Source organism: Bacillus sp. es.036, assembly GCF_002563635.1.
GTDB lineage: Bacteria > Bacillota > Bacilli > Bacillales > Guptibacillaceae > Guptibacillus.
In genome coordinates this window covers 570805-628475 of record NZ_PDIZ01000003.1, presented here as the reverse complement: position 1 = coordinate 628475, position 57671 = coordinate 570805, and the positions used below count along the sequence as shown (strand labels likewise).

The following is a 57671-nucleotide window of genomic DNA, read 5'->3' as shown; positions in this document are numbered from 1 at the left end:
CTGTCCCCCGAAGGGGAACGTCCTGTCTCCAGGATTTTCAGAGGATGTCAAGACCTGGTAAGGTTCTTCGCGTTGCTTCGAATTAAACCACATGCTCCACTGCTTGTGCGGGCCCCCGTCAATTCCTTTGAGTTTCAACCTTGCGGTCGTACTCCCCAGGCGGAGTGCTTAATGTGTTAACTTCAGCACTGAGGGTGGAACCCCCCAACACCTAGCACTCATCGTTTACGGCGTGGACTACCAGGGTATCTAATCCTGTTTGCTCCCCACGCTTTCGCGCCTCAGCGTCAGTTACAGACCAGAGAGCCGCCTTCGCCACTGGTGTTCCTCCACATATCTACGCATTTCACCGCTACACGTGGAATTCCACTCTCCTCTTCTGCACTCAAGTCCTCCAGTTTCCAATGACCCTCCACGGTTGAGCCGTGGGCTTTCACATCAGACTTAAAAGACCGCCTGCGCGCGCTTTACGCCCAATAATTCCGGACAACGCTTGCCACCTACGTATTACCGCGGCTGCTGGCACGTAGTTAGCCGTGGCTTTCTGGTTAGGTACCGTCAAGGTACCGCCCTATTCGAACGGTACTTGTTCTTCCCTAACAACAGAGCTTTACGACCCGAAGGCCTTCGTCACTCACGCGGCGTTGCTCCGTCAGACTTTCGTCCATTGCGGAAGATTCCCTACTGCTGCCTCCCGTAGGAGTCTGGGCCGTGTCTCAGTCCCAGTGTGGCCGATCACCCTCTCAGGTCGGCTACGCATCGTCGCCTTGGTAAGCCATTACCTTACCAACTAGCTAATGCGCCGCGGGCCCATCCTGCAGTGTTAGCTCAGAAAGCCAACTTTCAACATTGCACCATGCGGTGCGATGTATTACCCGGTATTAGCTCCGGTTTCCCGGAGTTATCCCAGTCTGCAGGGCAGGTTGCCCACGTGTTACTCACCCGTCCGCCGCTAAGATCAGGGAGCAAGCTCCCATCTCTTCGCTCGACTTGCATGTATTAGGCACGCCGCCAGCGTTCGTCCTGAGCCAGGATCAAACTCTCCGATAGAAAGCTTAATCTAGCTTTTAAAACAATTTTTGTTTCCGTAGAAACAACTACTTACATGGCGTTTCGTTCAGTTTTCAAAGATCGATTTAATTCTATTAATCTCGGTTCGTTTCTCCCGAGTGACAACTTCTATCTTACCAGCAATCTCTCATTTAGTCAATGTCTTTTTTAAAAACATTTTCGTATGTAAGTTGTTGCTAATGTTTCGAAGTGACAAGAACCATCTTACCATGGTGATATAATGTCGTCAATAGTTTTCGAGAATTATTTTCCTATCTTTTTAAAAGACCGGTTTACCTATTTACGTAACCGGTCTTTTTGCTATCTCTATTATCTTTACCATCTGATGCCCATTCATAAAAAAGTTAATCAGAAACCATTTTAACCTGTCAGTACTTCTTCTTCAGGATATCTGATTTTTGGTGTTTTCTTAGAAGCAAAGATAAAGGCTAGTGTGAGGGGTCCTAGTTTCCCTACCATCATGATCACAATAATCGTGAGCTTCCCAATGCCATCTAGATTACCCGTTATCCCCATTGATAGTCCTACGGTACCAAACGCCGATACAACTTCAAACAAATTCGCTAGAAAAGGGGAGTCTTGCGTAAGTTCAAGAATGAAAACCCCTACTAGAACAACCCCTGTCGAGATAACCGTAATAGCAAGTGCTTTGATAATGACCGAAAAGGCTAGCGTCTTATGAAAGATCGTTACTTCATTCTTTCCTTTTAAGAAAGTGTTAACAGAAAGAAGCATAGCGATAAACGTCGTCAGCTTAATGCCTCCACCCGTAGAAGCACTTCCTGCACCAATAAACATGAGACATATTGTAAAGAAGAGGGAAGCTTCTTCCATACTACCGATATCAATCGTATTAAAGCCTGCTGTTCGTGGAGTTAACGCTTGAAAAAAGCCCGCCCATCCCTTCCCAGCTCCATTTAACTGACCTAGAGTAGAAGCGTTATTCCACTCAAGAGTAATAATGACGAGAAAAGCAAGTGCATTAATAAAGAGACTTCCTATCACCATTAACTTCGTGTGAAGCGTCCACTCTCTAAAATGCTTCTTATCCTTTAGATCAATCAAAACTGTGAAGCCGATTCCTCCTAAAATAAAAAGCATTACGATCACAAGGTTAATGATCGGATCTCCTACATAGGAAGAAAGACTATCAGACCAAATGGAAAATCCAGCGTTATTGTAAGCTGAAATGGCGTGAAAGATGGCTACATAAATGCCGGTCCCTATTCCATATTCCGGTATCCATCTTGCAGATAGAAGAGTGGCTCCAATGATTTCAATTACTATTGAAAAAATAAAGAGACTTCTTACAAGCTTAATAATGCCGCCCATTCCTTTTTGATTTAATGCTTGTGTGATTAGAAGACGTTGTGAAATCCCGATTTTCTTTCCAATTAGAAGAAAGATAACAACAGCAAATGACATAATACCAAGTCCACCAACTTGAATTAATAGCATAATAACAACCTGACCAAAAACTGTATAAACAGAACCCGTGTCTACCACGACGAGCCCTGTAACTGTGATAGCTGATATAGCTGTAAACCAGGCATCTAACCAGCTGACAGGCGTAGTTGTTGCTTGGGGTAATTTCAGTAAAACAGTTCCAATCGTACTTACAATGAGAAATAGAAGCAGTAAAGCTCTTGGCGGATGAAGAAATAGTTCTTTCAGCTTCATGATTATTTTCCTTCTTTCTTAATGGTGCCATTAAACTAAACGAATCAACCGAAGACTTCTGCCAAAATACACAAAAACAATACGTGAAGGGGAGACGACAAAAGAAAAAACACAGAACTTCTGTGTCTCAAGCAGTCTATTATCGTTAGAGTTAGTTTAATGCATCGTAATAGAATTTCAATTAAAGATTGAAATAATAATACCTGCACCTTCATCTGAAGTAAAGCGATTATTTCACGGTTTTATTTTCGTCAAAATAAAGATGGTAATGAAGTTTGCAACCTTCATTATAGGAAGCGTGGCAGTAAGGACACATAGAATGTGCTGTTAAGTACTCCTGAATTGTTAATTCAGAACGACAGTTTCCACATAAAATAGCTTTTTTATCATATTTTTCCTTTGGCCATACTGTGACGTGATGATCAGCTGTTTCTTGATGACACAAAAAACACGGATAGTAAGTATCACAACAATAGAATTTAATCGCAACAATATCTCGTTCACTGTGATAATGTTCGCATCGTGTTTTGTTATCTACGGTTTTTCCTTTTACTATAATTTGATCTTGAAGCATTTGTATCCTCTCCTAATACTATAAGTAACGTTATCATACCAATTTCCTTATAACTTAACGCCAAGAATATTTGGCTAACTTTTCACCTTTCAATATGTATTCGGGCATACAGATTTTGCAATAGGAATAACCTTTTGTCTGCCTCATCTCTTCTGTTATCTTAAGAAGCTCATCAAGGTTATCACAACAAATCTTTTCCACTTTCGTTCTTGCTCCCTCATCTTTTTCTCGCCAAAGTGTCCTACAAGTAGCTAAATGAATTTTATTATAAGCCGCATCTTTTCCTTTAAAATGATTAAAAACATACCCATTTTGATTAGCGCTGTGCCAACTCAAATAGCGTTCTTCATTTTCTTTAAATATACCAAACATGGTCTAGCCTCCCAAATTAATAATCACTAAACCAAATTCGCTGTTCCTTCCCATCTGCCTCTTTACTTTTTATTACAGTTCCTCCTCTTTTTTTATTTAACTGTAATGTTACGCTTGCACCAACCTTTCTAATTATCAAAACAAAAAAGGCCCCGTTTTCACGGAACCTCTTTCTTAGTGATGAAGTGCTGGCTTCATCTGTCGCATATGAATGCTTTTCTTAACAATTGGGATAAGCCATCGATCAATCCCAATTTTAGCTGCATTATAACCGGCAATTAATAAGAGCATTCCGAGAATAACCATCATTGGATTCGTGCTAGTTGTACCACTAAAGAGGAAAGCAAAGTTCATCACTACTCCCATGAATGCCGCAAGAGTTGTGAAAGTACCAAGTATTAAACCAAGTCCAACTAGAAACTCTCCCCATGGTATTAAGACATTAAAGAAATCGACATTGGGAATGGCTACGCCTTCTAAAAAAGTAGCCCACCAACCTTGAACAGCCGGATGTTCTCCACTCGCACTCGCAACCGCTCCCTGCAAAAAACCACTCGCGTCAAAACCACTCGTTATTTTTGTCCATCCAGCCGTGATCCATTGATAGCCTAGAAACAATCGAATAAGAAAAAGAATGCCAGAAGCTCCCTTGTTCTCTCTCAAAAAATGAACAAACATACTCCTCACGCTCCACAACTTTATTTTTATCACACCTTCATTGTAGTCAGGTTTCTTTCACCGGTCTGTGACAACCATCACCAATATCCTATCTGGTTTATTTCAGCATAATTCGGGTATGAAATAATTGGATAATAAAAAAAGGACAGAATTTCATCTGTCCTAAGCGTAACTTTCATCTGTTTTCGTTTTTCTTTTTTCAACGATGCGATAGAAAAGTAACACAAAACACCCAACTAGGGTTAAACATCCCATCACAGCATACAAAGTTGCTCCAGAAGATCTTTCAAAGATCAGCCCTCCGAACAATGAACCTAGAATCCCTGATAGTCCAAAGAAAACAGAGATAAATAGAAGATGTCCCGTGGCTTGCAAGTGCTCGGGTACTAACTTTGTCACATATTGAAACGCAGCAACGTAAAAAACACCAAACGTTACACCGTGAAAAACTTGAAGGAGGATAACGGCAACCGGCCCCCCTATGTACGCTAACCCAAACCACCTAACTGCATAGATGACACCTGCAATCATGATAAAGACAATTTCATTAAATCTTTTGAACCAATAGTGACTGGTAGCGAATATAACAGCTTCACTAGATACAGCAACAAACCAAGCAAGCCCAATTTGAGACTCATTCCCACCAAGTTCCGTGAGATAAAGTCCTATGAAACTATCATTGGCCCGATGTGGAATCGTTAAAAACAGGATTGTTCCTAAAAATAATAGAAACTTACTATTCTTCCCAATCCTCATCGCATCAAACACTGTTACTGGTTTGTTACGCGTTTTTACATCCGATACTCTCATCGCTGTAAGAAAGGCGATCACAATCATAAACATGAATGGAATTAGAATCGTACTTATACCAAAGAAAGAGAAAAACTGACCAACGATTAGCGTTGATACAGCAAAACCAATCGATCCCCATGTTCGAATACTTCCAAAGTTTTTATTCACGCTAGCAGCGGTTTTAACAGCAAGACTATCGCCAAGTGCTCCCGTAGGAGACATAAACACATAAAAAATCGCTGCTGAAATTAAAATAAACACGTAATGACTGTTCGTTAAAAGAAAAACACTAACAACAGCTACTCCAACCAGCGTCACAAGCAAAACTTTTTTTATCGTACCAAATTTATCACTTAGGTATCCCCAAAAGGGTTGAGCTAGAATTGCCGCTAATGGTCCAATCGCAAGAATAGATCCTATTTTACTTTCCGACATACCGCTATGTTGGAAATAAACTGGCATATAGCTAATAATGATTGTATTTGCACCATGAAAAAAGAATAAAAACAAACTTAGAAAAAAGACGCTATCCCTTTTAGTCATGCTCTTTAGAAACCCTTCCTTTCACAAAATCAGATGAATGATTGCATCAAAATACTTCTTCTTACTCTATAGCATGACCATTTGAATTGCAATCTTCTTCCAATGGATAGGAGCCTTTCCAACAGGGATACAGAATTTAACCTCTCTGTTCAATCGCTACAAAACGTCAATCATTTACGCATATCGATCATAATTAGAAGGGAATTCGCATATCTTGTAGAAATATCCAATTAATGCGATGTCAAAAAGCTGATTATGGGGGATTTCTATGGAAAAAGGAAGCGAGCTAAAAGATGTAAATTTAGATATCATCTTTCATCATATTTCAGATCTGATCTTCCAAATTCGGGTCATTGATGTGCATCACTATGAAATTGAAGCTGTAAATGAAGCTTATCTATCCAATTATGAAACTTCCAAAGAAGCCATATCCGGCCGAAGAATAGAAGATTTTCTCGGTGTTGATCAGGGAATTCAAGCCATTAAAAGATTTCAAGAAGCGATTATTCGAAAGAAAACGATTCAATTTGAGGAAGGGTACTCTTTTCCCAAGCAGGGTTACAAATTATTCGATATTACACTTGTTCCTCTTGTAGAAGGAGGTTCAGTTGAGAGATTGATTGGGATAGCAAAAGATATTACAGAAAAACGAATGAATGAAGAACACCTTGTTCAATCAGAAAAGCTATCTATTGTTGGTCAACTTGCGGCAGGAATTGCACATGAGTTACGAAATCCACTCACTTCATTGAAAGGTTTTTTGAAATTAATTCAATTCAGAAATACGGATAAAGACATTGATCGCTATGTACAAGTGATGGATTCAGAATTTCATCGGATTGAGCAAATCATTGATGAATTTCTTATTCTAGCAAAACCAACAAAAACCAATTTTCAAAACAACCGTATTGATCTTATATTAGATGAAGTTATTGAATTACTAAGCGGTCAAGCTAACATGAAAAGCATTATTTTACAAAAGGAATATGCTTCTTCTCTCTCTCCTATTTATAGTGAAAGTAACCAACTAAAACAGGTTTTTATTAACCTGCTTAAAAATGCGATGGACGCAATTGGTGAAGAAGGAGAAATTACTATCAAAGCTATGGAACGAAAGGAACACATACAGATTCAAGTAATTGATAATGGTAGTGGCATCGCTGATGAAGAACTTGAAAAACTTGGCTCACCTTTTTTCACTACGAAAAAGAACGGAACAGGACTTGGACTGACAATTTGCAAGAGAATTGTCAAAAAACATAAAGGCACTTTTACTATTGAAAGTAACGAAGGCAAAGGAACAATCGTTACATTAAACTTCCCAAAGATCTATCGCACCTAACCCCTTTTATTCAGGGGCTTGTGTATAGATCTTTTCGTTAACCTTTTCTTCTAACCACTGTTTAATCTTTTTTATCGTTTCTTCAGGTCTTTGCCAGTGTAGGACATGTCCCGTTTCAGGAATAGCACTTACCTTACAATGAGTTCCCAGCTCCTCCTGCATTCTAGCTGCTGCCTGACGTCTTATCGTTTCTCCATCCTCAGGAAGGGTTGCTCTTATAAGAAAGATTGGCGCCTGCACCTGATGGAAAACGTCGCGGCACGACTCAAGATAGAGTGACTTTCCAATCGCTCTTACCGTATTTCCGCTTACCTTCATTGCTACGCCGCCCACCACTTCCTTCATATCCCTGTGAACCATTTGCTCCAATTCATGGCTCCATCTACCAATTTCCTCTTTCTTCTTTTTCTCATACTCTTCTATAGTTGAATAATAACTTTCTGTGATCCACTGTGACATTTGCTTCAGGAATTCCTCTAACGTTATAGAAGGATCTTCTTCAAAAAGGAGATAACCTCCATCAATCATCACAACGCCATTCACCATTTCAGAAAACCGACTACTAAAGTGGAGAGCTAGAGCCGCTCCCCAAGAATGGCCAATCAAATAAACTGGCTGATTGCTTAGTTCAAAACGTACCTTTTCGAGCCATTCGGTTAGAAATTGAAAGGAATAATTTTTTTCTTCATTAAAAGGCTGAGTCTCACCGTGGCCAGGTAAATCAATCGCAAACAAATGAAAATGATCCTGCAAACGATCAGCGATCTCGTTAAACCCAAGCGCATTGTTCGTCAAACCATGAAGTAGGAGAACGGTGGGGTTACGCTGACTTCCCCATTCATAAATGCAGACGTCGAGACCTTCTATGTTCACCTTCATTTTTTTCATAGAACTCAGTCCTTCCATTATGTATGGCTACTTCATTTATTCGACTAGCAGGATTCATTCCCTTTTTCTAGAAGTGAGTGGAGTAAGAAATCATAGGTAATGAGGAGAGCTCCCATGAAAATTAGAAATGCGACAGTAGATGATGCTCTAGCGATAGCAACTGTTCATGTGAATAGCTGGAAATCGACCTATCAGCAGCTCATTCCAGAAGATTATCTTAATGCACTTGATATTCAAATACGGGAAGCCCGTTGGAAAAAGTTTATTCAAGCTGGCAGCACTATTTTTGTAGCCGTCGATCAAGGAGAAATTATCGGGTTTGCAAACGGTGGGAAAAATAGATCAACACCTTATCACTATGATGGAGAGCTGTATGCGATTTATCTTCTTGAAGAAGCACAGCGAAAAGGGGCAGGAAAAAAGCTATTATGTTCTGTTGCGAAAGAGCTCAAAAACGAATCATACCAATCGATGCTTGTGTGGGTTCTGAACGGAAATCCAGCCGCTCACTTTTATCAAAGCTTTCATCCACTTAAAGTTGCTGAGAAAGAGACCGAAATTGCAGAAAAAAAACTTCTAGAAACGGCTTTTGGTTGGCCAGATCTAGAAGATTTGATTACGATTTGCACCTAAATATCGATATAGAAAAGCGCCCGACGAACACTCACGGTCGCTTTCTTTTAGTTTACACTTTCTTTCTCTTCATAAGGGTGGGCAACCCAGCCTGATGGGTCAATAAATAGACGAACAGCTACAACCTGACGATCATCCATTAATGTAAAGAAATGCGGTGTATCCACTGGAACAGAAATCACATCGCCTGGATCTAATTCAACATCAAAATATCCGACGCTTCCTTTGATCACAAAAATCCCATGGCCAGCGGTAATTGCTCTTACTTCATCCTCCGTATGGACGTGCACTTGTTCGAATTTCTTCAGAATGACATCTAGGTCTGGCGTTTCTTCAGAAAGAGCCACCACATCCCAGTTTCCGTATCCATTGCGTTCAGCTAGCGAACGAATTTCTTCATTAAATACAGTTAAAATTTCATTTTTTTGTTCTTCTGTTACAGTGCAATTACCTCTTAATTGTTCAGGGAGCTTTTCTACCTGCCACTGTTCATAAAGAACACCTTCTTGTTGTAGAAATGCACTTACAGCATCCCTTCCTTCAATTACTTCACCTGTATTTCTCACTTTAATAACCGCCATTTTTTCTTCCTCCCTCGCTTAGCTTACTACAGATTGAAAGTTTCTTAATTTAAGATGATAACTAAATAAAAACTCAAATGCTTCGAGATACTTTTTGGCTTCAAAACCATCGCGTCCCCATACCGTAATACCATGATTTTTCATTAATACAGCTTTCGTTTCTTTAGTGATAACATGAACAACATCCTGAGCAAGTAAAGAAAGGTCACTGGAGTTATCAATGATTGGAACGGATATTCGATCATTTTGTCCCCAGAGCCCAAATGCTTTTATTAATTCAACACCCTGAAAAGTAACCTCACCCTCTGTACGAAAAAGTTCAGAAATCACATTGTTATCTACTGTGTGGACGTGCAAACAACATCCTGCATTTGTTTTTTGATAGATGGCCTGATGAACAATTGTTTCAGCAGATGGTTTTAAAGAAGTTTTTTCGATTGCCTGTCCATCACGGTCGACCAATATGAAATCTTCTTCCGTTCGTTTTCTTTTATCTTTACCACTTGTGGTAACAAGAAACTGTAGCGGCTCCTCACTTACTTTGATTGAGAGATTGCCGCTTGTTCCTGGAAACCAATCACGAGCTGCTAACTCATCTTTGATATCAGCGAGTTCGTTCCAACGTTTCTGTACGAGACTCATCATACCCCTCCTTTTCTTCCCTCAATTTTCGAACGATATCATGGAACGACTCAAACGGAACTGCAGGAATGGATAGTTCTTTACACTTCTTTGCTAAGTAATCTCTTGCAAAGACTTGATCTGCCCGTTTAGCTGCCTCTAGATCCGTTATAGAGTCACCGATCACAATTTTTCGGTATGTATCTCCATCAAACTTTTTTAAGATGCCTGGCTTGCAGCATCCGCAATCGTTTGTACAATCATCATCACAAGAGTATGGCCAAGTAATCGTGATCGTTTCGTTCGTAAAATCGCTCCCATTGCAGAAAATGTTCTCTTCTGGTATTTCAAATGGGTTTAGAAGCGGATAGACAAAAAAATCAATTCCTCCGCTTACAACGTAAAGCTGGATTCCTTCTCGTTTTGTATAATGAACAAACTCGGCAAATCCCTGTCTAATCTCGGTTGTAGCTAATAAATAATCAAGCAAATCCTTCTTTCGACTGGAAGGAATCAAATGAAACATCTGCCCCACTCCTTCCCGAATGGATAGGTTCTGCGCTAAAATATTGTCTTTTATTTGCTCCCATTCTTTCGGAGCAAAACGTTTCATTAAGGAAACGATATTATCACTATTTGTAATCGTGCCATCAAAATCACAAAATATAATCGGCTTTTTCATCGAACCACCTCTGTGCTCCCCCACTTTGTAAGTGCCTGGTGAAGTGCCTCACTATTAAGCGATGCCTCTTCGAGAGTTTGATTTGTTAGAACAGCTTCAATCGCAGCTCGGAATGCTTTTCCTCCAGAAGCGGCTCCTCCTGGATGACCGTGCACGCCTCCTCCTGCATTAATAACGCTATCCTTTCCAAAGTCCTGAAGTAAAAGTGGGACCAATCCTGGATGGATGCCTGCTGAAGGAACCGGAAATGTCTTATTCAGTTGATTCTCTTCCGTCAGAGCTAAGGCTGTTGCGAGCGCTTCGTTTCGATCTAACGCCACGCTTCCGTAAGGGGAAGGAAAAAGAGAGAAATCAGCACCAGCGGTTCGAAGTAATTTTCCAAGTAACAGGGAATAACTTATGCCATAAGTGCTCGATGCAGCCATAGCCCCTGAAAAAGAAGGATGAGCCATGATCGGAACCGAGATATCCTTATCCTCAGCAAGAGACTGAAGGACATCTAAACCATATGTAAAAACGTTAAACAACAGGGCATCAGCCCCTAATTCAATCGCGCGTTTTGCTCGATCTTTCAGAATGTCCGTTCTTCCGGTTAAGTTAACCGCATATCGTGTGCGTTTCCCTGTCACTTCTGACGTCTGATCCAGCACTTTTTTTAAAACAGGGACGCGCTTTTCAAGAGGAGATAACTCATTTTCAAAAAGAATTTCATCATCTTTTACGAAATCAACTTTACCAAGGGCTTGTGCCTGCATTTGTTGTTCTAACTCATGCAATGGCTTTCCAATCACCCCTTTAAAAATACTCATGACAAGTGGTCGATCATGCACATCTGCAAGTTTGCGGATGCCTTCTATCCCATGCCCCGGCCCCGGAAAGGCTTGAAGCAACTCATCCGAAAACTCTAAATCAATGAGTTTTATTTCTCCATCAAGAGAAAGTTTGCCGAAAACGGTTGTTAAAATCGCCGGTATATCAGCACTGAAATTAATCGCTGGATAGGAGATAACAATGATCCCTTTACCTTCTCTCTCCTCCACCCTAACGACTTCTCCTTTATGTTTTTGTAACTGTTCTTTTTCTAATAACGGTAGATTCGTCCATGTGCCAACGGTTAATCCGAGAGCGATCGATTCGGCACGCTGGGCTAATTGATGATCATTATTTACAAGATAGGTAGCTATAAGACGGCTCATCACGTTCATTCCTTTCAGTCTTTACCTTTCAATTTTCGCTCATCACACAAAAAAGACCCCTTCACGAGGAAGAGGTCTTTATCACCATGCTCTTCCTCTTATCTTCCAGCTTTTGCTGCGAGAATTAGCACCGTGTCTTTAAGAAAACTTAAAAATCGGTTGCCGGGCTTCAAAGGGCTCGTCCCTCCACCTCTCTGGATAAGAGTTTGCAATTATTCGTTTTTAGTAATTGATTTGAATTATGCCAGACGCAAGAAATTCTGTCAAACTGTTTTTTAATTTTTCTGAATCAAAAGAGATTAAGAGACTTAATTCGTTCCACCGCTTCTCTTAGCTTATCTTCAGACGTTAATAGCCCCACTCGTACATAGCCCTCACCATATTCACCAAACCCGTTGCCAGGTGCGACAACAATTTGGACGCTTTCAAGTAAGTAATCTGCAAAGCTTTCTGAAGTAAAGGATTCAGGTACTTTTAACCAGGCGAAAAACGATCCCGCAGGAGAAGTGACATTCCAGCCAATGTCATGGAGTCCTTGAATGAGAACATTTCGTCTCGACTCATACGTATCGCGAAGGTCTTCTACACACTGCTGCGATCCAAGCAAAGCTTCAGCTGCGGCTTCTTGCACCGCACTAAATAGACTAACGTAAAAATGATCCTGAAGGAGATTGATGCTCTCAACAACAGATTGATTTCCGACTGCAAATCCTACACGCCATCCCGCCATATTATATGTTTTTGAAAGGGTATAGATTTCAATTCCATTGTCTTTTGCACCCCCTGTTTCCAAAAAGCTAATCGGTCGCTCGCCATCAAACCCGATCGCACCGTAAGCGAAATCATGCACAACACAAATATCATTCGTCTCTGCAAAACTGACTGTTTCCTCAAAAAAGCGCTTCGTTGCAACAGCTGCAGTTGGGTTGTTTGGATAATTTAAAAACATCATTTTCGCTTTTTTTAATGAATCCTCTGGAATCGCATCATAGTCTGGTAAGAAATGATTCTCCTCAAGCAACGGCATCATTTGCATATCCGCTTCAGCCATCGCGACACCTGACCAATAATCGGGATATCCAGGGTCTGGAACGAGTGCCACATCACCTTTATTTAGTAAACATTGACTGACCTCGACAAGGCCTGCTTTTCCACCGAAAAGAACGGCAACTTCCTTCTCTGGATCAAGCTTCACTCCAAATTCTCGCTCATAGAAATCAGCAGCCGCCTGCTTCAAAAAAGGCTGTCCTCGAAATGGCGGATATTTGTGATAGGTGGGATTTTCAGCTGCCTTCTGCAAGGACTTGATAATATGATCAGGTGTTGGCTGATCAGGATTTCCCTGTCCAAGATTAATCATGTCATAACCCGCTTCTACATAGCGGTTCACTTTTCCAGCAAGCTTCGCAAAAAATTGTTCCGGTAATCGTTTAAGCGCATCCGAAGTTTGAAATTGTTTCAAAGAATCACATCCTGTTAAAATTTTCGTGAAATTCTAGTAAATTATGTTATCTTGGATACACAATCATGTAAAGCTTATTTTGTAAGCGAGGAGGAGAAAACAATGAAAAAAATCGCTCTGTTGCAATTTGATATTGCGTTTGGAAACCCGGAAGAAAATTTCTCGAAAGTGAAAGAGCTTGTTGCTAAGGCTGTTCATGACAAACCAGATATTATTGTTTTACCAGAACTGTGGTCGACTGGTTATGACTTATCGAGACTAGACGAAATTGGGGATACAAATGCAGAAAAGTCCATTGCATTTCTTTCAGACCTAGCCAAAAAGAATAAGGTGAGTATAGTAGGTGGCTCAATTGCAAAGCAACACAATGATCATGTAACGAATACGATGCTCGTTTTCAATCGAGATGGGCAGCTTATCCATGAGTATAGCAAAGCTCATCTATTTCGCCTGATGAATGAAGAGAAATACCTTGTTTCAGGAAATGAGAAAAGCCACTTCACACTTGAAGAACTCCCAAGTGCCGGATTCATCTGTTATGATATTCGCTTTCCTGAGTGGCTTCGCCTTCATGCCATTGAAGGTGCACAAGTTTTGTTCGTTCCAGCCGAATGGCCGAAACAGCGTACGGATCATTGGCGAGCATTACTTATTAGCCGCGCTATTGAAAACCAATGTTACGTGATTGCTTGTAATCGTGTAGGAGCAGATCCAGACAATGCGTTTGGCGGACATTCTTTAATCATTGATCCGTGGGGAACGATTATCGCAGAAGCAGGCGAAGAGGAAACGATCTTAACAGGCTTGATTGATGAGGAAGAAATACCATCAATCCGAAGTCGTATCCCCATCTTTGAAGATCGACGTCCAGATATATATAAATAAAATTCAAAATATTATTGACAAATGCATCTGTTTCTCTGTAACATACATTTCAAGCGAAAAAATTGTAAAATAATTTCATAAACTTTCTCTTATCAAGAGCAGGCTGAGGGATTTGGCCCTATGACGCCCAGCAACCGACCTATTCTTAAGTACATCTTTTCAGGATGGCTTAGATGGCACGGTGCTACTTCCAACAGGATGTTATTCATCCTGGAAGATAAGAGGTGTGAAGGATATCTGTCTTCAAGCCTCTTTCTTCGGAAAGAGGCTTTTTTTATGTCTTTTAATCACGAATGCTTCTATACATCATCCATTAGAAAGGGGACTTACACATGTCTTTTCAAGTTAAGTCGGGATATACACCATTTACACAAGAAAGCGTTGTTCACTTTTTAGTGCATCACAATTTTATCGATCCCTCTTCCCCCCTTCTCGTAAAGGAAATCGGGGATGGCAATTTAAACTATGTTTTCCATGTTCAAAACAAAGCAACAGAGGAATCGTGGATCGTCAAACAAGCTTTGCCTTATGCCAAGGTTGTTGGTGAATCCTGGCCACTGACACTTGACCGGTCGAGAATTGAAAGCGAGGCCCTCATACAAGCTCATTCGCTTGTTCCTGAATTTTCCCCAGTTGTTTATTTGCATGACTCAGAAAAAGCAGCAACAGTGATGGAAGATTTATCATCGCATACGATTTTGCGCAAAGGACTTATTGAAGGACGTGTCTACCCTGAGCTCGCAAGAAATGTCGGGACTTACCTCGCTCACACGCTCTTTTTCACCTCTGACTACGGTCTTGGTTCTGCAAAAAAGAAAGAGCTTGCTAAACGGTTTAGTAATCCAGATTTATGCGGGATCACGGAGAGTCTCGTCTTTTCAGACCCCTTTTATAATGCTGAAAGCAACGCATTTTCAGACGAAATTCGACCAGATGTTGAAATTTTGTGGGAAGATCAAGACTTCCTAAATGAAGTTGCTTCGCTTAAACATTCCTTTTTAACAAAAGGAGAAGCGTTAATACACGGGGATTTACATACAGGTAGCCTCTTCGTAACGGAGGGTTCAACAAAAGTAATCGATCCGGAATTTGCTTTCTATGGCCCAGCGGGATTTGATGTTGGGGCTTTTATTGCCAATATTACGCTTAGCATTCTCTCCCAGGAAGCCCATCGAACCGAGGAAGAAAAAGACGGATATCTAGCCTATCTCTTTGGTGTTATCACTGAAGTTTGGACCGTATTTGACTCTACGTTCCGCTCCCTTTGGGACACCCACCTTTCAGAAGATAACCGCTATTCCAGAGGTTATCTCAATACTCATCTTCAGTCTATTTTTGTCGATAGTATTGGTTTTGCTGGTTGTAAAATCATCCGAAGAACGATTGGACTTGCTCATGTAGAAGAAATTGAGACGATTACTGATCCAGAAGTAAAACTAGCAGTGGAAAGAAGAGCTTTAACACTTGGAAAAAAACTCATTTTAAATCGAAAGAACATCGATTCGATTAAATATTACATCGATACGATTAAGGAGGGCGTTTAAATGACTATCCCATCTCTTCAGTGGAAAGGAGATCACCTTTTACTGCTTGATCAGCGTAAATTACCACATCAAGAAAGCTATCTCAAACAGACGGCGATCGAAGATGTTTGGAATAGCATATCTTCCCTCGTCGTGCGCGGTGCACCAGCGATTGGAATTGCGGCTTCGTATGGTCTTGTTCTCTGGAGTCAACACGCAGAAACAACCGAACCATCAACTTTTAAAGCAGAGTTACTTAAGCAAGGAGAATACCTCTCATCTTCTCGCCCAACTGCCGTGAATCTCTCATGGGCGATCGATCGCATTGTTCGTGTGACTCTTCCTTTATCAACTGTCGAAAAAATGAAAGACGCGATTCTTCACGAAGCGTTACTTATCCATAAAGAAGATGAACTTGTCTGTCAACGTATCGGAGAACACGGACTTAAACTATTGAAGGATGGCGATACCATTCTCACCCACTGCAACGCAGGCGGAATTGCAACAGCGAAATATGGAACTGCCCTTGCTCCGCTCCACTTGGCTAAGCAAAACGGCCTCACGATTTCCGCGATTGCAACGGAAACGAGACCCGTTCTCCAGGGTGCTCGACTAACCGCATGGGAACTTGAACGTGCCGGTATCGACGTAACGCTTATTACGGATAGCATGGCGGCGCACGTCTTAAAAACAAAGAAAATCGCAGCGGTAATAGTCGGTGCGGATCGAATTGCAGCCAACGGAGACACAGCTAACAAAATCGGCACGCTCGGCCTTGCTCATATCGCTCAGGCTTACAATGTTCCCTTTTATATTGCAGCACCCATTTCAACGATTGACTATTCGATTCCTAATGGAGATGCCATTCCGATTGAGGAGCGTGATTCAAAAGAAATCACACACTATCAAGGAGAGCGCGTCGCGGCTGAAAATATTGAGATTTTCAATCCTGCATTTGACGTAACGCCACATCGCTTAATCAAAGGAATCATTACAGAACACGGCATCATTCGAACACCATTCGAAGAAAACCTTGCTCATCTTACTTTACCAGATATTGAAAACACGGAGGTACATTCATGAAACGTTTAGGACTTATGTTATCCATTCTTCTTCTCTTCGTTCTTGCCGCATGCACAAGTGAGCAAGATGCTGTAAGTGAACCTGAAGCAAGCAATAATGAAACAAATGAGACTGCCTCAAAAACGCAAGACGAAACATCGCAAACTTCATCTGACATTCCAAAAGAGGTGCAAAAACCGATAAAGATTGCTGCGATTATGCAAGCTTCTCTTGGAACATTCTCTTCCCAATATGTCAAAGGGGTTGAAGATCAGGTTGAAAAGTTTGGAGGAAGTGTCCAGGTTTATAATGCTGATAATGATCTTTCAAAGATGGCGACACATCTTGATACAGCGATCAATCAGAATGTCGATGCCATCTTAATCGATCACGGACGAGCAGACGCACTGGAACCAGGAGTGAAAAAAGCAGTAGAGAAAGGGATTCCTGTTGTCGTTTTTGATAGTGATATTAATGTCCCAGGCGTTACCGTCATCGATCAGGATGATTATAGCCTCGCGTGGGACACGCTGAAAAAACTTGCTCAAGACCTTAACGGCGAAGGCAATATTGTATACGTTTGGGTTGGAGGATTTGCACCGATGGAACGACGAAATGTCATCTACGAGGCATTCCAGGAGCGCTATCCAGGAATTAAGGAAATCGCTAAATTCGGAACGGCAAGCGCTAATACAGCTCTTGATACCCAGACACAAATGGAAACGATTCTAAAGCAATACCCAAACAAAGGAGACATTGACGCTGTATTTGCTCCATGGGATGAATTTGCTAAAGGCGCGACTCGAGCGATCGAGCAAGCAGGCAGAGACGAAATCAAGGTTTATGGCATTGATATGAGTGATGAAGACCTCCAAATGATGCAGAAGGAAAATAGCCCGTGGCTATCATCAGCTGCAACTGATCCAGCTGAAGTTGGACGTGTTCAAGTTCGTTTTGCTTATCAAAAAATCGCTGGAGAAGATGCACCTGACATCTTTTCACTTGATCCTCATCTTGTAAAGCAGTCCGATTTACCTGAAGAAACGATCTCCATGGATAAGCTTGGGGAATACGTTGACGGATGGGGTTCATCTGACGCTGCCACATCACCATGGATGGAAAAACGCGTTGAAGAGGCAGACACTAAATGAACCAATTAACGATTCATAATATATCTAAATCATTTGGCAGTACGACTGTATTAAAAAACGTCTCATTCACGATTCATGCCGGTGAAGTGCACGCCTTATTAGGTACAAACGGAGCAGGAAAAAGCACGCTAATGAAAATTGTCTGTGGGGACTATGAACGGGACAGCGGTTCAATTTCATATAACGGGCAACCCTTATCAATTCGAACTCCTTCTGATGCCAAAAAAGCAGGCATTGGCATTGTTGTACAAGAAGTGGATACGGCTCTCTTTCCTGCCCTTTCGGTAGCAGAAAATATTTGGGCTGATTCCGTTAATCAATCTCCTTTTAAACTTTACTCATCTAAAAAAGAGCGCAAAAAAACAAAGCAATTACTAGCGACACTGGGGATCCCTTTGAATCCAGATAAGCTTGCTTCCGATTGCACACTCTCGGAAAAACAACTGATTCTGATCGCTCGTGCAATGGCTCATGATGTTCAATACTTAATCCTTGATGAACCTACCGCGCCACTTAGCATAGAAGAAACACAACTTTTATTCCACCTGATTAACAGCTTAAAAAAGAAAGGTGTCGGTATTATCTATATTTCTCACCGTATGCCTGAAATCGAAGAAATAAGCGATCGATTTACGATTTTACGTGATGGTAAAGTTCATCTCACAGCTGAAACAAAGGCGGTATCAGCCGATGAGATTATTACCAATATGCTTGGTTCAGCGATTGGAAATAAGAAAGAACGAAAAAGACAAGTATCAAACCACACGTTATTTCGAGCTGAGAATGTTCATGTTCCAGAAACCGAAAAAAATATCAATTTGGAATTAAATCATGGAGAAATCATTGGCGTCGCAGGACTTGTAGGTGCGGGTAAATCCGAAACCGCCTTATCCTTATTTGGCGCCTCAAAGCCTCAAAAAGGGAAGATTCACCTTCATAATCGTACGTATCGTTTTCGCTCTCCTAGTGACGCCATTAATGCGGGTGTTTGCCTTATACCTGAAGAAAGAAGAAAAACAGGGATTTTACTGGATTTTTCGTTATCAGATAATTTGACGCTTCCTTCATTACGCCGTCACTCAAAAAATGGCCTACTCAACCGTAAGAAAGAAGAAAATTATGCGTCCAACCAAATCAATCAGCTTGGTATAAAAGCTTCTTCCACTCGGCAACCGATTCATCACCTGAGTGGAGGAAATCAACAAAAGGCGGCGATCGGAAAGTGGTTAGATGCAAATCGAAACGTATTTCTATTTGATGAACCTACTAAAGGCATCGACGTTAAAGCTAAATCTGAGGTATTGTCTCTCATAAAGCAACTCGCTGATGAAGGAAAAGGGATTCTCTATTTTTCAAGTGAAATCGATGAGCTTTTGGAGATTTCCGATAAAATTCTTGTTATGTACGACGGAGAAATCACAGCGACCTTAACTGGTGATAACATGAATCAATCAGCCATTATGCAAGCAGCAACAGGAGGTACAACAATTGAAATCAGCAGCTGAATTAGCACATACACAGAAACAAAATGCTCTCGTCACACCTTTTAAAAATAAAATAGTTCATTTTTTTGTGAAATACGGCACACTGCTCGTCATATTAGCGCTTATTGTAAGTTTCACCTTGTTGAACGATCGGTTTCTAACCTATAGTAATTTCGCTGATATACTTCGGTCCATCTCGATTGTTACGCTTGTTGCACTCGGGGTAACGTTTACACTTATTGTAGGAGGATTTGACCTTTCAGTTGGATCGACAGTTAGTTTAGCAACCATTGCAAGTGCTGCCTCCCTCGTATGGTATAGACAGGAGCTTCTTATAGCCCTTCTTATCCCGATTCTTTTAGGAATAGTCATTGGTTTGATCAACGCATTCATTACAATCAAAATCAGAATCCCTGATCTTCTTGCAACACTTGCTGTCATGTATATTGTAAATGGTATTCAATTAACTTACACAAAAGGCTTTTCAATCTACAATAATATGCCAATGGATGACGGTACAACGGCACCAGGCAAGTTTATCCCCTCATTTCTCTTTATTGGACAAGGGGAAATAGCAGGCGTCCCGTTCCCCGCTATTTTTATGATTTTTTGTGTCATATTGGTTCACCTTTTCCTTACGTATACGCGTGCTGGTCGATTGCTTTATATGACAGGAAGTAATCGCGAAGCAGCAAGGCTTTCAGGAGTTGCTGTGCAGCGATACCGTACTCTCGCTTATGTGTTAAGCGGACTATTTGCTAGTATTGCTGGCATTGTACTCGCATCTCGTATTGGTACAGGCCAGGTTTCTGCTGGCGCCCCACTTCTAATGGACGGTGTGGCTGCAGCATTAATTGGCTATTCTGTACTCGGTGCTGGTAAACCAAACGCACTCGGTACTTTTGTAGGGGCTGTCTTGATCGGCATTCTTCTCAATGGATTAACGATGTTAAATGTTCCTTACTATGCTCAGGATATTATTAAAGGGACCATTTTAATAGGGGCACTTGCCTTTACGTTCTATCAAAACAAGCGCGAAATTAAAATGTAAAAGAAGCGATGCACTGCATCGCCTTTTACCAATTCAAGGGATAATTCCCTATAGGAAGACTCGTTTCTCCTGAAAAATAATGTTCGTGGTTTTCTTTTGACACCGTTTCCCCGCTAAACTTATGATAATGACCACCCTTTGCTAATAAAATGGGTGGTCCAGATTCTACGCTATAGCGATGTTGATGGCCTTCCTCTTCTATCGTTATCCCTTCAATTCGATGAACATGCTGATCAAAAGAGCTGCCGTTTATAGGAAAACTGAATCCTAAAATCTGAAAATGCTGATGATTAAACCGCTTTTCTAAATTCCCTTTAAAATAATGAGCGTGAGCTTCTGGTAATTCAAATCCCTTAAACAAAATTTCTCCTCCTTTCTTCCCATCTAGCATGTATGCAACTCAAACGCTTAACTCGTTTATTCGAATAGGAGAAAAGCTTAGAAGTAGAAATGACAAGGAGATCCATGTGAAAGCACGAATACCATACATAGATCAATTAACCTTAGCTAAAGAGAGGTGACATATGTCTTCTTTCCATATTTATGGACATAGAGGTTCGTCAGGTACACACCCTGAAAATACACTCATTTCTTTTCAAGCGGCTCATAAAGCTGGTGCTCAAGGAATCGAGCTCGATGTTCAATTAACGAAAGACCTTGTACCTGTTGTAATTCATGATGAACGACTAGAGCGTACGACAAATGGCATTGGTTTTGTAAAAGACTTCCTATACGAAGATTTAGTTCGACTAGACGCCGGTCAAGCTTTCTCAAGTCGCTTCCAGGGAAACTCTATACCTTCTCTAAAAAGCGTTTTAGAATGGATTACTTCCACCTCCCTTATGTTGAATATAGAGCTAAAAAATGGTCAATTTCCTTATGACCACTTAGAAACAAAGGTACTTGAATTGCTGACACATTATCAGCTTTATGATCGAACCATTATCTCTTCCTTTAATCACTATAGTATTCAGCGGCTCACTCAAAAAGGCTGCAAAGTTGAAACCGCTATTCTCCTCATGGAAAAGTTAGTTGAGCCGTGGGATTATCTTCAACGAGTTGGTGCCAATAGTATCCACATTGAGTATGGTGCGATTGATGAGTATTTTATAACTAATACACATAAGCGCGGTATCCCTGTTCGTGCTTTTACTGTCAATGATCCTCATCAAATAGCTGCGCTCAAAAAAACGGGATGTTCCGCAATATTTACTGATTTTCCTGCAGTTGCGATGCGGTCCATATAACTCCCTTCTTTAAAAAGGGCGTTTGCCTATGTCCCCAATCTTACTCTTCCACATAGGTTAGTAAGGAAGCGACACATATTGACGGGAGGAACGAGACGATGAGTGGATATGGATACGGTCAAGGTTTCGCGTTAATCGTAGTTTTGTTTATTCTTTTGATTATCATTGGTGCATCTTACATTTATTAAAAAAAAAAGACTTCCGCAATAATAAGCGGAAGTCTTTTTCATATTTGGGGGAATTAACAATCTCACTAAATTAAAGTGTAGTATTTGGAGATGTCTTCGGGTTCACTGTTGTGCTACCAGGTGTACGCGTTTCACTGCCAGGAATGTTTGTTGGCTCATATTCATTTTCATTCGAATCTGTTACTTCCTGACCAGCATCCTTCACTTTACTTCCAATATCCTTGAGATCTTCACTTGCTTCTCTTGCTGAAGAAAGGACTTCAGTTGAATCTTCTTTCACTTGATTCACCTGGTCTACCACATCATCATTCACCTTTTCATAGAGGGCTTGAGCATCATTCATTGCTTCTTTTAAAACAGAAGAAGCTGATTGAATCCGATCCATCCAGTCGTCTTTCACTTCGCTCGGATTTTCTTTCACACGAGTATAAAATCCTTTTGAAGAGTCCTTGAACGTGCCTGCTGATGATCTCACTTTATTTCTAGTAGTTGAATCAAGCATCGCTACCGCGCCACCTACAATAGCACCTACCAAAATACCTTTTACAAGCTTACCATTCTTTTCATTATTTACAGTCGTAGTCGTTGTTTGCATGATGATTCCTCCTATTATCTTTCTTAGTTTGCTTAGCTATTTTTTTACTTTCCCTTTATGTTAAAAGCTAAACTAATAAATTTGGCCTGAACTTCCAACTTCGCATTGGAAAGTTCCTCTGTTATAATAGACAACGTTGAATGACAGCAGTTCGTAACCTTCCTGCTTCATCAAAACTAAAGGAGGATTATTAATGAATAGTATGGATAAAGCTTGGCTACCCTCTTCTGGTCCGATGCCTCGCCCAGAGAGTGTGGAGCAAGCAAGAGAAGTGATAAAAAACGAATCATTCGATGCACCGAACGTACAAGAAATTACGTTTAATGCACTTGAATTTACAGCGGTTTGCCCTAAAACAGGACAACCTGACTTTGGTCGAGTTGAGATTTCTTACGTACCTGATGAGAAATGCATCGAGTCTAAATCTCTGAAATTTTATCTCTGGTCTTATCGTGACGAAGGAAGCTTCTGCGAGACGCTCGCTGCACGTATTGCAGACGATGTTGTATACGCAATTGACCCTTTAAAAGTAACCATTACGGTTTATCAATCAGCACGTGGCGGTATCGAACTTAAAACGACAGCCATTCGTGAGAAAGCAACGCAATAAAATGAAAAATCAATTCATCGACCGAAATCTTGTCCTGTTTAATGTTCTGTTTGCGACCTCGATAGTGATCGCAAACGTCCTAGCAGGAAAAGTGGTGATGATCGGAAGCTTTGTCATCCCAGCGGCCGTTGTGATGTATGCCTTTTCGTTTCTTTTCACAGATATTATTCACGAAAAATACGGTAAAGAAGAAGCGAAACGAACGGTTCAGTACGGCTTTATCGCTCAGATTTTCGCAAGTATCATGATCTACCTTGGTATGCTTCTTCCAGTAGCACCATTCGCAGCCGATACCCAGGCTGCTTATGAAATATTACTAGGTCAAAACTACCGGTTTGTTCTAGCAAGTCTTGCTGCGTACCTCGTGTCTCAACACGTTGATGTCTACGTCTTTTCTCTGTTAAAGAAGCGAACTTCTGACAGGCATAAATGGCTACGTAATAATGTAAGTACATTTACTTCTCAGCTTTTAGATACAACGATTTTCATTACAATTGCCTTTGCAGGGACTGTTCCTAACCTATGGGTGATGGTTCTCTCTCAATTTGTCATTAAAATGGCTCTGGCTCTTTTAGACACGCCAGTTTTTTATCTTCTTACAAGATTGACTGATACAAAACAGCAAGTTAACAACCAAAACCCCCTGGATGCATAATCCAGAGGGTTTTTCGTTTACAATCCATTTTGATTCGCTAATGTCATTGTTACGGTTTGCTGTTGTCCATCACGATAGAACGTTACTTCCATTTTGTCCCCAACTTCTTTATTCGAGTATAAATACTTCCGTAGAGAAGCTGAATCTTTTACTTCTGTATCATCCAGCTTAATAACTACGTCCCCTTCTTTTAAACCCGCTTCCGAAGCAGGTGAGTTAGGTGCAATTCCCATTAATACGACTCCACTTTCTACATCTTCCGGAAGATTAAGCGTGCCAGTCCAATATTGCGTTGGCACTTCTGCTAATGAAGCAGGCGTTACACCCATTACGGGACGTTTCACTTCCCCAGTCATTTCAAGCTGCTCAATGATTGGCTGTGCATCCTCAATTGGAATCGCAAATCCAATACCTTCTACTGTTTCTTCGGCAATTTTTGAAGAGTTAATCCCGATCAACTGCCCTTTTATATTAATTAATGCACCACCGCTATTGCCGGGATTAATTGAGGCATCCGTTTGAATCACATCTGCTTCGTAATCAGGCTGTCCATTTTGGTCAAGATCCACGGGAATGGTACGACTTGGGTTACTAATAATTCCCTGTGTTACAGACCCTTCGAGGAAACCTAATGGATTACCGACTGCAATGGCTGGTTCTCCAGTTTGAAGATTTGATGAGGAACCAAGTTCTGCGACGGCCTCGACATCTTTTGCATAAATTTCTAAAACAGCTAAATCCATTAATGCATCTGTTCCAAGTACCTTTGCTTCAGCCTTTTTTTCATTACTTAACGTTACTTCTACCGAAGAGGCGCCTTCGACTACGTGATTATTTGTCACAACATAGGCCTTACCACCTTCATTCTTATAAATCACTCCAGACCCAGACGATGCTGCTTGACCTGATTGACCCGAAGGATCTTCTAAAGAAAAACCACCGCTCTGATAGCTTGTTATACTAACTACTGCATCCTGTGCCTTTTGTACAGCTGAAGTAATATCTGAGGACACGTTATATGCCACATTCGAGGTTTCTACATTTCCGCTAGCTGTTACCGCGTCTTGATTCGTTGATGGCTGGTCTGTGTTAGAGACATAAGGCGCAGCAACAAGCATGATGGATGCTCCTACAATGGCGCCAAACGTACTTGAAAGAAACCAGTTCCTTCCACTTTTTGTTTGTTTCATTCTTGTTTCATTATTATCATAGTAACCCATGAATCGGTCACCCTTTCTCCCCTTTGATTTGTTTATAGTCTTATTTTAACGAGAGGTGACGGTGATTTCGCAAATATGTGATAGTTTTGATATTGTTTGATATTTCACGTCATTTCATAATGTAATTACCCTGATTAGTTGATCCATTAACACCTGAGTCTGCTGAGTGAAGAGGAAATTTTAGAATAGGGTGGGCAGATTTTTTATCAACTACAAAAAAAACCCTGCATCGGCAGGGTTTTACATATATTCATTTTCTTTTATAAACTTTTCTTCATCAATTTTGTTTTTTAGGAGATGCGGTTCTACTGTTAATTTAGATAAACCAATGCGGTCCATCACGTTGTTCATCTCTTCTTTACCCTCATTACTTTCCTTATCTGGAAAAGCCCAGCTAACGAGAGCACTAGCCATTTCAATGGCGTATCCTTTATTGCGATAGTCAGGAATTAAATGATACCCAACTTCAAGATTGTTTGTCGCTTCTAAATTGTTATATCCCATCGTACCAATGACTTTTTCATCTGAAGTATGAATTAATATTCCTTCCCATCTATGGCTTGAAATAGTGCCATCAGTTAGATGAAAAGGTAAAAATTGTTCAAACTGAACGTTATTAAATTCTTCCGGTACTTCGACATGCAAAAGCTTTTCTAGTTCCTTCTTATTTGTCATTGCTTTGATCAAATCAAAAGAGAAAGGAATGATGGTCAGACGATCGGTCTGAAGATAAGGCATTTTCTCTCAAAAGTCCTCCTTGTGAGTTTATTTCATGTGGTTGAAAATGACTTTTTACACTATACCTTATTGCTTTACTTACTGTAAACCATACCCCGTACAATCAATAATAAACGAAATCTTCTCATTATTACGCTTGCTTTGTCCAGCTTAATAATAGGATATGCACTTCATAAGAAAAAGCTGCTACAAATGTAACAGCTTAATGTGTTCTTTTTGAATCTTTCACAACTTCCTCTTCTTCAAATTCAGCAAGACCATTATTCAATAGCTCTTTATACTTTCCAGCTATTTCTCCCGAAATGATTTCTTCTTGTTCTAGTTGGTTGATCTTATCATACTGAGCGTAAAGTGAGTGCTTTCTTAACGTTATGAGCTGACTTTTCTTAAGCTCCGGATACTCCTTTAACAAGACCTCAAGTTCTCGGTGACTTTTATCAATTTCATCCTGGTAACGATTTAGCAATTCAGAATAAACTGGTTCAGGTACGAAAAGCTGCGTCTTTACTTTCTTAATCTCTGCTACTCCCGCTTCATAACGATGCAAATTAGCAACGATATGTTCATACTCTTTTGAACCGCTGTGCTTTGCTCTTAGACCAAAATAACTAATGAGTGGCTTAATGGTTAATCCTTGTATCACTAAAGAGAATAAAACAATACTGAAGGTAAGAATTAACACCGTATCTCGTCCGTCAAAATCGCCTGGTAAGCTAAGAACAAGAGCTATCGATAAAGAACCTTTTAAACCTCCCCAGTTAAGAACATGTCTCCATGACCATGGAAGGCCTTTGACGAATAGCGTACTGCCATAAACCGCAATACTTCTTCCAATAAGCACGATTAGGAGCGCAAGACCAATTGTTCCCCACTGATCAGAAAAGTTGATACGTGTAATCTCTAGACCAACCATGAGAAACACAATTGAATTCGCTAGCAATGCAGCTACGTCCCAAAAGTTATTAATATTTAATCGGGTAGTTGGACTCATACCTACTCTTGAGCCAAAGTTACCAAACGTTAATGCTGCTACAACGACGGCAATAACACCGGAAACATGAATGCTTTCTGCAGTTAAATAAGAACCGTAGAAAAGAAGGATACTAAAAATAATTTCAAGTGGATAGTCATCAAAGTACTTCGTAAGGATGGAAATGGCATAGCCTAAACCACCACCGACCAGTAATCCACCCGCTACAACTTTTACAAATTCAAAAGCACCGCTCGTTAGTCCTCCCCAGCCCATATCGAGATAGGCTAGAAGAGAAAAAGCAGATATTTTAAACAGTACAACCGCAAGCCCATCATTAAACAAACTTTCTCCTTCTATAACTGTTGAAAGCTTGTGATTTACCCCCATACTTTTAAAAATCGATAATACACTAACAGGATCAGTCGCACTCATTAATGCCGCAAATACAAATGCTACTGGAATTGATAACCCTAGTAGAAAATGGGTAGAAAACCCAATCACTAGAAAAGAAAGAAAGGTTCCCCCAAAAGCCAGAGCGAGGATCGGCTTTTTGTTTTGATTTAAATGCTCAAAAGGTAATTTCAAAGCGGCCTCGCCTAGAAGCGCTGGAAGGAAAATCGTTAAAATAACGAAATTAAAAACGTCTCCCTCAGTAATAAACATTTTAAGCGGCTCAAGTACCGGAATGTTAAATAATCCAATTAATGTTCCAATGATGACGAGGGCAATGGGATATGGTTGCTTTAGTTTTTTTGCAATAGCCGTAATACCAGCCGCAATCATCGTAAGAATAAGTCCGAGTTCAAATATGTGATGCATATCTAAATGTTCCATTTTGCGCCTCCGATCCTTAATCTGCTTTCATTATAACCATTATCAAACAAAATTGGGAAATAACTCAATCACTTATTAAGCAACAATAGTTTTTCCCCCTACAACACTCTCTTCTTTTTCCTTCTTACTATTTCCATCATTCGATCATTCATCCTCCTTCCCCTACCCTCTTTCCTTTAGAACAAAGCAAAAAAAAAGAAGAGTTCTGCTTGAACTCTTCTTTCAATCGTTTAATTGACGCCAACTTGATTCCATGCGTTTGCGACTGAATTATATGTCGAACCTGTTCCATAAAGATCAGTAGTCGCTTGAAGTAACGCCGAACGTGCTGCACTAAAGTTCGTTGTAGGTGTCATATAAAGACTTAATGCGCGGTAGTAAATTTTCTCGGCTTTTGTTTTCCCGATACTTTGAATCGTTAAATAAGCTGCTTTATTTGGAATCCCACTATTTGTATGCACACCACCATTATCTGAGGAAGTATAATAGTAGTCATCCATATGTGACGGTTGTCCATATGCTTCTGGATTTGATAAGCTTCTTAGCGCATCCCCTGACTTGTTAGGTGTGTAGACATCTTCACCCATAAGGAAATCTCCAGGTTCAACGAAATAACCAAAAACATCCGACATTGATTCGTTAAGTGCCCCTGATTGATTTTGATATCGAAGACCTGCAGTTCTTTCAGTCACCGCATGAGTAATTTCGTGTGCGACAACATCAAGGGCTCCTGACAGTGGTGCGAAAACTGACCCATCACCATCGCCATATACCATTTGTGAACCATTCCAGAAGGCGTTGTTATAATTCGAGCCATAATGTACGGTTGATCGAATTGTTGCTCCATTATTATTAAAGCTATTGCGATTATGAGTATTCTTATAATAGTCATACACGACTCCGGCATTATAATGGGCATCAACTTCAGCACCTTGAGAGCTAGAGGTAAACGCATTGTTACTATCTACCGCATAGCTTCCCGGAAGTGACGTTCCATTATTAGCCGTTCTCGTTTCAATAACGCCGCTCATTGGCTTTGTTGTGTCATAAAGATAATACGTGCCATTTGAGTAGTAAGTATTGAGAGACTTATAGTTTCCGAGAATGCCATACCCATATCCTGTTTCTGCACCGTCAGCAACTGCATTATAAGCATCTACAACCGAGCCATCCCGAGCGTCAACATAGACCTGCCAGTTTGCTGGATACGGATCAATGAACTGAAGCTGCACTTTATAAGTAAGATAATATTCGTTATCTTTCTCATAAACGACCTGTTCACTTTTCTCTACCATATCAGAGACATCGGACTTTCGAACAAAGCTCGGCTCATCTGTAACGACGTTTTGAGGTTTTACATCAATATGTTCCCATGCTTTTTTAACTGCATCTTTTTCTGAAAGCTTTGCTTCTGAACTTCCTTTATAATTCTGAGCAGCTTCTGGATGAAGGTTACCATTCACTGCTGTTACTTCGCCGTTTTCATCCGTATGTACGATGAATTTTGCGCTGTCGATTTCAACACCCTTAACTGTTTGAACGTACTCATAGTGTGTCATCCCTAATTCATCGGTTGTTTCATTTACTAGCTTTAGATCTTGTGTCTTTACTTTAAAAAGAGATTCATTCGACTTAAGGTATGATTTCACTGCCTTTTCTGTTTTCACGCTTTTTTCGGATAGATTACCAGATAAAAATGATGGTACCTTACGCTCTTTTTCCCAATCTTGTTTCACGATCTCCATTTTTTCAAGAGCTTGTTTCTGCTCCGCATTTAAATCTTTAGTAGAAGCGGCTGAAGCAGAAGGAAGGGCAGATCCAAATGCTAAGCCAGTTGCTAGAACAACAGCAATTCCTTTTTTCATTTCTTTTCCTCCATTTCGGAATAATTAGAATTTTTGGTACATTTGTAGATTATCACAGTATTTTAAGGATTTGTATTGGGAAATATGTAGGAAAACGTGAGTTTATTCGCTGTTTTTAGAGATTCAATTTCCCAATAACATCTTACGGAACGTCATGGTATAATCTTTTTGAAAGGAATTAATTGTAAAAATATTACTTTTATAGGTGGAAAAATGAAAATAAGACAGGCTAATGGCCTGCCCTATCAACGAATCATAACAAGTTCTCATTCTAATGTACTACGTTCCATATACTCCATTTTTTAAACGTGTAAGCTTTTCTCCCTTTGTTTTTTCAATAAAACAGGCGCCTTATCCAGTCCACACCTTCTTCTAATCTTACTCCCTTTCTTAAAAATGAAATAAATGTCACATAAGGAAATGACTTCATCCATGTAATTTCTCAACCCTCTTCGTTATCAATTCAATATAAACAATCGTTATTTCATGTGATCGTAATGAAATGAAATCCTTTTACATAAACTTGATACAACTATGAACAAGCAGGTGAACCTCTTATGTATAAAAAAATAGTTGCTGTTGTTATAGGAAGTATCTTAGTTGGCTCAGGTATCAATGCCTTTCTAGTTCCCAACCACCTTATTGATGGTGGAATGATTGGAATCGGCTTAATTGTAAAATACATATGGGGTTATCAAACCGGTCTTACCATCATTTGTTTAAGTATTCCTCTTTATATTATTGCGTTCCTCTACTTTCGCCCTTACTTTTATAATAGCCTCCATGGATTATTACTATCTTCTTTTTTTATTGATCTTCTTTCTCCCCTTCGATACGCCTTTTCTTTTCCTATTCTGATCAGTTCCATATTAGGAGGCTTTTTCGTAGGTACAGGGATTGGAATTATGTTGAAATACGAGACAAGTACAGGTGGAACAGATTTGCTCGCTCAATTTATCTCCCGCATCGTTACGTTAAATGTTGGAATCATCATCTTTCTAATAGATGGTCTTGTCATCCTTATTGGATCCAAAACCATTGGATTAAATGCTTCGCTCTATTCTGCTGTTACTATTTTTGCAGTTGGTATTGCTACTAGCTTATTAACTATTAAGAAAGAAGCCTTATAGAAGCGCTGTGAACTGACACAGCGCTTCACTTTTTTACTTATTTACTTTCTCCGTTCCCCAGTAATGTTCGCTAATGACATCTGCAATGGCTTTAACCGTTCGACTAAGTTGCTCAAGGTTATTGTCCACTCCACCCATTTCAATCAACATAGCATTAGGAGATAAGTCTTGATTATAAATGCCATCTACTCCTTTTCCTTTTTTACTAATTACCCCCCTGCTTAGCCCTGGAAATTCTGCTTTTAGCGCAGCATGTAATTCTTTTGCAAGCGCGAGATTCTTCTCGTAATTGGGATTTTCTTCTCCAATAACAAAAACTGTTCGAGCGTATTCCTCATTGTTAATTGTAACCGTTGTATCCTTCGCTCTTAATGAATCACGATGAATATCAATGAATAAGTTAAAATCATCATTGCTTGCTACCGCAGACTGTACGATCGTTCTCGATACATCATAAGCACTTCCATGCTCAAGGCCCTTTTCATTTAATAGGGCTCCCATGTTTGAATCGTCAACTTGTGCGCCTATCCCCCGATCCTCTAGTTCTTCACCTAACAATTTTCCAACTAGCGTAATGTTGGTTTTCCCATCGTTCGCTAAATCAGCATTTTTTTCCCCTTCAAGACCTAATAACGGCAAGTAAGACTCATAGCTATGTGAATGATAAATAAAGGCCACTTTCTTCCCATTCGTTGTTTGAAGCGGCGGTGTAACCTGATCTTTTGAATCTTGAATTTCTAATTTCTCCGTAGGTACCTCTCTTTCTTTAAGTAAATCATCCAAAGGTGGAGCGGATTCGACGGGAAGGTTGGTAAAATTCGTTCCCTCCCCAGCAACGTGGATTTTAGCATCATATAACGCAAAACCAGGGAGTTCCCCCCCTAGAAGACTCCTGATATCGCCTGGCTTAACGCTCGTAATAAATTGAAACATGACTAGAGAAAATGCTGGCGGCTCACTCTCTTCAGGTAATACCTGAGTTAAATAATGATTCTCAGTCCCCATTCCATATACCATCGCTTCTGTTGAAAAGCTTGTGATCCAATCATGTAGCATAGAAGAGGAGAGCTGGTATTTCGTTTCTGACGATGAAATCACACCTGCTACAATAAACAAAAAAATAAGTCCTGATACTGTAAAAAAAGAAATCAAACGAATTTGTCTACTGCTTGTATCACCAAACAGCCTTGGAGAGCTGCTTTTCATTTTATCTCCTCCCTTTCATTCACTTCACACTCTATGTCTATGAATTCGCACATTGAAATAGAAGATTTTTTTACTAGTTCTCATAGATACATAATTCAGGAAGAAATAAGCAAAATATATTTGATAATTGAATGTTAGAAAAGTATGATAAAGATGAGGATACAGGAGGTGAACAGAATGGGTAAATCATCCGCTTATATTACTGCAATAATTTTGTTCCTAGTTATGGTTGTAGGCTTTACATACTGGCTTTCCACAACCGAAGAACACGCTGGTGGAAACGAAGCCAGTCATGGTGAACAGGCCGAAGAAGGCGGCGGTGAAGAAGGCGGCGATTCCGCTGGAGGTGGAGAAGCCGAAAAAGTATTTGCACAAAACTGCGCGTCTTGCCACGGTGAGAACCTGGGAGGCGGTGCTGGACCAGCACTAGAAGCCGTTGGTGGTAAATATTCGAAAGATGAAATTCTCGATATTATCAAGAATGGTAAAGGTGGCGGCATGCCCGCTGGTTTGATTCAAGGTGAAGAAGCTGAAATGGTCGCTGCTTGGCTTGCTGAGAAAAAATAAGAACGCTTTCTTGAAACTCTCTATCTAAAAAGGTAGAGAGTTTTTTCAATACTTTTTGAAAGCGTTATCATAAAATAGCTTAGTTTCAAGATGTTATGATTGAGATATCCATCATTCCACTGTATAATAAAGCTGTAATCATTATAACGAACTATCTTCGGGGCAGGGTGTAATTCCCGACCGGCGGTGAAGGATATGCAATTCCTCAAGCCCGCGAGCCTGTTTTTTGGGCAGGATCTGGTGTGATTCCAGAGCCGACAGTATAGTCTGGATGGGAGAAGATGGTGGAGTAGTAAGCTTTCTTTGAAATTTAATAGAAGCTTGCTTATTTCCCCATGCCGTAACCATGAGCCCCATACTCATGGTTTTTTGTGTGCATTGGGACCACATCTCCTTTTTCGGTGGTTCGAAAAAAAGGGAGCAATGTCAAAATGAAAAGTGTCTCAAAAACGCAACGCATGATTGTAGTTGCGATGTTCAGCAGTATCTCATATTTATTAATGCTTTTAGATTTCCCACTGCCTGGATTTCCCGTCTTTCTTCAAATCGATTTCAGTGAAATTCCAGCGCTATTTGTTGCCATACTATACGGGCCAGTTGCAGGGATACTTGTAGAAGCGATTAAGAATTTCATTCACTTTGGGATACAGGGAAGCTTCACCGGTGTACCGATTGGCCAAATATCAAACTTCATTGCTGGAGTTTTCTTGATCGTACCAACTTCTTTAATCTTCCGTAAATTTAATCAAACTCAGAAAGGATTAGCACTGGGATTGACGCTCGGAACGATTCTAATGTCAGCGATGATGGGATTGTTGAACTATTTAATTATTCTTCCGGCATACACATGGTTTATGGGCTTTGAAGAAATGTCTGCTTCTGCCCGTCAGGCACTTGTATTAACCGGTATTACACCATTTAATCTACTAAAAGGTGCAATCGTAGCTAGTATTTTTGTTGCCTTTTTCATAAAATTAAAACCCTGGTTTGCTCGTCAAACGAGAGTTGCTTAACGATCAAAAACCGAACCTTATCTTGGTTCGGTTTTTTTGTTTTTTCAGCCATCATTAGCATGAAAGAATAGAATGTCCAAAAGGGATTTTTCCATTTATTGTCGAAATAGGTTTAAAAAGCGCTAGGAGGAATTAAAAATGCTATCTATCGATTGGTTAGAAAAGTCCACAATCCTCGATATCCAACAGGCTATGCTTGCTCATAAGTTTACTTCAAAACAGCTTGTTCAATTTTACCTTAATCAAATCGCACATCATAATCACAGAGTTAACGCCATTCTAGAAATTAACCCGGATGCATTAATGATTGCAGACTCACTTGATCGAGAGCGCAAAATGAAAGGAGCAAGAAGCTCATTACACGGAATTCCAATTCTACTTAAAGACAATATCAATACAGGTGATCATATGCATACAAGCGCCGGCTCACAAGCTCTAGCTACTTCCTACGGGAAAGATGACGCCTTTTTAGTGACAAAGCTGAGACACGCTGGAGCTGTTATGTTAGGCAAAACCAATATGACGGAATGGGCGAACTTTATGAGTGATAAAATGCCGAATGGCTACAGTTCAAGAGGTGGTCAAGTACTTAATCCTTATGGACCAGGTACTCTTGATGTTGGAGGATCCAGTTCTGGGTCAGCTGTTGCAGTAGCTTGTCATTTTGCTACAGCTGCGATTGGAACAGAAACAAATGGATCCATTCTAAGCCCATCAAGTTCGAATGCTGGCGTTGGCCTTAAGCCCACAGTTGGCGCAATTAGTCGTTCAGGAATCATTCCAATCTCTTTTTCACAAGATACCGCTGGTCCAATGACCCGAAATGTTACCGATGCAGCCATTCTACTCAGTCATTTATCAGGGGAAGACCCTTTGGATCATGCAACAAATACCATACCTAATTATCAAGATTATACACCTTATCTACTCCCTGTTTTATATGAAGAATTGAGAATTGGAATTGTCCAGAACGGCTATTATGATTCCATGCATGCTGAAGAACAAGAGATTTTAAATAGAGCAACCGAAGACCTAAAGAAGATTGGTTGCTCAATCTTAAAGGTTGATCAACTATGTTCTGATCAAGAAATGCTTGAGCAAGACTACCAGGTCTTACGATATGAATTTAAATCCGGCGTTAATAGCTATCTAGCAAAAAACACAACATCTTCTTTAAGTGACCTTCAATCAATTATTAATTACTATCATCAAAACCCATTAGCTCTTCCGTACGGACAATCCCTTTTAATCGAAGCAAACGAAACGACCGGATCTTTAACCGAAGCACAATATTTGCAAAGTCGCCTCCAGGATTTATCTAATGCAAAAGAAAATGGTTTAGACAAACTCATGCAAACCGAGAAACTAGATGCATTGCTATTTGTAGGAGCTTACGGCTCAACACTTCCTGCAAAAGCAGGCTATCCGTCTATAACCGTCCCTGGTGGCTTTACTTCAAACAAAAAACCTCTTGGTATTACCTTCACTGGGAAGCCGTTCAGCGAACCGCAACTAATTAAGCTCGCTTATGCCTATGAACAGCTTTCTCATCAACGAAAGCTTCCAGATTGGTTAGACAGCACTTCAACCTTAAGAAAAGCGCGAGCCTAATGGCTCGCGCTTTTCTAGTGAAGCTTTTACTTTTCGATCGTTACCCATTTAAGAGAAGAATCAGCACCAAACTTGTGGATATGATAGTTCTTCACGTAATCTTTCATGATAATCGCTCCGCCACCCTGATAAGTAGGTAGGATCGCCGTATCTTCTTCGATTAGAATGCGCTCTGCTTCTTGCATCATTTCCCAGCGCTTCTGCTCGTCCGTCTCAGTTTTAGCATCAGTAACCAGCTTGTCATACTCTTCATTAGAGTAATCCATGCGGTTATAGGCGCCATCTGTTTCAAACATATAGATATAAGTCATTGGATCTGGATAGTCTGGTCCCCAACCACCAGTTGAGATATCAAAGTCTCCAGCATCTTCAAGGTCAAGGAACTGCTTCCAAGGCTGTTTGTTAATTGTGATTGTAAGACCGTCTAACTTAGACTCAAACTGATCTTTCGCATACTCTGCGATTTTAGATGCAAGGTCACTATCCGTTGTAAGGAATTCAAGTTCAACTTTATCAGTACCTAGAGCTTCTAGCCCCTTCTTCCAGTACTCAGCAGCGTCATCAGCAGTTTGATCTGCAAGATAGCCGTCTGGAGCTGGCGCACGGAAATCTTCGTCGTTAAGGAACAAGAATTCTTTTGGTACAAGGTAACGAGCTGCTACTGAACCGTTGTTTAGTAGTACATTTACTAGACCATCACGGTCATACGATAAATAAAGAGCTTTACGAATATCATTGTTAGCAAGTGCTTCGTTCTTCTGGTTCATACGTAGGAAATAAATTGTTGTATCAAGGATTGTTGTAAAGTCTTCGCGATCTTTAAACTGATCAACGAAATCTGCACTAAGACTAGCACGATCAATGCTTCCAGTCTCATAAAGATTAACACGAGTTGCTTCGTCTTTTACAATTTTGTAATTTGCTTCTTTCAACTGTACTGTGTCAGCATCCCAGTATCCATCATTTTTAGCAAGCTTCCAACCTTCACCGTGATTCCATTCAGCTAGCGTAAATGGACCGTTGTAAAGCATTGTATCTGCTTCAAGTGAATAGTTCTCGCCTTGCTCTTCAGCAAATTCCGAAGGTTGTGGATAGAATGATGCAAATGTTAATAGATCAAAGAAATAAGGAACTTGTTGCGTAACCACAACTTCAAGTGTTTTCTCATCTACTGCTTTCACACCAAGTTCTTCTACTTTACCGTATAGTGGATCGCCTTCAGTAATAATTTCATTACCATTTTTAATACCTGCAGCACCCATCATTGATGCATATCCGCCCATCGTATCTGGGTGAATAATTTTGTGCCATGCATATACGAAATCGTCTGCTTTCACTGGTGTGCCATCAGACCAATTCGCATCTTCACGAATTTTAAATGTATAAACAGTTTCGCCGTCTTTTTCTTCAACTTCTGGCTCTTCCGCTGCCATACCTAGGACAGGCTTGTTATCTTTATCAAGACGATAAAGACCTTCAAATACCTGGTTCATTGCATTAAATGCAACAGTATCTGTTGCCTGCGTTGAGTCCATAGTCGGGATATCCTGTGTATCTGTTAAGTTTAGAACCTGTTCCGCTGATCCTTCTGAGCTATCGCTATCTCCGCTTGTCGCTTCTCCTTCACTGTTTGTGTTGCTTGAAGTGTTCGAATTACCGGAACACGCTGCAAGGAAAAGGCTTAACAACAAGATGACCGAAAGCAAAAGCGAAAACTTTTTCTTCATTGTGTTACCCCCTATTTGTTTGTACCATTCAGTTAAGGTCTAGCTTTACGTAGACCTTTGTGTTATAAATTCAAACGAAGTTCTTCGATTGGGAAACCATTGCGAGATCTATAACAGGGAGGTCATATCACTCAACTTATGTAAACCATCATCGATTATCGTTTGAATATTAACAATTAACTGAATGATTAAACTTATTTTAAATTTCAAAAAACTTTCTGTAACCATCCAATTTAGCCAAAAGTATACCATCCAATTTGTTTTTTTCTACAAAAATATCCGTCAAACGGCTTAAAACCTGTGTATATCGTGAATTTCTCCACTCTAATTTTTTGAAAATTTTATACAATTTTCTCTATTTTTCTCTATAATAGTAGTGAGGTGGTGGACAATGGCGAGATTTATACTCAATCCAGAGAGCAGCAAACCGTTGTACAAACAAATCGTTGATTACTATGAGGATTCCATTATAAATGGCTCTCTCCAAACGGGGAATCCTCTTCCTGCTGAACGCGATCTAGCCGTCCAACTAGGTGTCAATCGAAGCACTGTTACGACAGCTTACGCTGAATTGAGGGCTAGCGGACTCATTACGTCCAGGCAAGGAAGCGGGACACGAGTCAGTTCAGATGCAGCAGATTTCATTCCCAGTCATTCTACAACGTGGAATAAACTTCGAAATCAGCATTTATCGGAAAATACGACACTATTTACCCATTCTTCTAACTATATGAATGATCCCTCGTTCATTAACTTGAACGCAGGAGAGGTTGCACCAGATTTATGTCTTGCACGAAATGCTTATGATTTAACTGCTTACACTACTAGTAAAGAACAATTTTCTTCAACTATGTTTCAAACCAAACATATGATTAACCGCTTTATCAATCAATCAGTATCTACTGAAAACATCGTTCTGACCTCTAGTCTCGAACAAGCGATACTTTTATCAGTGAAATGCTTTCTAAATCCTGGTGACGTAATTGCCGTCGAAGAACCAATAAACCCTTCCCAATTAAATTTATTTCTAGCTTCTGGCATTCACGTTATTCGCTATTCAGCTGATCGCCCTTTAACAAATCATCATTTCCAAAGGGAAGGAATCAAACTAATTATTGCAAATTCAATGATGGAGCACCATTTTTCCCTAACACAATCATCAACAATCCAACAAAGAAAAAAATTATTAACACAATATGAAAAAATCGGTATTCCAATACTAGAAATAGTGAAAACGTCTTTGCTTACAGGGTCTTACGATAATGATAGCTGCTCATATTATGAACTTGGTACCGACCAAAAACTCGTTGTACAAGTAGGACACATTACTGGTATTTCCCCCGGTTTAAGTATGGGGTGGGTTTTAGGACCAGAGCATGTTATAAAGCGTTTATCGGCGCTTCAAATTCAACTTAGCATGACCCCTCCTCCCGTTTTTCTTGAAATTGTTCATAACATTTTATATTCAGTTGAAATTCATGAGCATTTTGAAGAGGTGAAAGAGGAATTACGTGCAAGGAAAAAACAAGTACTAAATAAATTAGATGCATTAAAAGACCAAATAACAATTTTAGAAAAAGGTGACTCTACTTCCATCTGGTTTGATTTTAAACCAGCGTTAAACCTTCAAGAATTGAGGGATATACTTCTAGAAGCTCATGTATTGCTGTCACCTTCACTCTATGAAGGTGCTGTAAGATTCAAATTACCTCTTACAACTGTATCAAAGGACAACCTCTTTGAAGCCACAAGCCGTCTCGTTAGCGCGCTAAATACTTTGCACATCAGGCAGTTTGCAGAAATTTACTAATGGATCGTAATAATAAACGATTTAAAATGGAAGAAAAAGAGCTTAAAACAATCTAAAAAGCGCTGCTCATAGCAGCGCTTCGTTGTTATTTCTTTTTCTTTTTTCGTTTAGAGTCGTACGTTATCCCTACTTCAACTCCTGTTCCCTGTCCTTCTGGTTGGGATGAAGCCAGGCCATTGGTTGTAGGGTTTGCTTTATGTTTTGCCATTCTTCTCACCTCCACCTTATAGCCTAACCCCAGCCTCTCTTTCTTATCCGCTGATTCAGAAGTCGGAGAGATGAGGAAGTTAAGCTATAAGGTAAAGTGGGACTGGGAAAATCCTTGCTCGTTCATAAAAACTTCTACTTGCAACTTATGGTGATCATCGTGCTCAATAAGACCTTTTATATAACCTGTAAGACAGATTGGATACTTCTCAATATAAAACGTGTTGCTCCACTGAATCGGTTCAAATTGCTGAAGGCGGGCCACCACTTGTCTTCGTGCTTGTATGGTTTCAGCAACTAAATTTTCTTTATTTAGACCAGATAACGCATACTCTGCTGCGCGCTGATTTACTTCTTCAACGTTATCAAGTTTAGGCAAATTAGCTTCCATTTCAATAAAAGGAATTCTTTCTTTAAGAAGATAATTGTCCCACATCATGATATGGGACAGGATTTCAGCTGGAGACCACTTGCCTTGCTTGATAGGCTGAAAGAAGATGGTTTCGCTCATCTCCATCGCAGTCGATTCTAACCAATTAATTAGCGAAGCATAATCGTTTAACACAGAGCGCTCATCCGTCATTTGGTCGTCTCCTTCCTAAATTAAAGATCCTAGCGATTCTTTCTAGTTCGATCTCCAGCGATTTTTTTCCACTTTTTCTTCTCTTCGAGATGAGCCTTCTTATTTGTTTGTCGCTCAAGAAAAGCTAGCTCACGATGGAATTTCTTATAATTCTCAAGCCTTCTTTCTTCTAACATTCCTTCCTCTATTGCATTTCTCACTGCACATTTAGGTTCACCTTCATGTTGGCAATCTCTAAAACGACATTTCTCTGCAAATGCGTCAATATCAGGGAAGCTTTGAGAAAGATGATCGGTTTCCCAGAGCTGAAGTTCTCTCATTCCAGGCGTATCAATTAGTACGCCACCTGTTTGAAGCGTTATCAGTTCTCGACTAGTCGTGGTATGCTTTCCTTTGCCGTCATCTTGGCGAATATCTTGTACAACTTGAATTTCTTTGCCATATAATTTGTTTATGAGCGTAGACTTACCAGCACCTGATGAACCTAACAAAGCTGTGGTAGTTCCCTCTGTTAAATACACTTTTAACTCATCAATCCCTTTTTTGGTCGCCGAACTCACTACGTGGATCGGTACACCTACAGCAATACTATAAAGAGCACTTACTTTCTGTTCCACATCAGTACAAAGATCAGCTTTACTGAGTACAATAACCGGCTTTGCACCGCTTTCCCACGCCATGACAAGGTATCTTTCAATACGACTTGGGTTAAAGTCCTGATTTAATGCATTGACAAGAAAAACCGTATCAACATTAGCTACAATAATTTGTTCCTCAGTTGTCGTCCCTGCAATTTTTCTTGAAAACTTACTTCTCCTCGGTAGCAGATCATGAATAATTGCTTTGTTATCCGTTTTAGGAGCAATAAGGACCCAGTCACCAACTGCTGGCAAAGCATCACGCCGTGTTACTTCAAATCGGAACTTACCTGAAAGTTCTGCTGCATAAGAACTTTCTCCTGTAGAGACGTTATAACCTCCACGATGTTCTACTATAACTCGAGCTGGTATAAATCCATTTGCTATAGCTTGATAATTGTCTTCAAAGTATGAATTCCAACCTAATGTTATTCGATTCAATTGAAAGCCTCCTGATTAATAAGTGTAAATATGACAAAAAGCCGTACAGTGGTGTCGGCTCTTATCCTACAATCAGCGTAGATGATTAGCTGATCGAGTATAAAAAAACCATAGACATAGCGACACAGTCGCACAGCCCATGGTTTTTGATCTTATTAATCAGAAGTAAGAAAAGACTCCTACCTTACCAATTGGACTGTGCACAATATGCAATTAACAATGAATTCATTTTGTTATTTACCATCATGCACAACCCCTTTCCGTATGTTAGTACCATTAGTATACGCAATATTTATTTAATTGGCAATCTTTTCTGACAAATTAATTGATTTCAACCACCATAGCAATTCCTTGTCCGCCACCAATGCAGAGTGAAGCAACACCATACTTTCCATTTCTACGCTTTAATTCTTTTATAAGTGTATAAAGAATACGCGTGCCACTCGCACCTACTGGATGCCCTAAAGCAATTGCACCACCGTTCACATTCACTCGTGAGCGATCAAGCTCTAGCTCTTTTTCAACGGCTAGATACTGAGCGGCAAAGGCTTCATTCACTTCAATCAAGTCCATCTGCTGAAGTGTCATACCTGCTTTATCTAATGCTTGCCGTATAGCAGGCACTGGTCCAATTCCCATAATCGAAGGATCTACTCCCGCTATACCCCAGGAGACAATTCGAGCAAGTGGCTTAAGATTCTTTGAAGAGACATAATCTGCTCCTCCCAATACGACAGAAGCGGCTCCATCATTTATGCCACTTGCATTCCCACCAGTGACAGTTCCATCTTTTTTGAAAGCAGGTTTAAGCCCAGCTAGCTTTTCTGCTGTTGTACCTTCTCGAATATGTTCGTCAGTTGAAAAGGTTTCAATCCCCTTTCTCCCTTTTACTTCAACAGGTACAATTTCTTCTATGAAAATACCTTTTTCTCTTGCATCAGCAGCTTTTTGCTGACTTTGAGTTGCATATTCATCCTGATCTTCTCTAGAAATCCCATACTTTACTGCCAGATTCTCTCCCGTTATCCCCATTCCAGTTCCAGTATACTCATCAGTTAACGTAGCCAAAAGCATATCATCCATTTTCGGAGCACCCATTTTTGCTCCAAAACGACTTCCTCTTAACGTATACGGAGATAAGCTCATATTCTCCGCTCCTCCGGCAAGGGCCGTTTGACCGTCCCCCATCATAATGGATTGCGCTGCTGAGATGACAGCTTGCATACCAGAACCACAAAGTCGATTTACTGTTAGTGCTGGACTTTCAATAGGTATTCCACTCCCAAGTGCAATGTGACGCGCTAAATAAGAAGCATTTGATGTAGAATGAATCACATTCCCAATAACAGAAAGATCAATTTCACTAGCCTCTATTCCACTTTTTCTTAGAGCTTCTTTACTTGCTGAAATCCCCAAGGCTGTTGGATTACTATCTTTAAGTGAACCACCAAATGAACCAAATGGTGTTCTTGCACCTTCCAATATAAAAACGTCTTTCATGTTTTCCCCTCCATTCTTCTCTATTTTACAAATAAAAGGAAAGCGTTTACAAGTGCTTGTGAGGGAAGAGATTTAGCTTTTTTCACTGAAGGGATTTATTATTGTGCTGTGTAACCCCCATCAATCACAACGGCCTGACCTGTAATCCCTTTTGCCTTATCGCTTGCGAGAAACATTGTGTAATCTGCAATTTCCTGCACTGTGAGCAGACGCTTTTGTGGAACGAGCGGATAAATCACTTCTTCAAGTACTCTCTCTAATGCTACTTCTCTACTTTTAGCTAAATCCTCAAGCTGCCCCCTTACTAACGGAGTATCCACATATCCTGGGCAAACAGCATTTACTGTAATACCATCTTCAGCTCCTTCAAGCGCAGCTACTTTAGTAAGTCCAATCACACCATGCTTTGCACTATTGTAAGCGGCTTTTCCTGAGAAGCCCACAAGTCCGTTAATAGAAGACATGTTAATAATTCGACCACACTTCTGTTTCTTCATAATGGGAAAAGCTAGCTTAGTTGCAATAAACGGTGCAACAAGCATTACTTTCGTTAACAGTTCAAACTTTTCCGTTGGGAATGTTTCAATAGTTGAAACGTGTTGAAGACCTGCATTATTTATCAAAACGTCTATCCGATCAAACTTTTTTAGGGTTTGAAAAAATAATGCCTCTACTTCGTTTTCTTTCGTTACATTACAGCGAATTCCAATCGTATCCATACCATTTTCTTTTAATTCAGCTGCAGCCCTTTTGACCTTATCCTCATCCAAATCACTAAGGACAACCTTTGCACCGTTCTCTGCAAACACTCGCGCTAGTTCCTTTCCGATCCCGCTCGCTGCTCCAGTGATTACGACTACTTTTTTATTTACTAACAACAAACTCCCTCCTTTTTCATACTAAATTCCAAGTCCGAGACTGAATAATAGAATAGCAAGAGCAAGTCCTATAAGAGGGACGATGACTGTAAGCGCTCCTACTGCACCGTATGCATCCTGGTGAGATTCACCACATATAGCCCGAATCGTTGTTACAACATAACCATTATGAGGCAATGAATCAAGGGCACCAGAAGAGATGGCAATTGTACGATGAAGGGCTTCTGGATTCACACCAGCATCAATATAGTGAGGAGCAAGGATTGGAAGAGCGATTACTTGACCACCAGATGCTGATCCTGTTAATCCAGCAATCACACTTACTGCAATTGCACCCCCAATAAGAGGACTCCCAGGAATACCCGTCATGAAATCCACTGCCGTTTCAAATGCTGGAACAGACTGTGCTACACCCCCAAAACCAACTACAGCCGCTGTATTTCCGATTGCAATCAATGCTCCAAGCGTACCATCAGAAACGGCACGTCCAAAGTTCTCAAAGTATTTGCGATTTAACAAATAAGTCGCTACAACCCCTCCGAGTAAAGCAATGATGAGTGCTGATTGCTTTAAGCTATCATGGAAAATGAAGGAGATAATTAATACGATAACAAGTGGTACAAGTCCAAGTAATGGATTTGGAAGTGGACGATTCTCTACTTCAGGATCTTCCTTTCTCGATTCAAATCGTTCTCCTTTTGCTACAGCTTTCGATATCATACGTTTCAGCCACCAGTAACCAAATAGTGCCATGAATAACGCTACTATTAAACTGACTTGCCAACCTGCATAAGGACTCGTATTTAAATATTCGATCGGAATCCAGTTTTGAATTTCTGGAGATCCAGCAGATGTCATAGTGAAGGTAACCGAGCCAAACGCAAGCGTCGCTGGTATAAACCGACGTGGTAAATCGGCTTGCTTAAATAGACCAACAGCCATCGGATAAACTGAGAATGCGACAACAAAAAGACTGACACCGCCGTACGTTAAAATCGCACAGGCTAGAACGATAGCGAGCACCGCCTGTTTTAATCCAAGCTTTTCTACAACCCATTTAGAGACGCTATCTGCCGCACCGCTATCTTCCATCACTTTCCCAAAGATTGCTCCAAGTAAAAACATAGGAAACCAAGAAGCAACAAACCCTGAAAATCCACCCATGTAACTTCCAACGAAATTCGGAGCTCCTTCTTTCACAAGCTGTGGGAAAAGCGGCAATCCACTCAGTACTGCAACAACGATCGCACAGAGAGGTCCCGCAACTAGTAGATTCATTCCTTTCATCGTAAGGTAAATGAGAAGTAATAACCCACCAATTAAACCGATCATACTTAACATACTAGCCCTCCTTCTTAATACGCATTATATTTCAGTGTTGGTGATACTTTGATGACAGGTTCTGTTGATTGTTTAATATCTTCCAAAGTGTATCCCGAGGCAATTTCTTGCACCACTAACCCACTATCTGTTACGTCTAGCATCGCGCGATCAGTAATAATGCGGTTGACGACGCTTTTCCCTGTCAATGGGAGCGAACAGCTCTTCACGATTTTAGGAGCACCGTCTTTATTTACATGGTCCATAATAACCGTGATTTTCTTTGCTCCATGAACAAGATCCATTGCCCCGCCCATCCCTTTAATCATTTTTCCTGGTATCATCCAATTTGCGAGGTCACCTTCTTCAGATACTTCCATCCCTCCGAGTATCGCGAGGTCAATGTGCCCCCCTCGAATCATCCCGAACGATTCTGCGCTATCAAAATAAGAAGCGCCTTTCATTTCTGTTACGGTCTCTTTTCCAGCATTGATGAGATCCGGGTCCACTTCATTCTCTTGTGGATATTCTCCAATTCCAAGAAGACCATTTTCAGACTGAAGGACAATCACTTTATCATCTGATATGTAGTTAGCAACAAGAGTGGGAATCCCGATACCAAGATTCACATAATAACCGTTTTTAATTTCTTTTTCCGCTCTTCTAGCGATTCGTTCTCGTACATTACTTTTTGTAGCCTTCATCATTATCTCTCCTATCTGTTACGAATGGTTTTTCGTTCGATCCGTTTCTCCTGCTTTGCTTCAAGAAGACCCTGAACATAAATTCCTGGGGTATGAACCTGATCTGCATTCAGTTCACCTGTAGCTACTATGTTCTCAACTTCAGCTAAAGTGATTTTTCCTGCAGCTGCAATCATTGGATTAAAATTACGTGCTGTCTTGTTATAAACAAGATTCCCGCCCTCATCCGCCTGATAAGCTCTAATCAGACTGTAGTCTGCATACAAAGCATGCTCTAAGACATATTCTTTTCCGTGAAAGGTGCGTGTTTCTTTTCCTTCAGCTACCTTAGTACCAACCCCTGCAGGTGTATAAAAAGCGGGAATACCAGCTCCGCCAGCTCGAATTCTTTCAGCGAGCGTTCCCTGTGGAATTAACTCAACTTCAAGTTCACCCGAAAGCACCTGCCTTTCAAACTCTTTGTTTTCTCCCACGTAGGATCCAATCATCTTTTTAATTTGGTGGTTTTTTAGTAGAAGACCAAGCCCCCAATCATCTACACCACAGTTGTTTGAAATAATCGTCAGGTTTTTAACTTCTGATTCTACTAACCCTAAAATCATTTGCTCAGGAATTCCTACTAATCCAAAGCCTCCAACCATCAAAGTTGACCCATCAGCAATATCGCTTACTGCATCATAACCACTCATATAATGTTTCTTCATCATCACAACTCCTTTTTGTCTTCTTCATAAGATTAACTGCAAGAATCATGCCATAGTGGGATTGTTCACAGAAATGTAAGCGCATTCAACATTTGCGTGATTTATTTCCTTTTCCTAAATTCCGTTTTTTCGGAAAAAGAGACATATTAGTCTTCATTTAATCGTCATAACATCATCATTTTCTAGAAAAATAATAAATTCCAGAAATCCGGAACGATTTCCGGATTTCTGGAATTTATTTAAGATTATACTTCTTGATTTTGTCATATAAGCTTGTTTTCCCTATACCAAGTATTTGAGCCGCAATCATTTTATCATTCTCACATTGAACGAGCGTTTTCCGGATGGCTTCTATTTCAGCTTCTTCTAAAATATCTTTTAACTTTCTGTTTCCCGCTACGATACCCGCCTTATCTTTTAAGTAATCGGGAAGCGACGTGACTTCTATTGTTTCACTACGTGTTAAATGAACAGCAGCTTCAAGTGCATTCTCAAGCTCCCGAGCGTTACCAGGCCAATTATGCTTTTTTAATAATTGAAAGGCTTCCTCTCCAATTCCTATGACGCGCTTCCCAGCTTTCATGGAAATTTTATTTACAAAAGATTCTGCAAGCGGTTTTACATCTTGAATTCTTTCTCTTAATGGTGGAATATGCAATTGCATCACATTGATTCGATAGAATAAGTCTTCACGAAAGCGACGTTCCTCTACCATCGCTTCTAAAGGTCGGTTTGTAGCTGCGATCACTCTTACATCAACTTTTTTCGATGATACTCCGCCAACACGCTCTACTTCTCTATCCTGCAGAACACGTAATAATTTCACTTGCATGTTAGGCGGCATGTCTCCAATTTCATCAAGAAAAATAGTACCCGTATTAGCAAGCTCAAACTTTCCAGGCTTCCCTCCTTTTTTCGCTCCAGTAAAAGCACCTTCCTCATATCCAAAAAGTTCAGATTCAAGAAGTTGATCCGGTATGGCACCGCAGTTCACTTTAATAAAAGGTCTGTTGCTACGCTCACTAAGTTGATGAATGCTATGCGCAAAAAGTTCTTTGCCTGTTCCACTTTCACCACGAATGAGAACCGAAACATTTCCGCTTGCTACTTGTTTCACCTTCTCTTTTAAACTCTGAATCGAATCTGTCACACCCACAATGTCATATAAGGAATAATTCGCGCCGTTTTCCCTCGCTGACCCGCTACGATAATATTCCAGTTCGGATAATAGTTCCTTAATATGGGTATTCATTTGCTTCCACTGTTCAGTATCGCGAAAAATAACTGTACCAACAGCTCCGACTAGTTCTTTGTTGTAATAAATGGGAACACGATTGGCAATCATGTAGTTTCCACGAATATACTGCAAGTCCGCTATTTCTACATTTCCGCTTCTTGCAACAATATGCATGCGTGTGTTCTCAATGACATCCGTTACGTGCTTACCAATAACTTCTGAGCTATCCACTTCTAGAAATTCACAATACGTTTTGTTCATGAAATCAATAGTGCCTTCCTTATCTACAACGACAAGCCATTCGTAAGCGTTATCAATTATTGTCTCTAACATACTGCACTTCTTCGTAAGCTCACCGGGATTCACGTTAGCCACTCCTTTATCTCTTCTACTAACCATTGTAACATTGAAATCCTATTGCTCTTTTAACAGGAAATAAATTAACTCCATTCATCTTTGTTTCAGCAAAAAAAGACCATCTTTTTTAGACGGCCTTCCACATGTAATCTTACAAAAGATCCATTTCCTCACATTCAAAATGGATCTTGCTTACTCTATCTCGTAACTTAATCGAATCATATCCCGACAAGGAATTCCGTTTTCAATAATCGGTTCAGGGTAGTGATCAAAAAATCCTTCAATAATTTCTGTTATACGAAATTGACATTTTTGGTAGAGCGCTAATTGATCGAGACTCGAATTCCCAGTCCCGATCAAAACCTTCCTTGCTCCATGATCCGCAGACCTATTAATTGCATCATGAATAAGAAGCTTCCCTATTCCCTCTCCCCTTCTATCTTCCCTCACTGCAATATTCATAATCTCCACTTTTTTCTCCTCTTTTATTACTAAAACATAGACGCCAATTACTTCCTTCTCTTCCACTGCAACGTAACAGTATCCTTCTTTCAAATAATGTTCGATATGAGCGAGAAATGGATCAGCTTCAAGTAGAAGCGCATAAGGAAATGCCTTCGTTATTTGCTTTATCATCATTATGGATTCTCCTTGCTAGTTTCCGATTATAGGCTTATCATACGTTCTACATTTATAAAAACAAAAAATCGTGCCTTGGCACGATTTAGGTGTACTTGATTTTTGATGTGATGACCGCACTGATGACAAATGATAACACCAAACTTATAAGATCAATAGGATTATATAAAAGACCGAATGTCACTGTGCCAGTTAATTCCTGCCCCTTACTCCAAGCAGTTAACCACTCTGGTTGAAAGACTGCATTTACAATCGAACCAATAATTAAGTTTAAGATGAAATAAAGGCAAACAAGGCTAATCGTAAAAATAATATATTTCTTCAAAACATCATGCTCCTTCTCAAAACGTCTTCTGGATTATTGTAACCTGTTCGAAACAGATTTCACAAATTCAGAGTAGACGCACACCTTTTTAAGGAACGCCATACAGTAACAGTATCACGTATGCAGGAGGACGATAATGGCATATAAAGACGATCGTTATAGCAAATGGGCTTATTCTCCCTATACTTATCCTTATTACCGCAACTTTCCTCCTATTGAAGTTACCCGTTTCCAGCATTCAGCTGTAGCGTGTACGAATCTTATGAAGGAAGGACAAAAACTTCTGGATAAAGTGAATCAGGATGCTCAATTTGCTCATGAATTAAAAGATGCCGCTCAAAAAAATGATCAATCTCATGTTCATTCCTTGATTCAGCGTGCCGGTATCACTTCTCCCTTCCACATTGCCTATACACCAGATGCCATTCGTGTCGACCTTAACACTGGAAACGAAGATAGTTGTAGCGAGCTAACTGTGAAGCTTTGCTGGTAACCGATCATTTCAACTTCCTACGAAGAGAAAAATAGAACACGCTAATTTGAACAAATGGTAAGAATAGTAAGACAAGAATGGGATAAGCCGGAAATTGCTTTGACACTACCGGTTGCAAAGTCATTGCTGCAATTAAAAGTGGTGAAGTAAACATCATGGCAATATATGCATTTCGACAAGCGTGAGCTGTTAACGTTTTTTCCCTTTCATCATCTTCACACAGTTCGGAAGGAAGCAGGAGGGCTTCTTTCCATCCTTTGTTATTTCTTCTCTTATTACGAGTAATCATGAATCCGATGATGCTAACAATCAGGAGAGTAATGATAATAGGCGTAATATTAATGATGACATCATCTCCACTTCCACTCATTAAACGTTGGAATTGAGACGCTGCATCGTAGTACGTAACCATTGCCCATCCAAAAAGTCCAAGAACAATGACATTCATCATGTAAATCACAGATAACTTCATTCTGATTCCTCCTGTAATTGAAATACTTCTTCCATAGACATGTCAAATTCACGACAAATCTTCATTGCTAGTAGTAAAGATGGGACATACTCTCCCTTTTCCACAGCGGCAATCGTTTGTCTTGTCACTCCAACTTTTGAAGCCAGCTCCTGTTGTGTGAAGCGGAAACGTGCCCTTAATTCTCTAATTCGATTGTTCAACATCATCTTAACTCCTCACATATCTCCTGTCTTATAAATCTATTCTATACCAAACATAATGTTAAGTAAACTTAACTTTTAGTTATTTTTATTTAACATTCTTTCACAAAAAAAAGCCCGGTTTCCCAGGCTAGAAATTCCTATTTTACGATTAATACTGGACAGGGAGAATGCTGGGCAACTTTTTCACTAACGCTTCCAAGCATCCATTTTTTTATCCCACTCAATCCCCTACTTCCTATTACAATTAAATCTGCCTCTATCATTACAGCTAGGTCCACAATCTCTTTAGCAGGATCACCGCCTCTTACTTCAGAGTGAACATTCACTCCCATGTGATGAAGCGTTTCCTTTACTTCACGAAGTATGGCTTCTCCTTCGCTTCTTTCAATCATAACGCCGTTCTGCTCCTCAGGAACTGGAGATGGAACACCAGCATGTCCTTCATTGCCAATACTGCCTGTCCCATAGGGTATTCTTGTCGCTGGTTGAGCCGAGAGTTTATTTGATTCTTTTGCTACATGCACTAAATGAATAGAAGCTTTGCTTAGTTCTGCTAATTTAACCGCTTGATGTAAAGCTTTTTCACTATCTTCAGAACGATCATAAGCGACTACTATTTTTGAATACATGATACCTTCCTCCTTAGGAATTAGAAGTAGTATACATATACCCCTGCCTAGAAGAATATAACAGCTCTAATGAAAGCGTATTCCTAACGATACATTTGTCACACAAGTCTCATTATCCGGTAATAATTGGTTCTTTTGGATAGTGATAATGTTCAACAGGAGCATTCCCACGCATCATTAGCAAAAAGGAAATAATACCGATTCTTCCTACAAACATTAGAAAGATAATCACACATTTTCCAGCAGTACTGAGCTCAGAAGTAATGCCAAGTGATAAACCAGTCGTTCCAAAAGCTGAGGTTACTTCAAACACAATCTCAGCCAACGAAAACGGTTCTGTTGCTGAAAGAATAACGACTGCTAGACCACAAAGACCTGTCGCCGTAAAAATCACGATAAACGATTTAATAATATCATCATGAAGAAGCTCTCTTCCAAAAACTTTAACACTCTTTTTGCCTCTTGCAAAATGAATGACTGTTAAAACAGCAACAGCAAACGTAGTTGTTCGAATTCCTCCTCCAACACTACTAGGAGATGCTCCGATAAACATGAGCAAACTTAATACCATTTGAGTTGAGAGAGTAAATTCACTTACATCCATCGTAACAAGCCCGCCGTTTCTCGTTGTAACGGATTGAAACAGGGAATAGAATAGTGCTTGATCCCAAGATTTATCCGCCATAAAATTTCCGGCTTCTAAAATCCATATGAGTACAGTTCCTATTATAATAAGTGCAAAGAATGTCACGGTTGTAACCTTGGTAAACAAAGTAAATCGATAAGCTACTGTTTCTCTCTTTTGAAATAAATAATCTTTCAATTCAATTAGAACCGGGAATCCGATCGCACCCAAAATAAGTAAGATCATGTTGATCGTTTGAACAAAATAATCATTTGCATATGGCACAAGTGAACTTCCCGTAATATCAAATCCTGCATTAGTTGTAGCACTTACTGCAGCAAAAAAACCTTGCAGAAATGAATCTTGCCACGAATCATAATACTTTAATAAGTAGATGCCAAGAATTATTGTTCCAATCGCCTCAAATAAGAGAATAAGTCCAAGAATTTGTCTCATTAATTTTACTAGTCCAGCTAATGTCCCGCGATTCTGGTCTGTACTAATCAACTGGCGTTCTTTCATTCCGATTTTTTTTCCCATTAACAACCAAACAAACGTTCCAAGAGTCATAATGCCAATTCCACCGAATTGAAGAACAAACGCGAGTATGTAAGTTCCGACCGTACTAAACGTATCAGCGGTTGAAACAACCGTCAATCCCGTCACGCTAATGGCACTTACCGCTGTAAACAAGGCATCGATAAAGCCCCACTCAACATTTGCTTGGTGGGCAATTGGGAGACTTAAGAGAACTGTCGACAGTACAACAGCCAATAAATAGAAAAGAACAATCAGTTGAACTGAAGAAAGCTCTGTAGCTTTTTCTTTAATTTTCATATTCTTTCCCTCCCCGTTCTCTAGCATGATCATGACGCTAACAAGCTCTCTTGTAAATACCACTCTTTAGAGAATAACCTCGTCTATAGTATAATAAACGTTGTCAATTGTTTGAATATTGGGGGAATAGCGATGGGTGATGAACGAGAATTATATACGTTAAAAACGATTGCAGAAACATTAAATCGTTCAACAGATTTGAAGCCTATGCTTCTAGCTGTTCTTGAAGAATTATTGAGTGTTACAGGATTAAACACTGGTTGGATTTTCTTATCAACTGATAAAAACAAATTTACGTGTGAAGCTGATGTCAGACTACCCGCTGCTCTTGCTCAAAACGATAAAGAACCGATGTGCAAAGGCACGTGTTGGTGCTTAAATAAATACTGGGACGGACGATTAAATCAGGCCGTCAATATTATAGAATGTAAACGTCTAGAAGATGCTGTGCATTTTAAAACGGGTGATACTGGAGGACTGACGCACCATGCGACCGTCCCATTAACAGCTGCCGGTGAATCATTTGGAGTATTAAACGTTGGTTCCCCAGGTAAAGAGTCGTTTTCTAACGATGAATTGACACTTCTTCAATCCGTTGCTTTTCAAATTGGTACTGCTATTAAACGAATACAACTTTATCAAAATGAACAGAAGCGAGCGGAAAACTATTTAAAATTAGAAACATTAACGAGAGAATTATGGCGTCACGAATGTGCTGATGATCTCATTAGTGCTATTGTGCACCGTACTGGAGAGTCATTCAACTGGCCTTTAGTCGGCTACTTTCTGAAAAGCAAACCGAATGATGTTCTCCATTCGATCTATAAAGATGGAAAACTAAGCGTGGTGAACGAAGCTTATTCTGCAGAAACCATGCAAGAAATGAACGAAGCTGTTCAAAACGAAAAACCAGTTGCGCTCAAAAAGAACACTTTCCCCCTTCACCCAAAACCTTCTATCATTCATGCAATAGAAGTGAAGGTTCGAGACGAGCATATCGGTATATTATTTGTGTTTGAGGAATCCTTTTCTAAAAGTGATAGGGAAATCTTACGAGCAGTTGCCGACCATATGGCTCTGGCCATCGAGCAATCACGTGTTAATGAGAAAAGACAGGAACTTATCCTCTCAGAAGAACGAAATAGACTTGCAAGAGATTTGCATGATTCAGTGAGCCAAAAACTTTTTTCATTATCTATGACAGCACGTGGTGCACGAAATATTCTTAATATGCCCCATGTACTAAGTGATGCATTACAAGATATTCAACAGCTTTCTCAAGAAGCCATGCAAGAAATGAGAACATTAATTTGGCAACTTCGACCTGTAGGGATTGAAGCCGGTCTCATGACATCACTTAAAACCTACGCGATTGGGTTAGGTCTATCACCCACTTGTGACGTCTCGGGCTTTAAACTTCTTCCTCGACCAATTGAAGAAGCGCTTTTTCGAATCGGACAAGAATCACTTAACAACATACATAAGCATGCAGGGGTAGGTGAGGTTACCCTTTACCTTCAAATTACTGAACAAGAGGTCTGTCTTACAGTTTTTGATAAGGGTAGCGGTTTTAATCAAGAAGCGGTTGGAGATTTCAAACTTGGGCTTAGAGGAATGAAGGAAAGAGCCTCACTACTTGGAGGTACCTTTTCGATTGTTAGTAACCGAAAGAATGGAACAAAAGTTCAAGTTAGACTGCCAATATGAAAGAGGGATTAACATGGAGAGAAAAATAAAACTACTACTAGCTGATGATCACCTTATGGTAAGAAAAGGATTGCGCTTTTTTCTTGAAACACAGCAGGATATTGAGATTATCGGTGAAGCAGCAAACGGAACGGACGCAGTCAGACTAGCTAAAGAATTAAACCCTGATATCATTTTAATGGATTTAGTTATGCCAGAAATGGATGGCATTGAAGCAACAAAACAATTAAAAAAAAAGTCTTCCTCATATCAAAATTATTATCTTAACAAGCTTTTCAGATCAAGATCATGTTCTTCCAGCCATAAGGGCTGGCGCAGAAGGCTATCAATTAAAAGATATTGATCCTGATGAATTAATTCACACGATTCGTGAAGCCAATCGTGGTAATCGCCACCTCCACCCTCTTGCTACAAATCAGCTTATGTCACACCTGACTGAGAAAAGCCCGACAGAAGAAGAGCGAAAACTCTCCATGCTTACCCCTAGGGAAAGAGATGTATTAAAAGAGATCACGTTAGGAAAAAGCAATAAAGAAATCGCATCGGCTTTATATATTACGGAAAAAACCGTTAAAACACATGTGAGTAGCATACTATCAAAACTCAATTTTCACGACCGGACTCAAGCAGCTCTCTATGCAACAAAAGTCAACTGGTTTAAAGATTCCTAAGACTAAAGTACGAGAATTTCACCCTCCTTATTTCCGATGCAAGTTTCACAGATTTTTAATACGCTAATAGGAGATTGATTTACTCACAATTGAGGTATGAAAAGAATATAGAGGTAGTAGAAAGGAGCTTCACAATGAAAGTAATGGTTATGAACGGCAGTCCAAGAGACAAGTCTATGACACGAAATTTAACAAATACTGTGACTGATCAGTTAGATGAGAAAGGAATTGAGGTCCTTACATTCGATGCTGGCTTCCATGACCTTCCGTTATTTAAAGGGAGAAAAGAAGATCTGGATCACCCAGAAGTCCAGCGACTCATCACCAATGCTACAAAAGCAGATGCGTTTGTCATCTGTTCACCTGAGTATCATAACGGGATGAGTGGAGCATTAAAAAACGCCCTTGATTTCTTAGGAGGTTCTCATTTCAAATCTAAGCCTACCGCTTTAGCGTCTGTTGGTGGCGGTGGAAAAGGTGGCATTAATGCTCTTAATAATATGAGAACCGTTATGAGAGGTCTTTATGCCCTTGTCCTTCCAGATCAATTTTGTGCAGACCCAACATGCTTTGATGAGAAAGGCTATATGGTTGAAACAAAAGCAAAGGAACGCCTTACAATCGTAGTGAATGAGCTTGTTTCCTTGACGTCAGTAATTGAGAAGAAAATGGAAGTAAAATAACCACTTTATAGCGTACTTGATCAAGTACGCTATAAGATTCATTTTTTATTCAATCACTCCAGATTCCGTGACCGTTACGTTCATTTGAAATGTAATATCCATGTCAGGATATTGCTGTCTCCAATCCTCCTTAGTAAAATCTCCTCTCGTGACACTTCTTACAGCATTACCAAGTCCAAGTGGATCAATATTTTGGGTTTGAAATTCTTCAATCATTTCCATTCCCCTTTTTTCGATATCGTCTTCCATCGCCACTTCAATTTCTTTTAACTTAGCAGGCGTAAGCTTCTGACCGGAATATTCTTTAATAACTCCAAGAACTTCCCCATAAATTTCAATTTTATTACTCCCCACTTTCTTTAAGTTAAGGTTTCGCTTTGAAGCAATATTATATATAGCTGCATGTTCTTCTTCATTTATTTTGACAGTAAAAGAATCATTACTCGAAAATTTATGATGAAGAACTTTAAACGTGAAAAGATGTTTGGCATCAATTGAACCAACCATTCGATCTCCTTGAAATAGAGCAAGCCCAATGATTTTCACCTTATCTTCATCAAGTTCAACTAGAGGGAGGAAAGGGTCATTTCCTTCAGAATAATAATTGTATAAAAAATCATGAAGGTTTGTTTCTGGGAGCATTCCGTGCTTGCTATTGTGGTTCAGGGTATCATGAATAAATGTACCTGTGTCGACATTGCCATAGTTTGTCCTTAGTAACGTTTCCATATCGCTACTTGAAATCCCTAAAAAAACTCTCGATCCTATAGAAGGATCTCTTTGAAGCGTATCTACTAATTGAATAATGCCTTCTGTCTCCGCAATGTCTTTACTAAATAGCGCGACTTCCAGTTTCCCACTTACGAACGGTTTTGGGGATTCTGAATTGTATTGACTTCGTATTTCTTTACTAAGTGCTGCTGTTTGAATAAAAACACTATTATCAATTCTTCCATCAGCTTGATATTGAGGGGCTACCGCAACCCCTTTGATAAGACCTTCCTCGCTATCTTCTTCAGGCAGATCATAGCCAATAATCGTAACCATTTGAATATCATCCAGGATACTTCTTTGAACACATCCTGTTAGGAGTAAGATACTCACAATGAAAATGAACAGTCGAGTCATCCCGATCTTCCCACCTTACTTTTGATGTACTGAAAGAGAAATACAAATGGAACATAAATGTAGACAAAATAGAAACCGACCTTACTTGTATATTGATTCAAAAGGTCGATACTTTCTCGTCGTGCAAACAAACTGCTACTAATTAAGATAAGGACTAGTATTGGAATGGTTGCGTTTTGCTGACTAACTCTTGACAACCTTCTAATCCCTCTACCAGCAGCCCAAATGGTAATGCAAAGATTCGGTAAGATCACAAGTGCCCATGAAGCAATTCCGATATATTCAAATCTCTGTACAAAAGGCATTTCAGCAATTTTCCAAGTCGTTAATGTTGCCCAGACCGTTTTTTGGAGTTGTTCAGGACTAAAGAACGCGATTGTCGTGATCATGACAATTGTATAAATAAAAACAGTCAATAAATGACCACCTTGCGCCCAGCGATGGGATTTTTCTGGCTCTTTGATAAACGGCAGATATATGAAAAGAGTTGTAAAACCTAAATAGGAAAGAGACGCTCCTTTGACTCCCTCATACATCTCCATTAAGGAGTGATTGAAGATTGGGAGTAGATCACGAAAATGCCCATAAAACAAAGGAAATATCATGGTAAGAACCAGGTAAAAAGGAATGACCACACCAAAAAAGGAGATCCCAGCTACCACTCGAAAACCTCCAGATAAACAATAGTAAACGAGGAGTAAAAACACTGTTCCAAAAATCCACTTATTTAAATCTGGAAACATCCAAACTTGAACCACCTCAATATACGTTCGTAGAACCGTTATACCCATCGCAATAAAATAAGCGATAGCAATTAAGCTTAGTAATCCGCCGATCCATTTTCCGAAAAGATTTTGGTGTAAAGAGATGAGATCCCCCTTTTCCTTCATCATAATTTTATAAATTAGAAAAATGATAAGGTTCAAACTCAGTCCCGCTGCCAATACAGAAATCCAGGCATCATTGCCTGCATATTGGGTACTAATGCGTTGAAATCCCATTACTCCTACGCCTACTTGGACAGAATGGACGAGGTAAAAGACGAGAAATGGAGATACCTTATATTGATCTTTCACTTCTGGCCCTGCCATATAAAAGCATCTCCTTTCTCATCTTATTCATGAAAATCATTTTTCTCTTTTTCAGTAACAGGTTTAAATCGTACGGTATCTTCTGATTGCAAATGAATCGGACGCTTATTCTGAAATTTTAAAGGCAATCTGATAATCGCATCTTTTAAATCCTGAACACGTAGCGGATAAATCGGCTCAAGAAAAGGTCGACCTAAGGACTTGAGCTTAAGAAGATGAGCGATTAAGAAGCAAAAGCATATGGTTACCCCAAGAAGCCCCCACAGATGAGCGAATAGAAGAAACGGAAAGCGTGTTAAACGAATTGTATTACTCATTCGATAAACAGGGGTAGTAAAAGAAGCCAGTGCTGACAGGGCGACAATAATTAGCAATACGTTACTCGTTAATCCAGCTTCAACCGATGCTGTCCCGATCACAATACCTCCAACAATACCAATGGTTTGTCCAACTTTTGTAGGTAACCTTGCTCCAGCTTCTCTTAATAGTTCAATTGATAATTCTAGAAAGATCGCTTCTAGTATTGGTGGAAGCGGAATGCGCTGCCTTGAACTAACTAACGTACCGAGTAAATCTTTTGGAATTAACTCATAGTGATAGGTTAACGTCGCTACATAAACAGGCGTCACAAGTATGGAGAACAAAATAGCAAAAATACGAATCAAACGAGCACTGGATGCTACGATCCAGTTAACAAAATAGTCTTCAAATGCAGAGAAAAACTCGACCAGAGTTGTTGGTCCGATCAATGCCTGTGGTGAACCATCTGAGAGTATGACAACCTTCCCTTCACATAAAACAGATGTGGCCCGATCTGGCCTCTCAGTATCAATCAGTTGCGGAAAAGGAGAATTTTTATTATCAGTAATTAGCTGCATAATGACAGAGTTATCCACAATTTGATCGACCTTTATATCTTCAAGTCTTTGTTTAACCGTATTAACGTTCTCTTCGTTTGCAATACCATCAAGGTAGAGAACGACAACTTTTGTGTTTGTCAGCTTGCCAACCGTTAATTCATAGGCTTTTAGTTCATGAACAGGCAGGCGCTTTCTAATTAAGTGCAAGTTCGTATCAAGTGATTCAACAAAGGCTTCTTTGGAGCCGACCACTGTAAATTCTACTTCTGGTTGGGTAACAGCCCTTGCTTTTTTAACTTGTGATGGGATAAGGGCACATTCTGTTGCATTTGCATTTAATCGAATAATGACGAAGCCTCGCATCACCTTCTCACAGATCTCTTTCAGATCGCTCGAAAGAATAACACCTGGAATCGGCACTCTTTCTGGTATATCCTCCAATGTCTTAAATGGTTTTTCCACTAGGTATGGAAGGATAT

57 protein-coding genes, 1 rRNA gene, 1 pseudogene and 3 riboswitches (2 of these 62 only partly in view) are annotated in these 57671 nt (G+C 40.0%); of the genes and pseudogenes, 21 read left to right on the top strand and 38 right to left on the bottom strand.

The genetic code is table 11. The features are described from left to right. The 6 genes from ATG70_RS22060 to ATG70_RS22035 all read right to left on the bottom strand — a co-directional run. Positions 1-1050, bottom strand: a 16S ribosomal RNA gene (locus tag ATG70_RS22060); it reaches 503 nt to the left of the window's first position. Positions 1051-1431: 381 nt separating this feature from the next. Continuing rightward, entirely contained in the window at positions 1432-2751 is a 1320-nt protein-coding gene (locus ATG70_RS22055) for a TrkH family potassium uptake protein (RefSeq protein WP_098446596.1), read from the bottom strand. A 229-nt stretch (positions 2752-2980) separates the two neighbouring features. Further along, the gene (locus ATG70_RS22050) at positions 2981-3325 is read right to left on the bottom strand and encodes a CHY zinc finger protein (RefSeq protein ID WP_098446595.1); all 345 of its coding nucleotides are present in this window, start codon (positions 3323-3325) and stop codon (positions 2981-2983) included. Positions 3326-3379: 54 nt separating this feature from the next. Then, positions 3380-3697 carry a hypothetical protein gene (locus ATG70_RS22045; RefSeq protein ID WP_098446594.1) on the bottom strand — a complete coding sequence of 106 codons (318 nt, stop codon included), beginning with the start codon at positions 3695-3697 and terminating at the stop codon, positions 3380-3382. A gap of 174 nt (positions 3698-3871) precedes the next feature. Continuing rightward, positions 3872-4375, bottom strand: coding sequence for a DoxX family protein (locus ATG70_RS22040; protein WP_098446593.1), 504 nt, complete (start codon positions 4373-4375; stop codon positions 3872-3874). Positions 4376-4537: 162 nt separating this feature from the next. Next, a complete protein-coding gene (locus ATG70_RS22035; protein ID WP_098446592.1) occupies positions 4538-5710 on the bottom strand; it encodes an MFS transporter in 1173 nt (390 codons plus the stop codon). A gap of 268 nt (positions 5711-5978) precedes the next feature. Between ATG70_RS22035 and ATG70_RS22030 the strand changes: the two genes are divergently transcribed. Then, complete coding sequence (locus ATG70_RS22030) at positions 5979-7052, top strand: ATP-binding protein (RefSeq protein WP_098446591.1); 1074 nt, start codon at positions 5979-5981, stop codon at positions 7050-7052. 6 nt (positions 7053-7058) lie between these two features. Here the strand turns inward: ATG70_RS22030 and ATG70_RS22025 are convergent, their stop codons facing one another. After that, entirely contained in the window at positions 7059-7940 is an 882-nt protein-coding gene (locus ATG70_RS22025) for an alpha/beta fold hydrolase (RefSeq protein ID WP_179886378.1), read from the bottom strand. 114 nt (positions 7941-8054) lie between these two features. Here ATG70_RS22025 and ATG70_RS22020 point away from each other — a divergent pair, with 114 nt between their 5' ends. Further along, a complete protein-coding gene (locus ATG70_RS22020) occupies positions 8055-8573 on the top strand; it encodes a GNAT family N-acetyltransferase (protein ID WP_179886377.1) in 519 nt (172 codons plus the stop codon). Positions 8574-8620: 47 nt separating this feature from the next. Here the strand turns inward: ATG70_RS22020 and ATG70_RS22015 are convergent, their stop codons facing one another. From ATG70_RS22015 to ATG70_RS21995, 5 genes are all read right to left on the bottom strand, one after another. Continuing rightward, positions 8621-9154 carry an acireductone dioxygenase gene (locus tag ATG70_RS22015; RefSeq protein WP_098446588.1) on the bottom strand — a complete coding sequence of 178 codons (534 nt, stop codon included), beginning with the start codon at positions 9152-9154 and terminating at the stop codon, positions 8621-8623. Positions 9155-9172: 18 nt separating this feature from the next. Continuing rightward, complete coding sequence (locus tag ATG70_RS22010; RefSeq protein ID WP_098446587.1) at positions 9173-9796, bottom strand: methylthioribulose 1-phosphate dehydratase; 624 nt, start codon at positions 9794-9796, stop codon at positions 9173-9175. After that, positions 9759-10457: a 2-hydroxy-3-keto-5-methylthiopentenyl-1-phosphate phosphatase gene (locus tag ATG70_RS22005; RefSeq protein ID WP_098446586.1), complete on the bottom strand. Its 699-nt coding sequence runs from the start codon at positions 10455-10457 to the stop codon at positions 9759-9761. Before ATG70_RS22005 ends, ATG70_RS22010 begins: the two co-directional genes overlap by 38 nt. Further along, complete coding sequence (locus ATG70_RS22000; protein ID WP_098446585.1) at positions 10454-11653, bottom strand: 2,3-diketo-5-methylthiopentyl-1-phosphate enolase; 1200 nt, start codon at positions 11651-11653, stop codon at positions 10454-10456. The genes ATG70_RS22005 and ATG70_RS22000 overlap by 4 nt, the downstream gene beginning before the upstream one ends. A 95-nt stretch (positions 11654-11748) precedes the next feature. Next, a riboswitch (SAM riboswitch) is annotated at positions 11749-11858 on the bottom strand. An 84-nt stretch (positions 11859-11942) separates the two neighbouring features. Continuing rightward, entirely contained in the window at positions 11943-13115 is a 1173-nt protein-coding gene (locus tag ATG70_RS21995; protein ID WP_098446584.1) for a pyridoxal phosphate-dependent aminotransferase, read from the bottom strand. 102 nt (positions 13116-13217) lie between these two features. Between ATG70_RS21995 and ATG70_RS21990 the strand changes: the two genes are divergently transcribed. The 6 genes from ATG70_RS21990 to ATG70_RS21965 all read left to right on the top strand — a co-directional run bounded on the left by ATG70_RS21990 (position 13218) and on the right by ATG70_RS21965 (position 20271). Then, positions 13218-14000 carry a carbon-nitrogen family hydrolase gene (locus ATG70_RS21990; RefSeq protein ID WP_098446583.1) on the top strand — a complete coding sequence of 261 codons (783 nt, stop codon included), beginning with the start codon at positions 13218-13220 and terminating at the stop codon, positions 13998-14000. Positions 14001-14086: 86 nt separating this feature from the next. Next, positions 14087-14224, top strand: a riboswitch (SAM riboswitch). A 108-nt stretch (positions 14225-14332) separates the two neighbouring features. Then, complete coding sequence (gene mtnK, locus ATG70_RS21985; protein WP_098446582.1) at positions 14333-15544, top strand: S-methyl-5-thioribose kinase; 1212 nt, start codon at positions 14333-14335, stop codon at positions 15542-15544. Beyond that, the gene (gene mtnA, locus ATG70_RS21980) at positions 15545-16606 is read left to right on the top strand and encodes an S-methyl-5-thioribose-1-phosphate isomerase (RefSeq protein WP_098446581.1); all 1062 of its coding nucleotides are present in this window, start codon (positions 15545-15547) and stop codon (positions 16604-16606) included. Beyond that, on the top strand, positions 16603-17736 hold the full coding sequence (locus ATG70_RS21975) for a sugar ABC transporter substrate-binding protein (protein ID WP_098446580.1): 1134 nt from the start codon (positions 16603-16605) through the stop codon (positions 17734-17736). The genes mtnA and ATG70_RS21975 overlap by 4 nt, the downstream gene beginning before the upstream one ends. Then, positions 17733-19241 (top strand): sugar ABC transporter ATP-binding protein, encoded by a 1509-nt coding sequence (locus ATG70_RS21970; protein ID WP_098446579.1) that lies wholly within the window; start codon positions 17733-17735, stop codon positions 19239-19241. The genes ATG70_RS21975 and ATG70_RS21970 overlap by 4 nt, the downstream gene beginning before the upstream one ends. A gap of 52 nt (positions 19242-19293) precedes the next feature. Further along, positions 19294-20271, top strand: coding sequence for an ABC transporter permease (locus ATG70_RS21965; RefSeq protein ID WP_098446648.1), 978 nt, complete (start codon positions 19294-19296; stop codon positions 20269-20271). Positions 20272-20296: 25 nt separating this feature from the next. Here the strand turns inward: ATG70_RS21965 and ATG70_RS21960 are convergent, their stop codons facing one another. Next, positions 20297-20632, bottom strand: a complete 336-nt coding sequence (locus ATG70_RS21960) for a YmaF family protein (protein WP_179886376.1) — start codon at positions 20630-20632, stop codon at positions 20297-20299. A gap of 163 nt (positions 20633-20795) precedes the next feature. On the opposite strand from ATG70_RS21960, the gene ATG70_RS21955 reads away from it, so the two are divergent. After that, positions 20796-21518, top strand: coding sequence for a glycerophosphodiester phosphodiesterase (locus tag ATG70_RS21955; protein ID WP_098446577.1), 723 nt, complete (start codon positions 20796-20798; stop codon positions 21516-21518). A 98-nt stretch (positions 21519-21616) separates the two neighbouring features. Beyond that, on the top strand, positions 21617-21706 hold the full coding sequence (locus tag ATG70_RS21950; RefSeq protein ID WP_098446576.1) for a YjcZ family sporulation protein: 90 nt from the start codon (positions 21617-21619) through the stop codon (positions 21704-21706). A gap of 70 nt (positions 21707-21776) precedes the next feature. Here the strand turns inward: ATG70_RS21950 and ATG70_RS21945 are convergent, their stop codons facing one another. Then, positions 21777-22301, bottom strand: a complete 525-nt coding sequence (locus ATG70_RS21945) for a YtxH domain-containing protein (protein ID WP_179886375.1) — start codon at positions 22299-22301, stop codon at positions 21777-21779. A 193-nt stretch (positions 22302-22494) separates the two neighbouring features. Between ATG70_RS21945 and queF the strand changes: the two genes are divergently transcribed. Beyond that, positions 22495-22911: a preQ(1) synthase gene (gene queF / locus ATG70_RS21940; RefSeq protein WP_224884454.1), complete on the top strand. Its 417-nt coding sequence runs from the start codon at positions 22495-22497 to the stop codon at positions 22909-22911. Between the two features lies 1 nt (position 22912). Then, on the top strand, positions 22913-23566 hold the full coding sequence (locus ATG70_RS21935; protein ID WP_098446575.1) for a queuosine precursor transporter: 654 nt from the start codon (positions 22913-22915) through the stop codon (positions 23564-23566). 17 nt (positions 23567-23583) lie between these two features. On the opposite strand, the gene ATG70_RS21930 is transcribed toward ATG70_RS21935, so the two are convergent. The 4 genes from ATG70_RS21930 to ATG70_RS21915 form a co-directional block, all read right to left on the bottom strand. Next, positions 23584-24786, bottom strand: coding sequence for a S1C family serine protease (locus ATG70_RS21930; RefSeq protein ID WP_098446574.1), 1203 nt, complete (start codon positions 24784-24786; stop codon positions 23584-23586). 240 nt (positions 24787-25026) lie between these two features. After that, positions 25027-25524, bottom strand: coding sequence for a GNAT family N-acetyltransferase (locus ATG70_RS21925; protein WP_098446573.1), 498 nt, complete (start codon positions 25522-25524; stop codon positions 25027-25029). 202 nt (positions 25525-25726) lie between these two features. After that, positions 25727-27331 (bottom strand): cation:proton antiporter, encoded by a 1605-nt coding sequence (locus ATG70_RS21920; protein WP_098446572.1) that lies wholly within the window; start codon positions 27329-27331, stop codon positions 25727-25729. Positions 27332-27561: 230 nt separating this feature from the next. Next, positions 27562-29196, bottom strand: coding sequence for a M4 family metallopeptidase (locus ATG70_RS21915; RefSeq protein WP_098446571.1), 1635 nt, complete (start codon positions 29194-29196; stop codon positions 27562-27564). A 557-nt stretch (positions 29197-29753) separates the two neighbouring features. Between ATG70_RS21915 and ATG70_RS21910 the strand changes: the two genes are divergently transcribed. Continuing rightward, the gene (locus ATG70_RS21910) at positions 29754-30326 is read left to right on the top strand and encodes a YitT family protein (protein WP_098446570.1); all 573 of its coding nucleotides are present in this window, start codon (positions 29754-29756) and stop codon (positions 30324-30326) included. 33 nt (positions 30327-30359) lie between these two features. Here ATG70_RS21910 and spoIIP read toward each other — a convergent pair whose 3' ends face one another. Next, positions 30360-31532 (bottom strand): stage II sporulation protein P, encoded by a 1173-nt coding sequence (gene spoIIP, locus ATG70_RS21905; protein WP_098446569.1) that lies wholly within the window; start codon positions 31530-31532, stop codon positions 30360-30362. A 177-nt stretch (positions 31533-31709) separates the two neighbouring features. On the opposite strand from spoIIP, the gene ATG70_RS21900 reads away from it, so the two are divergent. The 3 genes from ATG70_RS21900 (at position 31710) to ATG70_RS21890 (ending at position 34723) form a co-directional block, all read left to right on the top strand. After that, positions 31710-32099, top strand: a complete 390-nt coding sequence (locus tag ATG70_RS21900; RefSeq protein ID WP_168212280.1) for a c-type cytochrome — start codon at positions 31710-31712, stop codon at positions 32097-32099. A 149-nt stretch (positions 32100-32248) separates the two neighbouring features. Then, positions 32249-32386: riboswitch (FMN riboswitch) on the top strand. A 144-nt stretch (positions 32387-32530) separates the two neighbouring features. Further along, the gene (locus ATG70_RS21895) at positions 32531-33112 is read left to right on the top strand and encodes an ECF transporter S component (protein ID WP_237438720.1); all 582 of its coding nucleotides are present in this window, start codon (positions 32531-32533) and stop codon (positions 33110-33112) included. Between the two features lie 138 nt (positions 33113-33250). Continuing rightward, positions 33251-34723 (top strand): amidase family protein, encoded by a 1473-nt coding sequence (locus ATG70_RS21890; RefSeq protein ID WP_179886374.1) that lies wholly within the window; start codon positions 33251-33253, stop codon positions 34721-34723. Positions 34724-34749: 26 nt separating this feature from the next. On the opposite strand, the gene ATG70_RS21885 is transcribed toward ATG70_RS21890, so the two are convergent. Continuing rightward, on the bottom strand, positions 34750-36450 hold the full coding sequence (locus ATG70_RS21885; RefSeq protein WP_098446568.1) for a peptide ABC transporter substrate-binding protein: 1701 nt from the start codon (positions 36448-36450) through the stop codon (positions 34750-34752). A 391-nt stretch (positions 36451-36841) separates the two neighbouring features. Between ATG70_RS21885 and ATG70_RS21880 the strand changes: the two genes are divergently transcribed. Next, positions 36842-38260 carry an aminotransferase-like domain-containing protein gene (locus tag ATG70_RS21880; protein WP_098446567.1) on the top strand — a complete coding sequence of 473 codons (1419 nt, stop codon included), beginning with the start codon at positions 36842-36844 and terminating at the stop codon, positions 38258-38260. Positions 38261-38345: 85 nt separating this feature from the next. Here the strand turns inward: ATG70_RS21880 and ATG70_RS21875 are convergent, their stop codons facing one another. The 11 genes from ATG70_RS21875 to ATG70_RS21825 all read right to left on the bottom strand — a co-directional run bounded on the left by ATG70_RS21875 (position 38346) and on the right by ATG70_RS21825 (position 47793). After that, positions 38346-38468 (bottom strand): YuzL family protein, encoded by a 123-nt coding sequence (locus tag ATG70_RS21875; RefSeq protein WP_098446566.1) that lies wholly within the window; start codon positions 38466-38468, stop codon positions 38346-38348. Positions 38469-38552: 84 nt separating this feature from the next. Next, entirely contained in the window at positions 38553-39050 is a 498-nt protein-coding gene (locus ATG70_RS21870; RefSeq protein WP_098446565.1) for a DinB family protein, read from the bottom strand. Between the two features lie 29 nt (positions 39051-39079). Further along, on the bottom strand, positions 39080-40129 hold the full coding sequence (rsgA, locus tag ATG70_RS21865; RefSeq protein ID WP_098446564.1) for a ribosome small subunit-dependent GTPase A: 1050 nt from the start codon (positions 40127-40129) through the stop codon (positions 39080-39082). A gap of 321 nt (positions 40130-40450) precedes the next feature. Further along, complete coding sequence (locus ATG70_RS21860; RefSeq protein ID WP_098446563.1) at positions 40451-41629, bottom strand: acetyl-CoA C-acetyltransferase; 1179 nt, start codon at positions 41627-41629, stop codon at positions 40451-40453. Positions 41630-41727: 98 nt separating this feature from the next. Beyond that, entirely contained in the window at positions 41728-42507 is a 780-nt protein-coding gene (locus ATG70_RS21855) for a 3-hydroxybutyrate dehydrogenase (protein WP_098446562.1), read from the bottom strand. A gap of 21 nt (positions 42508-42528) precedes the next feature. After that, positions 42529-43848, bottom strand: coding sequence for a GntP family permease (locus ATG70_RS21850; protein ID WP_098446561.1), 1320 nt, complete (start codon positions 43846-43848; stop codon positions 42529-42531). Positions 43849-43862: 14 nt separating this feature from the next. After that, a complete protein-coding gene (locus ATG70_RS21845) occupies positions 43863-44531 on the bottom strand; it encodes a CoA transferase subunit B (RefSeq protein ID WP_098446560.1) in 669 nt (222 codons plus the stop codon). A gap of 11 nt (positions 44532-44542) precedes the next feature. Beyond that, positions 44543-45235, bottom strand: a complete 693-nt coding sequence (locus tag ATG70_RS21840; RefSeq protein WP_098446559.1) for a CoA transferase subunit A — start codon at positions 45233-45235, stop codon at positions 44543-44545. A gap of 235 nt (positions 45236-45470) precedes the next feature. Further along, complete coding sequence (locus tag ATG70_RS21835; protein ID WP_098446643.1) at positions 45471-46805, bottom strand: sigma-54 interaction domain-containing protein; 1335 nt, start codon at positions 46803-46805, stop codon at positions 45471-45473. A gap of 216 nt (positions 46806-47021) precedes the next feature. After that, positions 47022-47468 carry a GNAT family N-acetyltransferase gene (locus tag ATG70_RS21830; protein ID WP_179886373.1) on the bottom strand — a complete coding sequence of 149 codons (447 nt, stop codon included), beginning with the start codon at positions 47466-47468 and terminating at the stop codon, positions 47022-47024. Between the two features lie 85 nt (positions 47469-47553). Next, a complete protein-coding gene (locus ATG70_RS21825) occupies positions 47554-47793 on the bottom strand; it encodes a hypothetical protein (protein WP_098446557.1) in 240 nt (79 codons plus the stop codon). A 136-nt stretch (positions 47794-47929) separates the two neighbouring features. Here ATG70_RS21825 and ATG70_RS21820 point away from each other — a divergent pair, with 136 nt between their 5' ends. Then, the gene (locus tag ATG70_RS21820; protein WP_098446556.1) at positions 47930-48286 is read left to right on the top strand and encodes a hypothetical protein; all 357 of its coding nucleotides are present in this window, start codon (positions 47930-47932) and stop codon (positions 48284-48286) included. A gap of 4 nt (positions 48287-48290) precedes the next feature. Here the strand turns inward: ATG70_RS21820 and ATG70_RS21815 are convergent, their stop codons facing one another. The 4 genes from ATG70_RS21815 to ATG70_RS21800 form a co-directional block, all read right to left on the bottom strand. After that, on the bottom strand, positions 48291-48758 hold the full coding sequence (locus ATG70_RS21815; RefSeq protein ID WP_098446555.1) for a hypothetical protein: 468 nt from the start codon (positions 48756-48758) through the stop codon (positions 48291-48293). Next, positions 48755-48964, bottom strand: coding sequence for a helix-turn-helix transcriptional regulator (locus tag ATG70_RS21810; RefSeq protein WP_098446554.1), 210 nt, complete (start codon positions 48962-48964; stop codon positions 48755-48757). Before ATG70_RS21810 ends, ATG70_RS21815 begins: the two co-directional genes overlap by 4 nt. A gap of 134 nt (positions 48965-49098) precedes the next feature. After that, a complete protein-coding gene (locus ATG70_RS21805; RefSeq protein ID WP_098446553.1) occupies positions 49099-49590 on the bottom strand; it encodes a universal stress protein in 492 nt (163 codons plus the stop codon). 112 nt (positions 49591-49702) lie between these two features. Continuing rightward, positions 49703-51052: a TrkH family potassium uptake protein gene (locus ATG70_RS21800; RefSeq protein ID WP_098446552.1), complete on the bottom strand. Its 1350-nt coding sequence runs from the start codon at positions 51050-51052 to the stop codon at positions 49703-49705. A 132-nt stretch (positions 51053-51184) separates the two neighbouring features. On the opposite strand from ATG70_RS21800, the gene ATG70_RS21795 reads away from it, so the two are divergent. The 3 genes and pseudogenes from ATG70_RS21795 (at position 51185) to ATG70_RS21785 (ending at position 54113) form a co-directional block, all read left to right on the top strand. Beyond that, positions 51185-52759 carry a GAF domain-containing sensor histidine kinase gene (locus ATG70_RS21795; protein ID WP_098446551.1) on the top strand — a complete coding sequence of 525 codons (1575 nt, stop codon included), beginning with the start codon at positions 51185-51187 and terminating at the stop codon, positions 52757-52759. Between the two features lie 13 nt (positions 52760-52772). After that, positions 52773-53430: pseudogene (locus tag ATG70_RS21790) on the top strand (response regulator). A gap of 134 nt (positions 53431-53564) precedes the next feature. Then, positions 53565-54113 carry an NADPH-dependent FMN reductase gene (locus tag ATG70_RS21785; RefSeq protein WP_098446550.1) on the top strand — a complete coding sequence of 183 codons (549 nt, stop codon included), beginning with the start codon at positions 53565-53567 and terminating at the stop codon, positions 54111-54113. A gap of 45 nt (positions 54114-54158) precedes the next feature. Here the strand turns inward: ATG70_RS21785 and ATG70_RS21780 are convergent, their stop codons facing one another. The 3 genes in view from ATG70_RS21780 to ATG70_RS21770 are tightly spaced (at most 23 nt apart) and all read right to left on the bottom strand, a layout consistent with a single transcriptional unit that may run on beyond the window. Beyond that, the gene (locus ATG70_RS21780) at positions 54159-55241 is read right to left on the bottom strand and encodes a Ger(x)C family spore germination protein (protein ID WP_098446549.1); all 1083 of its coding nucleotides are present in this window, start codon (positions 55239-55241) and stop codon (positions 54159-54161) included. Continuing rightward, positions 55238-56332, bottom strand: a complete 1095-nt coding sequence (locus ATG70_RS21775) for a GerAB/ArcD/ProY family transporter (protein WP_098446548.1) — start codon at positions 56330-56332, stop codon at positions 55238-55240. Before ATG70_RS21775 ends, ATG70_RS21780 begins: the two co-directional genes overlap by 4 nt. 23 nt (positions 56333-56355) lie before the next feature. Further along, on the bottom strand, positions 56356-57671 hold the 3' portion of the coding sequence (locus ATG70_RS21770; protein ID WP_098446642.1) for a spore germination protein. 175 nt of this gene lie beyond the right edge of the window; 1316 of the gene's 1491 nt are visible here — the last part of the coding sequence; its start codon lies beyond the right edge, outside the window; its stop codon occupies positions 56356-56358.

Bases quoted from the DNA above. Each gene is read 5' to 3' on its own strand.
- ATG70_RS22055 (WP_098446596.1), bottom strand. From the start codon at position 2,751: ATGAAGCTGAAAGAACTATTTCTTCATCCGCCAAGAGCTTTACTGCTT.
- ATG70_RS22050 (WP_098446595.1), bottom strand. From the start codon at position 3,325: ATGCTTCAAGATCAAATTATAGTAAAAGGAAAAACCGTAGATAACAAA.
- ATG70_RS22045 (WP_098446594.1), bottom strand. From the start codon at position 3,697: ATGTTTGGTATATTTAAAGAAAATGAAGAACGCTATTTGAGTTGGCAC.
- ATG70_RS22040 (WP_098446593.1), bottom strand. From the start codon at position 4,375: ATGTTTGTTCATTTTTTGAGAGAGAACAAGGGAGCTTCTGGCATTCTT.
- ATG70_RS22035 (WP_098446592.1), bottom strand. From the start codon at position 5,710: ATGACTAAAAGGGATAGCGTCTTTTTTCTAAGTTTGTTTTTATTCTTT.
- ATG70_RS22030 (WP_098446591.1), top strand. From the start codon at position 5,979: ATGGAAAAAGGAAGCGAGCTAAAAGATGTAAATTTAGATATCATCTTT.
- ATG70_RS22025 (WP_179886378.1), bottom strand. From the start codon at position 7,940: ATGAAAAAAATGAAGGTGAACATAGAAGGTCTCGACGTCTGCATTTAT.
- ATG70_RS22020 (WP_179886377.1), top strand. From the start codon at position 8,055: ATGAAAATTAGAAATGCGACAGTAGATGATGCTCTAGCGATAGCAACT.
- ATG70_RS22015 (WP_098446588.1), bottom strand. From the start codon at position 9,154: ATGGCGGTTATTAAAGTGAGAAATACAGGTGAAGTAATTGAAGGAAGG.
- ATG70_RS22010 (WP_098446587.1), bottom strand. From the start codon at position 9,796: ATGAGTCTCGTACAGAAACGTTGGAACGAACTCGCTGATATCAAAGAT.
- ATG70_RS22005 (WP_098446586.1), bottom strand. From the start codon at position 10,457: ATGAAAAAGCCGATTATATTTTGTGATTTTGATGGCACGATTACAAAT.
- ATG70_RS22000 (WP_098446585.1), bottom strand. From the start codon at position 11,653: ATGAGCCGTCTTATAGCTACCTATCTTGTAAATAATGATCATCAATTA.
- ATG70_RS21990 (WP_098446583.1), top strand. From the start codon at position 13,218: ATGAAAAAAATCGCTCTGTTGCAATTTGATATTGCGTTTGGAAACCCG.
- mtnK (WP_098446582.1), top strand. From the start codon at position 14,333: ATGTCTTTTCAAGTTAAGTCGGGATATACACCATTTACACAAGAAAGC.
- mtnA (WP_098446581.1), top strand. From the start codon at position 15,545: ATGACTATCCCATCTCTTCAGTGGAAAGGAGATCACCTTTTACTGCTT.
- ATG70_RS21975 (WP_098446580.1), top strand. From the start codon at position 16,603: ATGAAACGTTTAGGACTTATGTTATCCATTCTTCTTCTCTTCGTTCTT.
- ATG70_RS21970 (WP_098446579.1), top strand. From the start codon at position 17,733: ATGAACCAATTAACGATTCATAATATATCTAAATCATTTGGCAGTACG.
- ATG70_RS21955 (WP_098446577.1), top strand. From the start codon at position 20,796: ATGTCTTCTTTCCATATTTATGGACATAGAGGTTCGTCAGGTACACAC.
- ATG70_RS21950 (WP_098446576.1), top strand. From the start codon at position 21,617: ATGAGTGGATATGGATACGGTCAAGGTTTCGCGTTAATCGTAGTTTTG.
- ATG70_RS21945 (WP_179886375.1), bottom strand. From the start codon at position 22,301: ATGCAAACAACGACTACGACTGTAAATAATGAAAAGAATGGTAAGCTT.
- queF (WP_224884454.1), top strand. From the start codon at position 22,495: ATGAATAGTATGGATAAAGCTTGGCTACCCTCTTCTGGTCCGATGCCT.
- ATG70_RS21935 (WP_098446575.1), top strand. From the start codon at position 22,913: ATGAAAAATCAATTCATCGACCGAAATCTTGTCCTGTTTAATGTTCTG.
- ATG70_RS21930 (WP_098446574.1), bottom strand. From the start codon at position 24,786: ATGGGTTACTATGATAATAATGAAACAAGAATGAAACAAACAAAAAGT.
- ATG70_RS21925 (WP_098446573.1), bottom strand. From the start codon at position 25,524: ATGCCTTATCTTCAGACCGATCGTCTGACCATCATTCCTTTCTCTTTT.
- ATG70_RS21920 (WP_098446572.1), bottom strand. From the start codon at position 27,331: ATGGAACATTTAGATATGCATCACATATTTGAACTCGGACTTATTCTT.
- ATG70_RS21915 (WP_098446571.1), bottom strand. From the start codon at position 29,196: ATGAAAAAAGGAATTGCTGTTGTTCTAGCAACTGGCTTAGCATTTGGA.
- ATG70_RS21910 (WP_098446570.1), top strand. From the start codon at position 29,754: ATGTATAAAAAAATAGTTGCTGTTGTTATAGGAAGTATCTTAGTTGGC.
- spoIIP (WP_098446569.1), bottom strand. From the start codon at position 31,532: ATGAAAAGCAGCTCTCCAAGGCTGTTTGGTGATACAAGCAGTAGACAA.
- ATG70_RS21900 (WP_168212280.1), top strand. From the start codon at position 31,710: ATGGGTAAATCATCCGCTTATATTACTGCAATAATTTTGTTCCTAGTT.
- ATG70_RS21895 (WP_237438720.1), top strand. From the start codon at position 32,531: ATGAAAAGTGTCTCAAAAACGCAACGCATGATTGTAGTTGCGATGTTC.
- ATG70_RS21890 (WP_179886374.1), top strand. From the start codon at position 33,251: ATGCTATCTATCGATTGGTTAGAAAAGTCCACAATCCTCGATATCCAA.
- ATG70_RS21885 (WP_098446568.1), bottom strand. From the start codon at position 36,450: ATGAAGAAAAAGTTTTCGCTTTTGCTTTCGGTCATCTTGTTGTTAAGC.
- ATG70_RS21880 (WP_098446567.1), top strand. From the start codon at position 36,842: ATGGCGAGATTTATACTCAATCCAGAGAGCAGCAAACCGTTGTACAAA.
- ATG70_RS21875 (WP_098446566.1), bottom strand. From the start codon at position 38,468: ATGGCAAAACATAAAGCAAACCCTACAACCAATGGCCTGGCTTCATCC.
- ATG70_RS21870 (WP_098446565.1), bottom strand. From the start codon at position 39,050: ATGACGGATGAGCGCTCTGTGTTAAACGATTATGCTTCGCTAATTAAT.
- ATG70_RS21860 (WP_098446563.1), bottom strand. From the start codon at position 41,629: ATGAAAGACGTTTTTATATTGGAAGGTGCAAGAACACCATTTGGTTCA.
- ATG70_RS21850 (WP_098446561.1), bottom strand. From the start codon at position 43,848: ATGTTAAGTATGATCGGTTTAATTGGTGGGTTATTACTTCTCATTTAC.
- ATG70_RS21845 (WP_098446560.1), bottom strand. From the start codon at position 44,531: ATGAAGGCTACAAAAAGTAATGTACGAGAACGAATCGCTAGAAGAGCG.
- ATG70_RS21840 (WP_098446559.1), bottom strand. From the start codon at position 45,235: ATGAAGAAACATTATATGAGTGGTTATGATGCAGTAAGCGATATTGCT.
- ATG70_RS21835 (WP_098446643.1), bottom strand. From the start codon at position 46,805: ATGTTAGAGACAATAATTGATAACGCTTACGAATGGCTTGTCGTTGTA.
- ATG70_RS21830 (WP_179886373.1), bottom strand. From the start codon at position 47,468: ATGATGATAAAGCAAATAACGAAGGCATTTCCTTATGCGCTTCTACTT.
- ATG70_RS21820 (WP_098446556.1), top strand. From the start codon at position 47,930: ATGGCATATAAAGACGATCGTTATAGCAAATGGGCTTATTCTCCCTAT.
- ATG70_RS21815 (WP_098446555.1), bottom strand. From the start codon at position 48,758: ATGAAGTTATCTGTGATTTACATGATGAATGTCATTGTTCTTGGACTT.
- ATG70_RS21810 (WP_098446554.1), bottom strand. From the start codon at position 48,964: ATGATGTTGAACAATCGAATTAGAGAATTAAGGGCACGTTTCCGCTTC.
- ATG70_RS21805 (WP_098446553.1), bottom strand. From the start codon at position 49,590: ATGTATTCAAAAATAGTAGTCGCTTATGATCGTTCTGAAGATAGTGAA.
- ATG70_RS21800 (WP_098446552.1), bottom strand. From the start codon at position 51,052: ATGAAAATTAAAGAAAAAGCTACAGAGCTTTCTTCAGTTCAACTGATT.
- ATG70_RS21795 (WP_098446551.1), top strand. From the start codon at position 51,185: ATGGGTGATGAACGAGAATTATATACGTTAAAAACGATTGCAGAAACA.
- ATG70_RS21785 (WP_098446550.1), top strand. From the start codon at position 53,565: ATGAAAGTAATGGTTATGAACGGCAGTCCAAGAGACAAGTCTATGACA.
- ATG70_RS21780 (WP_098446549.1), bottom strand. From the start codon at position 55,241: ATGACTCGACTGTTCATTTTCATTGTGAGTATCTTACTCCTAACAGGA.
- ATG70_RS21775 (WP_098446548.1), bottom strand. From the start codon at position 56,332: ATGGCAGGGCCAGAAGTGAAAGATCAATATAAGGTATCTCCATTTCTC.